Genomic DNA, 55,492 nt, shown 5'->3' on the forward strand with positions numbered 1-55,492 from the left:
TGGCTGTGTAAAGAGCAATGCGCTTCTCGAATGCGAGGCGGCTTTCGACCGGACGCGACTGGTCGGACGCCCAAGCACCGATTTGCGACAGCCGCGGCCGCGTGGCGAAATAAGCGTCCGCCTCCTCGGGCGAAACCGGGCTCACCATCCCGCGCACGCGGACTTGCCGGCGCAGGCTTTTCCAATGAAACAGCAGCGCCGCGCGCGACGAAGCCTGCAGCTCGACGCCTTTGGCGCTCTCGAGATTCGTATAGAAAACAAACCCCCGCGCCGGGTGCTCCGCCTCGTCGAGCCCCTTGAGAAGCACCATGCGCAGGTTGGGCAATCCCGAGTCGTCGACGGTCGCCAGCGCCATTCCGTTCGCATCGTTGATCTCGGACGCCGTTGCCTCCTGCAGCCACGCTTCGAAGAGCGCAAAGGGATCGTCGCCTGACGTGAAGGTGCCAACGTCGCCCGCCGCAGGAGTGCCACCCGATGCTTGGTTTTCGTCCGTCACGCGGGCCTGCCGTTTTGCCGTTTCCGATCAATGGGACGCTGCTTTAGCACCTTTTAACCACGAAGGACCACAATGGCGAGGTCAGGGCTTGTACGTCCTGGCGCGTCATATGCCGGAGTAGTTGTCATGCGTCACGAAACTTGGATGGAGACGTATGTTCTCGTGGCCGCCCTGGGCTTTGCCCTCGCCGCCAGCATCCTCTTGCTCGATGGTCCGGCCTTCGGAGCCGAGGCCGGCCCCCCCGTCGGGCCTCCCTGCTCCGGCGACCACCAGAAATCGGCCCGTCCCAGCTTTGCCGAGCTGACCGACCGCCGGCTCGATGAGGCCGACGAGATCGCCGCCTTGGAAAGTATCCAGGTCGGACTTTCCCGCATGGACGACGGCGAGCCGTTCGTCTGGCGCCGGTCCAACGGAAAGCTGTCGGGCATCGTGCGTCCGACTGTCTCGTTCCGCAATGCGAAGGGCAGCCTGTGCCGCCACGTTGTGGTCCTGCTGACGACAGGTTTCAAAACACGCACACTCGAAGGCATCGCCTGCCGGGCAACGAACCGCCGCTGGGTGCTTGAAGGCTGAGCTGACCGGGTGCGCATCCGCGCTGTAACATACTGAAATATTGTGATTTTTTTATTTTGCGCTTGCGCTGCGGCCGTATTCGGTTGCGGCCTCGGCTTGGACAGTCATGCTCTGTCCAATCGGTATCTGGACCCGCATGCCCTTTTGTGTAGGATGCGGCCAAATTTCAAAAAACAGGGATTGCGACCAAATGAATGAAACGGCGCCGGGCGCACGGCAACTTGGCGGCACGCTCATGGCCGGCAAGCGCGGCCTCATTATGGGGGTGGCCAACAATCGCTCCATCGCCTGGGGTATAGCCAAAGCCGTGACTGCACAGGGCGCCGAGGTGGCACTGACCTATCAGGGCGACGCGCTGAAAAAGCGCGTCGAGCCGCTCGCCGCCGAACTCGGGTCGAAGGTCGTGCTGCCCTGCGATGTCTCGGACGCCGCGTCGGTCGATGCTCTGTTCGCTGAAATTACCCGCGTTTGGGGCCGCCTCGACTTCCTCGTCCACGCCATCGCGTTTTCGGACAAGAACGAACTCGACGGCCGCTACGTCGACACGTCCGAAGCAAACTTCACGCAGACCATGCTGATCTCGTGCTTCTCGCTGACCGCGCTCGCCCAGCGCGCCGAAAAGCTGATGACCTCCGGCGGTTCGATCGTGACGCTGACCTACTACGGCGCCGAAAAGGTGATGCCGCACTACAACGTCATGGGCGTCGCCAAGGCCGCGCTTGAAGCGTCGGTGCGCTACCTCGCATCCGACCTCGGCAAGAACGCCATCCGCGTCAACGCCATCTCGGCCGGACCGATCAAGACACTGGCCGCAGCCGGCATCTCAGACTTCCGCTACATTCTGAAGTGGAACGAATACAATTCGCCGCTCCGCCGCACCGTCACCATCGAGGATGTCGGCGGCGCGGGCGTCTACCTGCTGTCGGACCTTTCGCAGGGCGTCACCGGCGAGATCCATCATGTCGATGCGGGCTACCACGTCCAGGGCATGAAGAACGAGGACGCCCCAGACATTTCCGTCGTCAAGAACGACCCTTAAGCCCAGGGAGCCAGGCCGCGCGTTTCGAGCCGCGCGGGTGATGATCGCTGCATGCGGGACCACCCGACGATCTATTTCATCCGCCACGGCGAGACGGACTGGAACCGTGACCGGCGCTATCAGGGCCAGCGCGACATCCCGCTGAACGAGACCGGCCGCGCGCAGGCGCGCCGCAACGGAGACGTTCTGCGCACCCTCCTGCGTGACCCCTCGCGCGCCCGGTTCGTCGCCAGCCCCCTTGGACGCGCGCGCGAAACGATGGAAATCGTGCGCCGCGAGTTAGGCCTCGCCGAAGTGGGCTATGACATCGATCCGCGTCTGATCGAACTCTCCTACGGCGCTTGGGAGGGAACGTTGCAGGATGACGTCGCGATCCAGGACCCCGAAGGCGTGGCGGCCCGCCGCATCGATACCTATCGCTGGCGGCCGTCCAGCGGCGAAAGCTATGCCGACCTGTTTGCGCGCGTGAAGGGCTGGGCCGATGCGTTGACGGGCGATTGCGTGATCGTCTCCCACGGCGGCGTATCCCGCTGCCTGCGCGCCGACGTCCTGGGTCTCGATCCTGCCCTGATCCCGAGCCTGGAAAGTCCCCAGAACCGCGTCCTCGTGCTCGCCAACGGCACCATGCGGTGGGTGTAGCCGCTAAAAAAGCAAAGGGAGCCAGAGCAGCGGCAGCTCCAGCTCCCTCGATGCAAACGGTACTTGGGGCAGATCTCTCGGTCCAGTTGCTCAGACCGGATGGAGCGATCCGCTGAAACGCAAACGCATCGACTACCTAAAGCCCATCAAGGTGCCGCACACGTAAAGCGGACACCCGGTACGCCTCATGCTGCCTCCTTTCAAAGAGCGCACAACACGCAGGGCACCTGCCTGCTTAACTGCGTCGCGCGCCCTTGCAAAACAAAACCGCGCGGAGGTCATGTCTACTTGTACATGCCGTCACGCAGATTGATCCCGTGCTCCAGATAGGCCTTGAGTGAGCAGAGCGCTTGCGTCCACCCGTGGCAATTGCCGTAGGACGCCTTGAGACCGCCCTGCGTTTCGCGCCAGCCTTCCTCCGAAATCGTCACCAGCGTCCGCCCGTCGTCGAGCGCCTCGAACTCCATCGTCACCGTCGTCTGGTAGCCGGCAGACTTGGCACCGGCGTCGCCGTCGGAAGGGGCGCCCTCGTGCGCTGCCCAGCGCAGCACGATCTTTTGATCGGGCACGACCTCCGCCACTTCGACCGGAAACGCGCCGGCGAAATCGTGAAAGCTCCACGTGACGATCGTGCCCGTCTCGAGCCGGCCCTTGGCCCCACCTGTCGTGAAATAGCGCGACAGCTGCGCCGGATCGGCCACCGCCTCGAACACCTCGTGCACCGGCTTGGCGATGCGTCCGGTCACTTTGAATTTCAGGTCCATATGCAGAACTCCTTGCTGATCTCGCTATAATGTTATATTTCTATAACATGTCAACAGATGAGAAAAATGACAGCGTTTTCCGTGCTCTAGCCGCCCCGACTCGACGCGCGATGCTCGATGTCCTGCGCGATAAGCCGGCCACGACGGGCGCGCTTTGCGACCATTTCCCCGCTCTCGACCGCTGTACCGTGATGCAGCACCTCAAGGTGCTCGAGGAGGCCGACCTCGTCATTCCCCAACGCAAGGGACGCGAACGGTGGAACCACCTCAATCCGCTCCCCATCAAACATATTCACGACCGCTGGATCGGCCCGTATGCCGCGCACGCCGTCGAAGTCTTGGACCGGCTCAAGACCGATCTCGAAAGGCCGGAATAACAACCGCGACCGCGCACCCTTGCTGCGGCTGCGCGCGGCACTTATGAGAGACCAAGACATTCTGTATTGGCGACCCAGCTCTCGACGGATTCGACGGATTTCATGTCACACAACACCTTCGGCCATCTCTTCCGCATGACCACCTGGGGCGAAAGCCACGGGCCCGCCATCGGCTGCGTGGTCGACGGCTGCCCGCCCGGCATCCCGCTGACGGCCGAAGAGATCCAGGTCCACCTCGACCGCCGCAAGCCGGGCCAGTCTCGCTTCACCACGCAGCGCCGCGAGGCGGATGCCGTCGAGATCCTGTCCGGCGTGTTCAACGACGCCCAGGGCCGCCAGGTCACGACCGGCACGCCGATTGCGCTTCACATCCAGAACACCGACCAGCGCAGCAAGGACTACGGCGACATCAAGAGCGCGTTCCGCCCCGGCCACGCCGACATCACCTATTGGAACAAGTACGGCATCCGCGACTTCCGAGGCGGGGGACGCTCGTCGGCGCGCGAGACGGCGATGCGCGTGGCTGCCGGCGCCATTGCCCGCAAGGTGCTGGGCGAAGGCGTCGTCATCCGTGGCGCACTGATCCAGATAGGCGAGCACAAGATCGATCGCTCCCGCTGGGACTGGGATGTCGTCGACACCAATCCCTTCTTCGCGCCCGACCCTTGCATCGTGCCCGAATGGACGGCCTACCTCGACAGCGTGCGCAAGAGCGGCTCGTCGGTTGGGGCCGTGATCGAAGTCGTGGCCGAGAACGTTCCGGTGGGCCTCGGCGCGCCGATCTACGGCAAGCTCGACCAGGACCTCGCCTCCGCCATGATGAGCATCAACGCGGTCAAGGGCGTCGAAATCGGCGACGGCATGGCGGTTGCGGAGCTGACTGGCGAAGCCAACGCGGACGAGATCCGCATGGGCGCCGACGGCAAGCCGCGTTACCTTTCGAACCATGCCGGCGGAATCCTCGGCGGCATCTCGACCGGCCAGGCCGTCGTCTGCCGCTTCGCGGTCAAGCCGACCTCCTCGATCCTCACGCCGCGCCAGACCATCGACGCAGAGGGCCACGAGACCGAGATCGTGACCAAGGGCCGCCACGACCCGTGCGTCGGCATTCGCGCCGTGCCGGTCGGCGAGGCCATGATGGCGCTCGTGCTGGCCGATCACCTGCTGCGCCACCGCGCCCAATGTGGTTGAGCCCGAATTCGTTGAGAGAGTGCGGCTGACAGCGCGCGGGCGCCAAGCGCTGCCGCGGAGCCAGCGGAATGGCCCTGCTCGGTGCCGCGGCCGGTCTGCATCCCGGCAGCCGAAAGTGGGATGACCGGCGTTTTCCAGCGTTGCCAAACGCCGAAAGCGGGCCTACCGTCCGTTATCTGCTCATCAGCGGATGAGGGGGAGGCGTCAGTGGAAACCACGCGGCACGCAGTCTCGTCCCACGAGTTGCCATGGTTCCTCACCGCGCCCGGGCAATCCGACACGCTGATGACGATCACGATGATCGTCGTGATCGCGGTCGTCCTCGGGCTCGGCCTCGTCTTTTTCCGCCTGCATTCGCTTCCCGAACGCCTCGGACACAAGAAGCTCCAATTCGAAATCGTGGCCGTGCTCGGCCTGCTTTCGCTCTTTACGCATGTGCACGCGTTCTGGGTCGCGGGCCTTCTGCTGGCGCTCATCGATCTGCCGGATTTCCAGACGCCGCTGAAAAGCATTGCGTCTTCGTTGGAAAAACTGTCCGGCACGGAAGCCCCTGTCGAGGCGGAGCCTGAGCCCCTGCCCGCTCCTCCACAGCCGGAGCCGGGAGCTTAGCCCATGCTGGAAATCGCGCTCTGTTCGCTCTTCACGATCGTTCCCGACTATCTCTATCGGCGCTATGCGCAAGGCAAGCAGATCGGCCGGGAGATCACGCTCTACTCGGTATGGTTCGAGCTCCGCTGGGGCATCACGACCTGCCTGATGCTGGCGGTGCTGCTGATCACCATCATTTTTTATTATCACCCGTCTTCGACCAGCGTGACGCCGTTCTTCCGCACTGTCCCCATTCTGCCCGAAACGAACGGTCGCGTGAGCGAGATCTTCGTCAGCTGGCGCGACGAGGTCAAACAGGGCGAGCGCATTTTCAAGCTCGACAGCTCCAAGCAAGAAGCGGATCTCGAGGTCGCCAAACGGCGGATCGAGGAAGTCAATGCAGCCATGGTCATGGCTGAGGCCGACATCGCGGCGGCCGAAGGCCAGATCCAGCAGGCGAAGGGTGCCTACCAGCAAGCGCTGGATGAGCTCGCGACGAAAGAGGAGCTTCGGCTGCGCAATGCGGACGTGGTGGCGGTGCGCGAGATCGAGCGCCTGAAAAACATAGTTGATGGCCGCAAGGGCGCGGTCGTCGCGGCCGAGGCGGCCAATCAGGCCGCAGCGACGCGCATCTCCACGCTGCTGCCCGCCCAGAAGGCCAGCGCCGATGCGGCGCTCCAGCAAGCCCAGGTCGATCTCGACAAGACGACTGTCTACGCCGGCGTATCCGGCCGAGTGGAACAGTTCATCCTCAGGGTCGGCGACATCGTCAATCCGTTCATGCGGCCCGCCGGTATTCTGATCCCCGAGGAGGCGGGTCGTAAGCAGCTCCAGGCCGGCTTCGGGCAGATCGAAGCGCAGGTGATGAAGGTCGGCATGGCCGCCGAGGCGACCTGCGTGTCGAAACCTCTCACCATCATCCCGATGGTCGTCACGGGGGTTCAGGATTACATCGCCTCCGGTCAGATTCGCGCCGGAGAGCAACTGATCGAAGCCAAGCAGACCACGAAGCCCGGCACGCTGCTGGTCTTCCTTGAGCCTCTCTATGAAGACGGGCTTGACGGCGTGACGCCGGGCAGCAGTTGCATCGCCAATGCCTACTCCAACAATCACGACCGCCTGGAGAAGGAAGATCTCGGCTTCTTCACCCGCCTCTACCTTCACGGCGTCGATGCGGTTGGCGTCGTGCACGCCATTATCCTGCGCGCGCAAGCCTTGCTGCTCCCCATCAAGACTTTGGTGCTCTCGGGCCACTGACGGCCGCCCCGTCGTTCGGCGGTCAGCCCGGGACACGCTGCGCGCACTAGGGTCGCCCGACGCATCGGGTATCGGTCGGATGCGAACACCGGCAAGGAAAGTTTCGTGGCGCCAGATCCCCTCCCCCGTACTGCCGCCGCTCTACACGTGACCTCTGCGATCTTCCTCGTCGCCGTCTTTATCGTTCTGGTGGTTGCCGCGGGATATCTGGGGCGCACGTTGGCCATTTGAGTCAACGGGCGCACCACGCCCTCAGCCGCGGATCGACTTTAGCGCTTCCATGATCGGCGAGTAGAACTCGCGCCGGTAGAGCACGATCGTGACGACGAGCGTCACGGCAAGGAAGGCGAGCGCATTGGCGAACCACGCCATCAGCGGGATGGAAAAGTAGTAGGCGCGCACGCCGTTATTGTAACTCTCGCCGGCCAGCGCCGCCACGCGGCCAGCCGCCTCCGCATATTCTACGCGCGCGGCATCGTCGATGCCACGCCCCGGCATCGCGCCGACCAGGATGGAGAGCACATTGTATTGCCATGCGGACCACGTGGACTTGAAGAACGCGTAGACGAACACGAGGATGAGCGCGATCGCCTTCAGCTCTGCCAGCTTCGGGTCGCTGACCGAACCGAACGGAAGCTGACCGATCAGCTCCGCCACTTTCGGCGCCGTGCCGAGCAAGGCAACAAGCCCGCCAAGAATGAACACCGTCGTCGATGCGAAGAACAGCGCGCCACGCAGGAGATTGCCGAGCAGCGTCGCGTCCGCGATGTGGCTCTCGCGCTCGGCCATCCGCTCAAACCACCGATGGCGAAACGCTTTGACGAGCGACATCAGGCTCGAGCGGCGCGTGTCCACGTATCCAGCAGCAAGGTGATAGCCGGGCCAGCAGATCAGGAACGTGACGAAAGCAACAACGTCGGTAAAGCTAAGCCCGCGGATCATGGTGTCGACTTCTTGCTACCGGAGACGAGTGCGGGCGGACGAAAATAGGTGCTGCGGAATGAATGATCGCGTCGCGACGGGCACCAACGAGGGCGCCTGAAAATAATTCGGCCCCGCCGCAGTAGTCCAATACCGCAACGAGGCCTAAACGGCATCTCTCTGTGTGGGAGAAAACGCCGCGTCCGTGACATCTATCGTGTCGTTGACCCGCTGCCTAGCCACTAAAGGTCGCAAGATGGAAAGCGAAGCGCGACCATCGCCGAGCGCTTATGATTTGCTGGCGACCCCGGCAGGATTTGAACCTGCGACCCTCAGATTAGGAATCTGATGCTCTATCCACTGAGCTACGGGGCCCCCGCCCGTTCTCAATACATGAGCCGGGCGACAATTTCACATCCATTTGTGAGGAGCCGAGCGCGACACGAGCGCCGCCTCCGTTGCAATGTCTACAACATCACTTGGCCGAGACCATGCGCCTGAACCCCAGCGCCCGCCCTACTGCAAAGCCCCCTGCGCGATGAGCGCCTGCCGTGCCACGTCGGCCAGCTCGCGGGGAATCCGTCCCAGCTCGCGATGCCGCGCAACCAGGGTCAGCTTGCGGGTGAACTGCGCCCCCGGCAACGGCGCGGTGGTGAACTTGGCGTCCGGCAGGCCGGCCTCCCGGATGCAAAGCGGGGTCGTGATGGCGAACCCCCGCCCAGCCGCCACCATCGACGCCACGCCGAAGGGGGTATCGAACTCGAACGCGCCCGGGATCTCGAGACCGACGCGCCGAATGTGCCCCTCGATGTCGAGGCCCGTCTGAGACCGCGCGCTGAACCGGATCAGCGGCAGCGTCGAAGCCAGCTTGCGTAGCGCGCCGATACTGCGCGGCGCGTCCACACCCGCCGGCAGCAGCAGCACATAGGGCTCCTTGGCCAGCGGCCAGCGTTCGAGCCCGGCCCAGGTTTCGAGGTCGTCGACTCCGAGAAACAAATCGAGCCGCCGCGTCAGCAGATCGCTCGCATGCGACGCGGTGAGACCCGACAGGATGGCGACTTCGTCGGCTGCGGTGGCGAGGTACGATGCGAGGGGAGACGTGAGCACCCGCGCGAGGGAATCGACGAGACCGACGCGGATCAGCGGAGCCTTGCCGTGCTGCGTCTCGCGGAGGAGCGGCCCGATCTCGCGCGCGTCCGCGATCAAGGCGCTCGCCCTCTGGCGCAGCAGGCTTCCCGCGGGCGTGACCGCGAGTGGCCGCACGGAACGGTCGAAGAGATCGAACCCGAGTTTGCGCTCGAGGTCTCCGACGGCCAGCGACACCGCGGGTTGCGTCAGCCCGAGCGCCCGCGCGGCCGACGACATGGCGCCCGTCTCGCAGACGGACAGGAAGATTTCGAGCGATCGGAGATCGAACGGAAGGGCTGGGAGAGTGTCGCGCATGAGCGTACTATAAGTATGGCTTATATAGCCTACAATGCCAATCGGCCGTATCCCTAACATCCTATTCGTGAGCGCAAGGCGCGAGACCGGTGTGAAGCCGGCCACGGCCTTAGCGGCAGGGAGACAGTCCGGCCATGAGCGATCGGTATTCAATTTTTTCAGTGCTGCGCGAATCCTTGCGCGGCCATACGGGCTGGGGTCCCGCCTGGCGCGATGCCGCCCCCCAGCGCGACTATGACGTCGTCATCGTCGGCGGCGGTGGCCATGGTTTGGCCACGGCGTTCTACCTCGCCAAGAACCATGGCCCGCTTCGGATCGCCGTGCTTGAAAAGGGCTGGATCGGCGGCGGCAACGTGGGCCGCAACACGACGATCGTCCGCTCCAACTACCTGCTCCCTGGCAACATCCCGTTCTACGAGATGTCGATGAAGCTCTGGGAAGGGCTGGAGCACGAGCTCAATTACAACGCCATGGTGAGCCAGCGCGGCGTGCTCAACCTCTATCACTCCGACGGCCAGCGCGACGCCTTCGCGCGGCGCGGCAATGCCATGCGCCTGCATGGCGTCGATGCCGAATTGCTCGATCAGGCGGCGGTCCGGAAAATGGTGCCGTTCCTCGATTTCGATAACGGACGCTTCCCCGTCCAGGGCGGGCTGCTGCAGCGCCGCGGCGGCACGGTTCGCCACGACGCCGTCGCCTGGGGTTACGCCCGCGCAGCCGACCGCCTCGGCGTCGACATCATCCAGAACTGCGAGGTCAAAGGCTTCAAGCGTGAAGGCGGCCGCGTCGTCGGCGTTGAAACCTCGCGCGGTGACATCGGCGCCAAGAAGATCGGCGTGGCGGTTGCGGGCAGCTCCTCGCGCGTCGCCGCCATGGCCGGCCTGCGCCTGCCGATCGAAAGCCACGTGCTTCAGGCGTTCGTCACCGAGTCCATCAAGCCGTTCATCGACGGCGTCGTGACGTTCGGCGCCGGCCACTTCTACATCAGTCAGTCGGATAAGGGCGGCCTCGTGTTCGGCGGCGACTTGGACGGCTACAACAGCTACGCCCAGCGCGGCAACCTGCCCGTCGTCGAGGACGTCTGCGAGGGCGGCATGGCGATCATGCCGCGCATCGGCCGCGTCCGCCTGTTGCGACACTGGGGCGGCATCATGGACATGTCGATGGACGGCAGCCCGTACATCGACAAGACACCGGTGGACGGCCTCTACCTCAACGCGGGCTGGTGCTACGGCGGCTTCAAGGCCACGCCGGCGTCCGGCTTCTGCTTCGCGCATCTGATCGCACGCGGCGAACCGCACCCCGTCGCCAGCGCCTATCGCCTCGACCGGTTCGCGACCGGTCACGCCATCGACGAAAAGGGCATGGGCCCTCAACCCAATCTGCACTGAAGCAAATCGGCAAGGAAGGCATCCGCGATGAGAATCGCTTGTCCCTACTGCGGCGAACGCAGCCTCGATGAGTTCGTGTACTCCGGCGACGCGACCGTAAAGCGTCCCGACGCCGCGAGCCCGACGGCCATGGAGGACTTCGTCCGCTACAGCTTCGAGCGCACGAACCCGCCCGGCATGCATCGCGAGCTCTGGTATCACGCCGCCGGCTGCCACGCCTGGCTGGTCGTGACCCGCGGCGTCGCCACGCACGCCATCACATCCGTCGAAGTGGCCCGCGACGTCGCCCGGGCGGACGCGGCTCCAGCCAAGGACCCTGCATGATGGCGCACCCGACCCAACCGAACCGGCTCTCCTCCGGCGGCCTCATCGATCGCACCCGCACGGTGTCGTTCAAATTCGACGGCAAAACATTCACCGGCCATCCGGGCGACACGCTCGCCTCGGCGTTGCTTGCCAACGGCGTGACGCTGACGGGCCGCTCGTTCAAATACCATCGCCCGCGCGGCATTCTGACCGCCGGCTCCGAAGAACCGAACGCGCTGGTCGAACTGCGCGAGGGCGCGCGCCGCGAGCCGAACACCAAGGCCACCACGGCCGAGCTGTACGACGGCCTCACGGCGCAGAGCCAAAACCGCTGGCCGTCGCTGTCGTTCGACGTCATGGCGATCAACTCGCTGCTGGCGCCAATCTGCGTGGCCGTCTTATACTACAAGACGTTGAGGTGGGCGTGGGCGCTCTGGTAAAAGCTCTCCGAGCCCGCCAGCCGCCGCGCGTCCGGTGTGGCAGGCGCGCCCGACGCCCACGATCCTGACGCATATGAGAAGGCGACCGCGTTCGCCGACGTGCTCGTCATCGGTGGCGGCCCGGCCGGTCTCATCGCGGCGCTGTCCGCGGCACGCTCCAAGGCACGCGTGGTTCTCGTCGACGAGAACGCCACGCTCGGCGGCCGCGCCATCGACGACGCCTCCGAGATCGACGGCAAGCCCGCGAAGGACTGGGTGCACGCCGCCGAGCGCGAACTCGCTGAGCTCGACAACGTCCGCATCCTCCGCCGCACGACGGCCTTCGGCAGCTACGACGGCGGCACCTTCGGCGCCATTGAGCGCGTGAGCGATCACTTGGAAGCAGCGCCTGCGGGCGTCCCGCGCCAGCGCATCTGGCGGATCGTGGCGAAGCAAACAGTGCTGGCCTCCGGCGCCACCGAACGCCCGCTCGTGTTCGGCAACAACGACCGCCCGGGCGTCATGCTCGCCGGCGCCGTGCGCACCTACATCAACCGCTTCGGCGTCGTTCCCGGACAACGCGTGATCGTGTTCACGAACAACGACTATGGCGCGACCACCGTCGCCGATCTCAAGCGCGCAGGCGCGGAGATCGTCGCCCTTGTCGACACGCGCGGCCAGCCTTCCGAAATGGTCAAGCGCGTTGCCGGCGAAGCGCAGACGCGCCTCATCTCCGGTGGCGTCGTTGTCGGTGCGCTCGGCCGTCTCCGCGTGACGGGCGCCGTCGTCCGCACCAGCTCCGGCGACGAGATCACGCTCGACTGCGATCTGATCGCGGCTTCGGGCGGCTGGAATCCGAACATCCAGCTCGCGACGCATCAAGGCGCAAAGCCCGTCTGGAACACCAGCGTGCACTCCTTCCTGCCGGGCGTACTGCCGCACGGCATGTCGATTGCCGGCGCGGTGGCGGGCGCGTTCAGCCTCGACAAGACACTCGCGTCGGGCGCTGCCGCTGGCTCGGCCGCGGCCTCGGAGACGGGATTTGCGACGGCTCCCATCGCCGTTCCCGCCGCGCGCGCCGAGAGCGAAGCCATCACGCCGATGTGGCGTGTGGATCGCCCGCGCGGCAAGTCATTTGTCGATCAGCAGAACGACGTGGCCGAGTCGGACATCGTCCTCGCCGAGCGCGAAGGCTTCCGCGCCGTCGAGCATCTGAAGCGTTACACCACGCTCGGCATGGCGACCGACCAGGGCCGCACGGCCAACGTCAACGCGCTCGCCATCATGGCGGAAATCACCGGCCGCTCCATTCCGGAGACCGGCATCACGATGGCGCGCCCGCCCTACACGCCCGTGGCAGTCGGTGCACTGGCCGGCCATCATCGCGGCAAGTCCTTCAAGCCGACGCGCCTGCCGCCCTCCTACAAGTGGGCCAAGGAACAGGGGGCCGTGTTCGTCGAAACCGGCCTCTGGTTGCGGCCGAGCAGTTTCCCGCGCCCCGGCGAGAACGACTGGCTCGACACGGTGAAACGCGAAGTCACCACGGTTCGTACGGCCGTCGGCATCTGCGACGTGTCCACACTCGGCAAGGTCGACGTGCAGGGTGCCGATGCCTTGGCGTTCATCGAAAAGCTCTACTGCAACGGCTTCAAGACACTTGCCGTCGGCAAGGCCCGCTATGGCTGCATGCTGCGCGAAGACGGCATGCTGCTCGACGACGGCACGGTCGCGCGCCTCGGCGAAACGCATTTCTTCATCACGACGACCACCGCCAACGCCGTCAAGGTGGTCCAGCATATGGAATACTGCCACCAGTGGCTGTGGCCGGAGATGGACGTGCAGATCACGTCCGCGACGGAGCAGTGGGCGCAGTACGCCATCGCCGGACCCAAGTCGCGCGATCTGATCCGCAGGGTTGTCGATGCCGAGTTCGATGTCTCGGATGCCGGGTTCCCTTACCTCGGCGTCGCGGCCGTGACGGTCTGCGGCGGCCTCAAGGCGCGCCTGTTCCGCCTCTCGTTCTCCGGTGAGCGGGCCTATGAGCTCGGCGTTCCGGCCCGCTTTGGCGACGCCCTCATTCGCCGCTTGATGGAAGCGGGCAAGGACCTCGGCGTGTGCGCCTATGGCACCGAAGCGCTCGGCGTCATGCGTATCGAGAAGGGCCACATCAGCGGACCCGAGCTGAATGGCACCACGACGCCGCGTGACGTCGGCCTCGGCGGCATGGTCTCTTCGAAGAAGGACTTCATCGGCAACGTTCTGGGCAAGCGTCCCGGCCTCGTCGATCCGAACCGCCCGGCCCTCGTGGGCTTCCGCCCCGTCGACAGGGCCGCGCGCCTTCGCTCCGGCGCTCATTTCATCGCGCGCAACGCAACGCCCGATGCGAGTGCGGACGAAGGGTTCATGACCTCCGTCGCCTACTCACCGTCCAACGGACACTGGGTCGGCCTCGGATTCTTGAAGAACGGCCCCCAGCGGATGGGCGAAGTCGTGCGCGCTTATGATCCTGTGCGAAATGGCGACACGCTGGTCGAGGTCGTCTCTCCGCTCTTTGTCGATCCTGAAGGAGGTCGCGTCCGTGGCTGAACAAGCACTCGTCGCAAACTCGGCGCTTCTGCACTCGGCGCCGATCGCCCACAAGTCCATCACCGTCGCAGCGCGTGAAACGCTGACGATGGCGAGCATCGGCGCATCCCTTGGCAAGTCCGAGGCGCTGAAGGCCGCAATCCGGAACGCTTACGGCGTCGCGCTTCCCGACAAGCCGGGACGCGTCGAGGGCAACGGCATCGCCTTCGTGTGGGCCGGCCCCGATCAGTGGCTCGCCGTGGCCGAGCGCGGAACGTCACGCGATCTGGAAACCGAGTTCAAGGCCGCGCTGATGGGCCTTGCCTCCGTCGTCGACCATTCCGACGGGCGCGTTGTCATACGCATCTCAGGGCCCCGCGCCCGCGACGTGCTCGCCAAGGGCGTTCCCGTCGATCTCGATCCGCGCGCCTTCCGCCCCGGCGATGCCGCCATTACGCACGCGAGCCACATCGGCGTCATCCTCTGGCAGCTCGACGATGCGCCAACATACGAGGTCGCGCTGTTCCGCAGCTATGCCGACAGCTTCGCCCATTGGATTGACGAGGCCGCAACCGAGTTCGTATCGGTGCGCGACTAGATCCGCCGATCGGAACCCGATCGGCACACGCTCGATCAAACCGACTGCCTTGGCAGTCTCAATCAGAAGCCGTCCGCGGCAAATGCCGCGGGCGCATAAAAAGCAAAATAGGAGCCGCACATGAGTGGACGAATTGGAGTTCGAGTTGGTGAGGCGCTTGTCGCAGGCGGCCCTCCCGGCACGGCAGCGGAGCCCGAGGTTGCCATCGGCGAGATGGACGGCCCGTTTGGCACCGCCTTCGCAAACCTTCTCGGCAACCAGGTTGTAGGACATAGCCGCGTTTTGGCGTTGCTCAATACCGACATCATGGTTCGCCCCGCCACGATCTGCGTGAGCAAGGTGACCGTCACCGACGAGCGCTACACGAACATCCTCATGGGCACGGTGCAATACGCGACCGCCATGGGCGTGCTCGATGCCGTTCGCAATGGCGACATCCCGAAGGACAAGGCCAACGACCTCGGCATCATCATTTCGCTGTGGCTGAACCCGTCGATCGTGACTGTCGACAATCTCGACCACAAGATCCTGTTCGACATTCATCGCGAAGCCACGACCCGCGCTATTCACAAGGCGATGTCGAACGAGCCGTCCATCGACTGGCTGCTCGAGAACCAGGACAAGATCATTCACAAGTACTTCGAGAAGGGCCTCAAGGGCGAGATCTGAGCCCTGCACCTCTCGCGACGCACGACATCGAACGGGCGGATGGCGGAACGCCGCTGTCCGCCCGTTCCGCAAAGATCGGCTTGACGGACCGCCCTGTTGCGCCATGCTGTTCCGATGCTGACCCTTTCACTGCTTCGCCACGCCAAATCGAGCTGGGCCGACCCGCAACTGGACGACCACGACCGCCCGCTCGCCAAGCGCGGCGCAAAGGCGATTCCGCTGGTCGCGAAGTACTTCCGCCAGGAAAAGCTCCGGCCTGATCTGATCCTCTGTTCGGACGCCATGCGCACGCGCGCCACGCTCGCCCTGTTGCTGGCCGAGCTCGGCGCGCCGACACCGCGCGTGATCTATGACGACAATCTGTATCTTGCCCCGCCCGCGGTCATTCGCGGCGTCGTCACGGCGTCGGCATCCGGCGGTGAGCCGCAGCATATCCTCGTCGTCGGACACAACCCGGGACTCCACGCACTGGCTCTCGAGCTTGTGGGGCACGGAGAGCGGAAGTTGCTCGCAGCGCTCGCCCAGGAGTTCCCGACCGGCACGCTCGCGGTGCTGAACTTCCAGGCCGCCGCCTGGGCGGAGATCGAAGGATCGACCGGGAACCTCGAGCATTTCACGACGCCGCGGCGGCTCAGCATCTGAGCACGCCCGCAGCCCTCGGCGCATGACGTCGCCCCGCCAGAAATTGCTGACGAAAAAATTACCGGACACAATCATCTAGAAAAGAAGCGGAGCCCGTCACTCAGGCGTCGTTGCTCTGCCGGATGAGATCCGAAACCAGCTTCCGCACGGCTTCGAAGTCGAACGGCTTCGACACGGTCACGTAGTCGCGAAACTCGTCGGGCGCCGCATGGGTGCCATGGCCGGTTGCGAACGCGAACGGGACGCCCAGGCGTTGAAGCGCGCGCGCCACGGCAAAGCAGTCATGATCCCCGAGCGTCACATCGAGAATTGCCGCGTCGATATCGGACGATGCGATCAGCTCCAGCGCCTGACTCTCCGAATGGGCCGGACCGACGGTCTCGTGCCCATATTCGGCAAGCAGGTCGCCAAGCATCATGGCGATGAGCGCCTCGTCATCAACAATAAGAACACGCGCCATTCAGGTTCCAATTCCTAGCGGCGAAACGTCCAAGAGGCGAAAGCCCGGAGCAGGGACCACGAGCCGGGAAACACGGTTCCTCGCCTGGAGTATGCCAAGCGAACGAAGCCGGCCCCCTTCACATTAGGAAGTCACGCGAGCAAATCACTCGAGGATCATCAAGTCCGCGCATGACACGTCATGCGTTGACCGACCGACCCCGGGAGACGGCTAGGTACAGTCTACCAGCTATCCGGCGAAATTCCATCGCCGCTGATGCCCTATGTCCGCGCGGCGCGGCCTCCAGCAGCGACGTAGCGCCCGCCACGATCACTTTCTCCTGATGTCGCATCCGGGAAATGAGCGTTGGTGCCGAAGAACAGCGCCTGGCTCACCAGTGCCCGCACGGTGTTCGGCTCGAACGGCTTTGTGATCAGGAACGTCGGCTCAGGACGCTCGCCCGTGAGCAGGCGTTCCGGGAACGCCGTGATGAAGATAACAGGCACCGTGAAGCCGAGCAGGATCTCGTTGACCGCATCGAGGCCCGAGCTGCCGTCAGCAAGATGAATGTCGGCCAGAACCAAGCCCGGCTTCTTCTTGTGGACTTCCGCGAGCGCCTCGCGATGCGTCCTGGCGATGCCCGACACACGGTGCCCGAGGCCTTTGACCAGCGCCTCGAGGTCCATCGAGATGAGCGGCTCGTCTTCGATGATCAGGACGTCCGTGGCGGTCTGCTCGGCAATCTGTTCGCCGGCCTCTTCGATCAGCCGCGTGACCTCATCGGTCGAGCAATCGAGGATTTCGGAGATCTGGTGCGTGGTGAAGCCCTCCACGGAGGCAAGCAGGAACGCCTGCCTCGGCAGCGGCGTGATGGCTTCGAGGCTCTTGTCGGCCTGGGTCTTCGGCTCCGCCGGCTCGCGGTTGAGGCTGACGGAGTTCCAGACCTTGAGGAAGCACTTGTAGAGTCCGACCCGCTTGAGGTGACCCTCCGGGAAGCTGCCGGGATCGGCGACGAGCGTTTCGAGCACCGCCACCACGTAGGCGTCGCCGCTTTCCTGGCTGCCGGTGAGCGCACGGGCAAACCTCCTCAGGTACGGGAGCTGCGGCGCGATAGTCTCAGCAAGCGACATGAAAAATTCTCCCTGCATGACGGACGTGACGGAACGGACCTGTCCGACGCCGCGACCCTTTGAATTAACGCAATGCCCACGCCAAAAGTTCCTTGAAAAGAGAAATTTCGGGGCTGGCACGATTGAAGGATTTATCGGCTCCGCGCCGTGTCTTTTACATGTCCTGCTGCATCTGGTTCCGCGTCACCGCGTGCGCCGCCCTTGAGATCGTCGTCGCCGAGCAATTCTACAAGGCGGTTGCGGGCCCGGTTGACACGGCTCTTGATGGTCCCGACCGCGCATCCGCAGATCTGGGCGGTTTCCTCGTAGGAGAAGCCTTCCGCACCGACCAGCACCAGCGCTTCGCGTTGATCCTGCGGCAGCGTCCCGAGTGCGGTTTTGAAATCGGCCATGTCGAGATGACCATACTGCTCCGGCGGCACGGCGAGCGAATTTTGATATTGATCGTCCGGATCGTCCACCTCGCGGCGCAGTTTGCGATGCTGCGAGAAGTAGACGTTGCGCAGAATGGTAAAGAGCCAAGCACGGAAGTTGGTGCCGGGGGTAAAGGAATCACGGCTGTTCCACGCCTTGACCAGGGTTTCCTGGACGAGGTCGTCGGCGCGCTGCGGGTCGTTGGCAAACGACCGCGCAAACGCGCGCAGATGCGAGATGGCGCCGACAAGAGCTTCTTCGAATTCAGGTCCGGCCATGTTCAGCTCTTGCCCGTCTTTCCCGAGGCTTCCGACTGCTTGAGTTGATCGAGAAGTTGCAGGAATTTATCGGGCACAGTTTCCTTGACGACTTGGTCATAGCTTTCACGCAGCTTACGCCCCAGCGCCCCCTGAATGGCGGGATCGACGCCCGCCGGCTCAGCGTTTTCGTTGCTCCCGGTCACGGCACCCTGAGCCGGGTCGACCGATTTAGAAGTCGTCATTTGAGTTCAATCCCTCGGAACTTGTAAGCGTCACAAAATTTGCCGGACTACGCCGCCTTACGGTCGTTTCCGTTAGTCGTTTGACTCGACGAGATTTTTTTCCCCTTGGCGGCATACCGACACCCTCGCCGCCCAACCGGCCTGCCGCGCCGAGCAACTGTACCCGGAGTATTGCCCGCCACCAGACCGATGCGGTTTAACCCCCGGAGCGCCGATAAGTTCCAGAAAAGTGAGACTCTGACTAACAACCTGTATTTTCGTTATTTTAAACGACTAATGGCGACAATTTTGCCCGTCCGCCATGGATGGAACCCCCCTTGGGATGCCACGTTAACTCCACGCTCGCAGGTCGGTCTTTGAGACGCCTCGAGCCCAGAGCGCAAACCGCTCTGGATTGCGGACGCCACTCGCACCCCCTCCCCGACCCTAGAGCACGGGTGGCGTCTTGCTTTGTGGTGTCGGCAAGCAGCTCCCTCCCGATCCTGCTGCCGGCACCACTCGCTGTCCTGACGCGATCCGCGTTGCCGCTCCCTCCGTATCGCAGAACTCACCCGGCGTTCCGCATTTTGGACAGCCGCAAGCGCCGGTAATCACATTTTCACGAAATGTGCGCACACTTCCTTTGCTGAGAACCCAAGAAAAAGCAGAAAAGCATGCATGTCGTCATCGTCGACCCCAGCCGCGTCGTGCAACAGAAGCTGGCCGTCGAGTTGCAGGCGTCCGGCTGTTATGTCGACTGCTTTTCCGCGTCCGACCTTGCACTCCAGTATGTCGAGACGACGCGCAGCGTCGACGTGGTGCTGACGAGCCTCGAACTCGAACCGATGCCCGGCCTCGAGCTGTGCTGGAAACTCAGGACATTCGTCGGCGCGTCGCGACCGCTCCACATCATCGTCATGTCGTCGAACACCAGCGAGCGGGCGCTCGCCGAAGCGCTCGACTGTGGCGCTGACGATTTCACCGTGAAGCCGGTCCGGCCGGAAGAGCTGACGGCCCGCCTTCGCGCCGCCAATCGCATCATCACCATGCAGCGCCAGCTCGTCGAGCAGGCGAGCACCGACTATCTCACGGGCGCGCTCAATCGCCGGGCCTTCATGGCGACCGTCGAGGACCGGCGCAAAGAGCTCGATGACGGCGACGACCTCGCCCTGGCGCTTCTCGACATCGACCGCTTCAAAGGCGTCAACGATCTGCACGGTCATGACATCGGCGACGAGGTCATCGCGGCGGTGGCGCGAATCGCCAGCGAAGAAGCCCCGATCGTCGCCCGTTTCGGCGGCGAAGAGTTCGCACTTGCGTTTCCCGTCCTAGATGCTCCGCAGGCTGCTCATTGGTGTGACGTCATCCGGCGCGCCATTGCGGAGACGCCGTTCGTGGGCGCAGGCGGCCCCTTCCACGTCACCTGCAGCTTCGGTGTCGCCGAATGGCCTGCCGGACAGACGCTTCGCAATGCTTTGAAGCGGGCTGATAAAGCGTTGATGCTCGCGAAATCCCGCGGACGCAATCAGGTGCTTCTGGCGGAAACCGCGATGATCGAGCCGGTTCGAATTTCGGCGGCTTGAGCATTATTTGTGCAGTTTCGAAAAAATGCTGCAAAGCCGCAAATCTCTTTTTTGCAACACGATAATTCATCGTTGCGAAGCGAATGACTGTAATTCGTCCGCGCCTGAACTACTCTCCCCCAGCGAGCAATCCTTAAGGGGAGCGGAAGATGGATACACATTCACAAGGCGTCACCTACGAAAAAGTAGATGACGCCTATTTCAAAGCACGCGGACTGAGGCGCCACGCGGGCGTGTGGTCGTTGTGGGCCCTCGGCGTCGGCGCTGTGATCTCCGGTCACTTCTCGGGCTGGAACCTCGGCCTGGCGCAAGGCGGCTGGGGCGGCTTGTTCATTGCCACCATCGTCATCGCCACGATGTATCTCGGCCTCACGTTCAGCCTCGCTGAAATGAGCCCGGCCATGCCGCACACCGGCGGCGCCTACTCGTTCGCGCGCACCGCCTTCGGCCCATGGGGCGGCTTCCTCACCGGCTTGGCGGAAAACGTCGAATACGTCATCACGCCGGCCGTTATCGTGTTCTTCATCGGCAGCTATGCCGCCGCCATTCTTGGCGCACCGGCGGAGTCACAGCCGCTGTTCTGGATCGCCTTCTACATCATCTTCGTGACGCTGAACTATGTCGGCGTGGAATTGTCATTCCGCTTCTCCTTGATCATCACGATCCTGGCCCTGCTTTGCCTTGCCGTGTTCAATCTCAGCGCAATTGGGAACATCGACTTCGGCCGCTGGGCGCTGAACATCGCACCCGACGGCACCGAACTCCCGGAAGGCAATGGACCGTTCCTGCCGTTCGGCACCTACGGCATTCTTGCCGCGCTGCCGTTCGCGGTCTGGCTGTTCCTCGCGATCGAGCAATTACCGCTCGCCGCCGAGGAATCGGTTGATCCGAAACGCGACATGCCGAAGGGCATCATGGCCGGCATGTTCACCCTGCTGGTCTCTGCGTTCCTCATCCTGACGCTCAACCCGTCGGTGACCGGCGTCGGGTCGCACAAGCTCGGCGCTTCGGGCGAACCGCTTCTCGACGGCTTCCGCGCTCTCTACGGAACGGAAATCGCCACACTGCTTGCGATCGTCGCCCTCACGGGCCTGATCGCGAGCTTCCACACCATCATCTACGCCTACGGCCGCCAGATCTATTCTCTGTCGCGCGCCGGCTACTTCCCGCGTGCACTCTCCGTCACGCACGGCGAGCGCAAGACCCCGCACATCGCACTCTTTGCCGGTGCGTTGCTGGGTCTGGCAGTCATGTTGGCCGTGTGGTTCGCCGAAGGTGCCGACAAGGGCGCTCAGGTCATCGGCGGCACGCTGCTCAACATGGCGGTGTTCGGCGCCATGTTCTCCTACGTCATGCAAGGCTTGACCTACATCAAGCTGAAGCGCGACTTCCCGACGCTTGAACGCCCCTACAAGAGCCCTGTCGGCGTAGCCGGCGCGGCCGCGACGGTGGTCATCGCTCTGGTGACGATCTACATGCAGCTGCAGGATCCCGTGTATCGCGTCGGCGTCTATTGGGTGGCCGCATGGTTCGCCATCGGCATCCTCTATTTCGCACTCGTCGGCCGGCACAAGTTGATCCTGTCGCCGGAAGAAGAGTTCGCTCTGACCAAGGGCGAAAAGGCTTACGAAACGCACTAAGCGAAGCGCACGCGCTTTGAAGTGACGGAAGCTCGCGGGCGGCTCCAGCCTCCGCGAGCTTCTTTTTTTGCCCGCGCCGTCTGCAAAAGCGCGCGCCATCTCCAATATATTTCTCCTTCCGGCTCCAAGGGCAACAACTCGGCACCCGCCCCGGTGCGCACCCTTGACAAGCCCACGCGCCCGTCGCTGTATCCACGAATATACAGCCAGGACAGGACACCCTACATGCGCCGAACGCTCCGATTGACGATCGCCATGCTCGCCCTCGCCTTTGCGGGCGCCCCGTTCGCCGCCGCCCAGGACGCACGCCCCGCACCCGACACGGCCGCCGCCACGAAACCCGTCGTCGTTTTCGCCGCCGCCAGCCTCAAGAACGCCCTCGACGGCATCGTCAAGGCTTATGAGGCCAGCACGTCGAAAAAGGTCACGCTCTCGTTCGCCGCATCGTCGGCCATCGCCAAGCAGATCGAATCCGGCGCACCCGCCGACCTGTTCATTTCGGCCGACCTCAAATGGATGGATTGGCTCGCAGAGCGAAAGCTGATCGACGCCGGCTCGCGCAAGACCCTGCTCTCCAACACGCTCGTGCTGATCGCGCCGAAGGACAGCACCAAGACGCTCAAGATCGAAAAGGGATTTGCACTTGCCGAAGCCCTGGGCGACGGCCGCCTCGCGATGGGCGATCCGACCTCGGTCCCGGCCGGAACGTACGGCAAAGCCGCGCTGACGGCTCTCGGCGTGTGGGACCAGGTGTCCGGAAAGGTGGCCGGCGCCGAAAACGTGCGCGTGGCGCTGACGTATGTGGCGCGCGGCGAGACTCCGCTCGGCATCGTCTACGGCACCGACGCCAACAGCGAGCCCGAGGTGAAGGTGCTCGACACCTTCCCGGCCGATAGCCACCCGCCGATCGTCTATCCGGTCGCTCTGACGGCTTCGTCGGCGAACGCCGACGCCAAAGCCTTCCTCGACTATCTCTCGTCGGCGGACGCCGCCAAGATTTTCGAGGGCCAGGGCTTTACCATCGTCAAATAAGCACCCACGCCCATCTTTCCGGCCAAGGGAATCCCGGTTCGCCGTCAGGCAACGCGGCCGCAAGCGTCTAAACGTCGTGAAAATCCTGCTCGAAGGCCGCCAGCTCGGCGCACGCCGCTTCGGCTGCGCGGTCTTCGATCCGGCGGTAGGCGGCCAGCAGGGCCTGACCGAATTCGGTCAGCTGCGCCCCGCCGCCGTGCGCGCCGCCCGCCGCCGTGGTCAGGATGGGCTTCTTGAACAGCCGCCCGAGCTCATCCGCCAGCATCCACGCCCGCCGATAGCTCATGCCGAGATCTCGTGCCGCCGACGAAATCGAGCCCGACCGCGCGATTGCATCCAGCAGGTCGGCCTTTCCGGGCCCGATCTGACGGTCAGCTGAAAATACGATCCGAAGCCGCAGCGAGGCCCGCGACAGCGGGCCCTTCTTCGCGAGAAGTTTGCGGGCCGACGCGGCTGGAGTGGTTTTTTTCGCCATCAGGGTGGGATGATCTTTTTCGGTGCTTGCCGAATTCTAACGCGCGCCGCGGCAGGAAGCGAGGCCGTTCGCCAACACCGGCCCGCCGTGATCGCCTCTTGCCAGAAAACGCGTTCTGCGCGATGCCGGTCTGCCCAATGACGACGGGCCGCGGCCGATACCGATCCGCCGGCCGCGCTCCTCTCTTGAAAGCAGCGCCATGCCAAGAGAACGCCTGAGCCACCAATTCACCGACGCCGCCACCGAAGAGGCCGAGCTGATCGGGTTTCTCTTCAACCCGGACACCTATCCCGACTGCGCCGGAGATGTGTCGTTGATCGAGACCCACGCCGCGCGCGTCTTCCTGGCCGGCCGCAAGGCGATCAAAATCAAGAAGCGCATCCGCCTCCCTTTTCTCGACTTCACGACGCTTGCGCTGCGCCACATGGCGCTCAAGCGTGAGCTGGACCTGAACGCCGCCCATGCGCCCGACATCTACGGGACGCTCGTGCCGATCGGCCGCAACGCGGATGGCGCACTGGCTTTCGGCGGAGAAACCATCGTGGACTACGCGCTCGTGATGAACCGCTTCAACCAGGACGACCTCCTGGCGCATCGGGCCGACAGCGCGCTTCTCCCATCCCCCATCGCCAAGGCGCTCGCCGATATGGTGGCGCGATATCATCGCAGCATTCCGCCCGTGCCCGGTCTCTCCGGCGCCAAGGTCATGCGCGATACCGTCCATCAACTCGCCGACGCGTTGACCGACGCCGCCCCCCGCTCGATCGCGCGCGTGATCGAAAAGTTTTCCCGCATGAGCCGCGACGAGACCGCCCGCCTCGCCCCTCTTCTCGATGCGCGCAGTGAAGCCGGTCTCGTGCGGCGCTGCCATGGCGATCTCCACCTTGGGAACATCGTGTTGATCGACGGCCACCCGACTGCGTTCGACGCCCTCGAATTCGACGAGCGGCTGGCGACGATCGACGTTCTCTACGACTTGGCGTTCCTGCTCATGGACCTCGACGTGCGCCTCGACCGCGCCGCCGCCAACGTCGTCCTCAATGCCTACGTCGTGGCCGAGCCGGCGGGACGCGAAATCGATGGACTGCGCGCCTTGCCGCTATTCCTCGCGACGCGCGCCGCAGTGCGCGGTCTGGTGGCGTTGGAGCAGGCCCTGCAACGCGCGGAAGGGCGGGACTCTCACCTGGTCGCCGTCGCCCGCTCTTACGTCGCGGCCGCCAATGAATACCTCGAGCCGAAGCCCCCCGTGCTGGTGGCCATCGGCGGCCTCTCGGGCACGGGCAAGTCGACGCTCGCCGCTTCTCTCGCGCCGCTGATCGGCCCCGCGCCGGGAGCACTCAGCTTGCGCACGGACATCGAGCGCAAACGCATGTTCGAGGTTCCGGAAACGCAACGCCTGACGGCTGACCATTACGCCGAGCAGCTCTCCGACGACGTCTATGCCGTGATGTATGAAAAGACGGCACGGGCGCTCGCAGCCGGTCACGGGGTCATCTTCGATGGCGTTTCATCGAAGGCCACGGAACGCGACCGGATCGCCGAGATCGCCAGCGAATCGGGCGCCGAATTTCACGGCCTCTGGCTCGAAGCCTCGCTCGAAACGCAGATCGCGCGTGTTGAATCGCGTCACGGCGATGCCTCCGACTCGGACGCAGCCGTCGTGCGCGACCAGTTCGAGCGCGGCGTCGGGCCGATGACGTGGACGCGTATCTACGCAAACGGCACCGCCGCCGACACGCTCGAGCGCGCACGGGCCGTTCTCGGCATTGAAGACCTCTCGTCACTCTAAGCGCCGCGCCATCGGCGCAGCCCGTGTTCCCTCCGAAACAGCAACTGGCGCGAAAGCGGGTGATAATCCGTGCGCGACCTACCTGGGTCAGCCCGCTTCGCAGCGATTGTCAAAATTGGGAGAAAGCCATGCGCACCATCATCGCGACGCTGTTGTTCGCGTTCGCCGTCTTCGGAATGAGCTCGCATCATGTCTATGCCGGCGACGACCGCGCCGAAGCCATGGAGGAGATGATGGAACAGAAGCAGGAGATGGCGAAGAAGAAAGCCAAGATGATGAAAAAGGCCGCGAAGCAGAAGGCCAAGATGCAGCGCAAGGCCCTGAAGGCAAAAATGCACGCGCTCCATTGAGCGCACGCCTCGTGCGCTGAACCTTTATCGATCTCAAGCCCGCCGGCCAATATCCGGCGGGCTTCGCTTATTCCGCAGGGGCGGGATGCGGCTCTGCGTCGGCGCGCGGCTTGCGGGTGAACACCCCGCCGAGCCAGCGGCAGACCACGTAGAACACCGGCGTAAAGATGAGACCGAACACCGTGACGCCGATCATGCCGGCGAACACGGCCGTACCGAGCACCTGACGCAGCTCGGCGCCCGCACCCGTCGCCCAAACCAGCGGTACGACGCCCAAAATGAAGGCGAGCGACGTCATGATGATCGGCCGCATGCGCAGTCGCGACGCTTCCGTTGCCGCCTCGAACCGGCTCTTGCCTTGCGCTTCGAGCTGAGCCGCGAACTCAACGATCAGGATGGCGTTCTTCGCCGCAAGCCCGATCAGAACGATGAACCCGACCTGCGTGAGAATGTTGTTGTCCTGCCCGCGCAGGATCACGCCGGTGATGGACGCAATCAAGCTCATCGGCACGATCAGGATAACCGCGAGCGGCAGCGTAAGACTTTCGAACTGCGCCGCGAGCACCAGGAACACGAACACGACGCCAAGTGCGAACGCGAACACGGCCGTGTCGCCCGCGCGGATTTGCTGGTAGGCGATTTCGGTCCACTCGTAGCTGAAGCCCTGAGGCAGCGTCTCGGCCGCCAGCTTCTGCATCAGATCGATCGCCTGCCCCTGCGAGTACCCGGGCGCAGCGGCGCCGTCGAGTTCGGCCGCCGGATAGAGGTTGTAGCGAGGAACGCGGGCGGGGCCTGAAATGTCCTGCACCGTCGTGAACGTGCCAAGCGGCACCGCATCGCCCGCCGCGTTGCGCACACGGATCTTGAGCACGTCCTTGCTGTTGGTGCGGAAGTCGCTGTCGGCCTGTGCCGTGACCCGGAACGTGCGCCCGAGCAGGTTGAAGTCGTTCACGTACGCCGAGCCGAGATACGTCTGCAGCGCCGTGAACACGTCCGTGACGTTGACGCCGAGCATCTGCGCCTTGACGCGGTCGATATCGAGATAGAGCTGCGGTGTGGAGGTCTCGAACATCGAGAACACTTGGCTGAGGCCGGGCGTTTGCGCGGCCTTCGCCATCATCGCGCCGACCGCCTGCTGCAGCGCCGCTGGACCTGCGCCTCCGCGGTCTTGCACCATCATGCGGAAGCCGCCTGCGCTGCCGATGCCGCGCACGGGCGGCGGCGCGACGACGAGCACCATCGCCTCCTGAATGGTCGAGAACTTGGCCAGCAGCGCCTTCTGGATGGCTTGCGCCGAAAGCTCCGGATTGCCCGCGCGCTCTTCGAACGGCTTCAGCACGACGAACACGGCGCCAGAATTCGAGGCGTTGGTGCGCGTCGCACCCGAGAAGCCGACGAGGTTCACCGCATGCGCCACACCGGGCACGTCGAGCGCCAGTTCCACGGCGCGCTTGTTGACTTCGTTCGTGCGCGCCAAAGACGACGCGGGCGGAAGCTGCGTCACCGTAATGAGGTAGCCGCCGTCGACCGCTGGAATGAACCCGATCGGCGTCTTCCTGAATTCGTTCATGCCGAACGCCAGCAGTCCCACATAGAGGACGAGCATCACGACCGCAAAACGCACCATGCGCGCCACCAGCCACGAGTATCCGCCCGCGAGCTTATCGAAGCTCCAGTTGAACATTCGGAAGAAGGCGTTGAGCGGCATCATCAGCCAGCTCTGCTTCTGGTGACCTTCCACGTGCGGCTTGAGCAGCATGGCGCAGAGCGCCGGCGACAAGGTCAGGGACACGATCAGCGAGATCACCGTTGCGCCGGCGATGGTGAGCGCGAACTGGCGATAGAACTGCCCGGTGATGCCGGTGATGAACGCGGACGGCACGAACACGGCCGAGAGCACGAGCGCGATTGCGACAAGCGCTCCGCCGACTTCCTCCATCGTGCGATACGACGCCTCGCGCGGGTCCATGCCCAGCGCCATGTTTCGCTCGACGTTCTCGACCACGACGATGGCGTCGTCGACGACGATACCGATGGCGAGCACGAGTCCGAACAGCGACAGGTTGTTGAGCGAGAACCCGAACGCTGCGAGCAGAAAAAACGTACCGATCAGCGAAACCGGAATGGCCACGATGGGAATGATCGCCGCGCGCCATGTCTGCAGGAACACGATCACGACGAGCACGACGAGCACGACCGCCTCAAGGATGGTCGTCATCACGGCGTCGACGGACTGCTGAATGAATTCGGTCGGATTGTAGATGATGTCGTACTTTACGCCCTTCGGAAACGTCTTGGACAGATCCGCCATCGTCGCTTTGATCCGCTCCGCGGTATCGAGCGCATTCGATCCCGGCAGCTGGAACACGCCGAGGCCCACAGCGGCATTCTTGTCGAGGTAGGAGTTGAGGCCGTAGTCGAGCGCCGCCAGCTCCACGCGCGCGACGTCCTTGAGCCGCACCACAGACGAGCCGACCTGCTTCACGATGATTTCGGAGAACTCGCCCGGATCGGCGAGCCGGCCCTGCGTCTGCACGGCCACCTGGAACGCGCCGGGCTGGTCGATGGGCGGCTGATTGAGAATACCCGCCGCCACCTGCACGTTCTGCCGCTGCAGCGCCGTCGTGACGTCATTTGCCGTCATGGCCAGCGATTGCAGCCGGTCCGGATCGAGCCAGACACGCATCGAATAATCGCGGCTGCCGAACACGGTGATCGAGCCGACGCCCTCGATGCGGCTTAGAACGTCGACGACGTTGACGCTCGCGAAATTCGAAATGAACAGCGTGTCGCGCGATTGGTCGGGGGAGTACAGATGCACGACCATCAGCATGTCGGGCGAAGCCTTCGCCACGGTGACGCCAATGTTGCGCACGTCGGCCGGCAGGCGCGGCTGCGCGATCGCCACGCGGTTCTGCACCTGAACCTGCGCCGTATCGAGATTGGTGCCGAGGTCGAACGTCACCGAAATCGTGAAGCGTCCGTCGCCCGTCGAGTTGGACGAGATGTAGAGCATGCGCTCGACACCATTGATCTGCTGTTCCAGCGGCGCGACGACAGTCGATGCGACCACCTCGGCGCTGGCGCCCGGATACTGGCCGGTGATGTTGACGACAGGCGGCGCGATGTCAGGATACTGCGCGACAGGCAGGCGGCTGAGCGCAACCGCACCGACGATCACGAACACGATCGAGATGACGCTGGCAAAAATCGGCCGGTCGATGAAGAAGTGTGAAAGGCGCATGATCTGCCTGCCGCTTTGAGCGAATTAAAACGCCCGGCTCCGGCCTTGCGACCGGACCCCGCGGCGAAAAAGGATCAGTTCGTGCCGACGACCGTATCGGTCGGCTTGTTTTCGGCGGCCGCCTGCTCCGGCGCGACCTTGCTGCCGGGCCGCACGCGCATCAGCCCGTTGACGACGACCGAGTCGTTCGCGTCGAGCCCTGCCGTGATGACGCGCATGCCGTCGATGACGGGCCCGAGCGTCACGTACTTCGGAGTGGCCACGTCGTCCTTGGAGACGGCATAGACGAACTTGCGCACTTGTTCGGTGCCGATGGCGCTATCGGGCACCAGCAGCGCGACGGCCGGCTTGGCGATGGCGATCTGGATGCGTCCGAACATTCCGGGCGTCAGCTTTCCATCCGGGTTCTTGAACTCGGCGCGGCCGCGGATCGTGCCAGACGAGCGATCGATCGCGTTGTCCACGAAGTCGATCTGGCCCTCGTGCACGAAATCCTTCTCGTCGATCAGCTTGAGCTTGACCGGCAGCGACATGCCGCGATTGGCGTCACGCGAGGTCGCGGTGGTCGCGGCGCCGACGTACCGGAGATAGGACGCCTCATCCATGGTGAACTCGAACCGGATGGGATCGATGGACGCCACAGTAGCCAGCAGCGTCGAGTCCATCGCGACGAGGTTGCCGATCGAGACACGCCGGTCGCCGATGCGCCCAGAAATGGGCGACTTGAGTTCGGTGAACTGGAGGTCGAGTTCCGCCTGCCGTACGGCCGCATTCTGCGCCGTGACGGAAGCTTCCGCCACGCGCTTGGCCTGCGTTCTCTGGTCGAGGCCCTGTTGCGTGATGGTCGTGCCGCGGACGAGACTTTCGCCACGCTTGAGGTCGGATTCGGCGAACGCGAGGTTGGCCTCGGCCTGCTCATGCGCGGCCTTGGCCTGGTCGAGCGCGGCCTGGAACGGCCGGCGGTCGATCGTGAACAGCGCATCGCCCGCCTTGACGAGCTGGCCGTCCTTGAATTCGATATGGTCCAGATAGCCGGACACCCGCGCCCGGATCTCGACGAAATCGAAGGCGACGAAGCGGCCCACGTACTCGTCGTAGTCGCCGACGAGCTTCTTGATCGGCTTTGCCACCGTCACCTTGGGCGCCGGAGGAGGCGCGCCGGCCTGACCGGCCGGCTGATCCCCGCCGCAAGCCGAGAGCGCGAGCGAGGCAACGAGCGGAAACACATAAAAAAAGCGCGACGTACGAGGCGGCATGAGCCCTCCAGCGCGAAGCAAATCTCGTCTCGGACCTGAACCAGAATGGCGGGCAGAAATGGGTGCACCAGCGCCGGATTTCCGAGAATCAGACTACGAACCTTGCAAAGCGAATTTGATCCGATGACAAAGTCGAACGACTTGTGTTAGGACGTTACTGACCGGTAACACCCTACTAGGTACCGAGCGGCAACAAGACAGTCAAGAGCGGATGGCCAATCCACTGGAGCAATCTCGTCGCATGACTACGGAGGGACCTTGCGGTCCCTTGCCGCCTCCGCGTGAACGGATTCTGGCCGCTGCCCGTGATCTGTTTTATCGCCACGGCGTGCATTCCGTCGGGGTCGAGACGATCGCGGAAACCGCCCAAACCAACAAAATGACGCTCTACCGTCATTTCCGTTCCAAGGACGACCTTGTCGCGGCCTATGCCCGGGAGCTTGCGGCCGAAGGCGATGCACTGTGGCCCGCGCTCGCCGCCGCTTATCCCGACGATCCCGCCCGCCGTCTCCAGGGATGGGTCGATCACGTCGAGGAAATCCTGACCAACCGGTTCGAGCGGGGCTGCGCGATGGCCAATGCCGCCGTCGAACTTCAACCGGGTCACCCGGCCCGCGCCGTCATCGAGGACTACAAGCAGCGCAAACGCGAAAACCTCGTGCGGCTGTTTACCGAGGCCCATTACCGGGAACCGGAAAACCTGGCGGATGAAGTCTTCCTGCTGTTTGAAGGCGCCCGGATCAGCATCCAATGCGGCGGCCGAGGGCCGGCATCCCGAGTCGTCAAGATGCTGCGCGATCTCCTGGATCGCGCGCCGCGGGCAAAGCCGTAGTCGTCCGCACGCTGGAGTGCTTCCGGAAATGTGGGAGCCCGTCATGGCAAGGCCACGCGGCGCCACAGCGTCCGGTTAGACGCTCGACAACGCAAAGATCTAGCGCCAAAGCCCAACATCTTCCCACGTGTCCGGCGGAATCTCGTCACCCAGCTCGAATGTGAATTCCAGCGCCTTGAGCTGATCCGGCGAAACGGTGCAGTTGAAGGAAAGCGCGAACCAGTGTCCTGCGGAGCGGACCGCCGCCCCCTTGGCCGAAACCCGGTTGCCGTCGAATTGTGCGCGCTTGAAGGTGTCCGGCATCAACCGGTCCGCCTTGGCGAGACGCTTGTCGCGCCGCACCGCCTCGAGACCTCTCACGGCACAAACCTGATGAGCGCGTTCGTCCGGCTCGAGCTTCATGAGCGATCGTTCGAGCGATCCCGCAGCCTGAACTGCATCCGCGGCGCTCAACAACGCGATCAGTGTCACGAGCTTCAGACACGCTTTTGGCACCGGCCCCCCTTTACGCATGCGGAGGCTGACAGGGATCAAGGAAATGTGGCGGTATTGAGCAGAAAAAAGCCGTGCACAGACTAGACTTACCGCGCGTCGGGCTAGGAATGCTTAGCGGTCCTTGCCGCCGTCCGGCGGACCAGTTGGCGGGGGCTGATCGGAGGTTTGATTGGAGGCATGTCCCGACGCCCGCAACGGATCGATCCCGCTCTGGCTCCGCTGTTCCTCCCGGGCCTCCTCGGCTTCTTCGAGGCTGCTGAGTTTATCGATCATGCGCCAGGGCATCGGCCGCTGCACGACCGCGTCGTAAACGCGATGAAGGGTGCCTCCCAGGTATTTCATGATATCGGTCATTGGACGGAAACTTCCGAGCGCGAGCGAAGTTCCGCCGCCCACCGCTCAGCCGTCCAGTAGAAAAGCAGCGGGCGACCGAGCCGCCCGCCACCGGAATGACTTGCAACGGTCAAACCGTTACTGTTCGTCGACCAGCATCACCACCTTGTCCGCCTTCGGGTCGACGATAGCAATCTGGTCGTCCACCACGAAATAACGGCAAGCGGCGAGCTTTCCAGTCCGCGAGACGACCGGCGCCGGGAAGGTCAGCAAATCGATGTCGGACGGAACATCAAAGCCGACCGTCACGTTGGCGACCTCCGCTTCATCGGTGAGCTGGATCGAGCGCAGGATATCGGCACGCTCGTCGTCCGTCAGCGTCAACGTCGCCGAGCACAGAGCCACACCACCGCCACTGCCCCCGCCGGCATGCTCCGCACCACCCGGCGCGGGCAATACGGCGACGACCTCATACGTAACGGGATCGCAGATCACATACTCGTCGTCCACGTAGGCGTAGACGTAGCCTTCATACTCCGGAACGACCTCAACCACGGTAACAGGCACGGGTACGAAGTCCCAATCGTGCGGCAAGCGCCGGCCGATGGAAATGTCGATATCGACGTCGACTCGCCGTTTCGCATCATGCCGGTCGTGGAAAGCCGAACGCACGCGCTCGCCGCGATCACCGCTCAAGTCGGCCTTCTTGGCCTCGTCTGGAGGCTTGCGGTCGCCGCGAGCCTGATCGCTGTCCGCCGCCTTGTTGCTGTCAGGCTTCGTCGCCTTGGGCTCGGCGGCACGCTGTTGGGTGTCCGTCTTGTCGTCCGCCTTGCCGCCAGCATCGTCCGTTTTGGCCTGCGAGGCGCCTTCCTTGGCATTGCCCTTGGACTTGTCCTGGGCTGCCTTCTCGGTTGATTTGTCTTTGCGGTCGGCGCGGGCCTTGCTGTCGCCGCCCTTGCCGTCGTCCGCGGACTTCTCGCGCTTTGCGCCGGCCGGCTTGTCGGGTGCATCGGCCTTGCGCGGCGCCTTGCCGGCTTTATCGGAGCCGCCGGCGTCGCCGTCGTCAGCCCGGTTTTCTTTCTGTGCGCCGCGGGGCATGTCCGGCCCGGCACCATCGGAGGTGCCCTCCGACGCACCACCCATCGCGTCTCCGCCGCCGCCACGATCGTTACGCGGCATCATTCCGCCACCGCCATCTCCGGGCTTACCACCGGGCGCACCGCGCTCCACGCCCTGTGCGGGGCCGGACCATCCGCCGCCGCCGCGCTCATCCTGCGCAGTGGCAATCGTCGCGCTCCCCAACAAGAGGAGCGAGGCGAGACATAGGGTCGGTTGATTCATATGCGTCTCCTGCGTTTCCGTTATCCCGACCCATTGGGTTCTGAACAGCGGCAACTGGAGAAGGTTCCGGATCGCGGACGTAGGCGTGCTTGCGTCCGCGAGAAAACTGGGTGGCGGTCCGATGCTGTCCGGCCGGTGGCTATCACGGCTCGCAGAATTGTAGACATGTGGACACGACCGCACGTCCACATGTCATCATCTGTCGGTGTAGGAGGCACCTCAAGCGTCCATTGTTAGACTTGCCGGAACGACACATTGGAGATTGGAAACATGGCGCTCAAGCGGATGGACAACGTAGGAATCGTCGTCGAAGACCTCGGAGGGACGATTGATTTCTTTCGCGAACTCGGCCTCGAGCTCGAAGGGCGGGCCACGATCGAAGGAGAATGGGCCGGACGTGTCACTGGACTGGGCGATCAGCATGTCGAGATTGCCATGATGCGCACACCGGACGGCCACAACCGGCTTGAGCTCTCCCGCTTCCTCACGCCGCCTGTCGTCGCAGATCACCGGAACGCCCCGGTCAACGCCCTAGGCTACCTCCGCGTCATGTTCACCGTGGACGACATCGACGAGACGCTTGAAAGGCTCCGCACGCGCGGCGCCCAGCTCGTAGGCGAAGTCGTCCAGTATAAAGACGCGTATCGGCTCTGCTACATCCGTGGGCCTGAAGGGCTTCTCATCGGACTCGCCCAAGAACTCAGCTGAGCGCAATGCGAAGACAAATGGCGAAGAGTGACGCGTCAGCCACTGACATTCTCAAACGGATTCTAAGCAGAAAATTCGTGACAAATGGAAATCAGGGCTTCGCGAGGTAGACCGCGCTGGACGACGCCTGACGCGGATTCTCCTCGACCAGATAATAGCTGTGCACCCAGCCCCGGGCACTGCCGTAGCGGATCGGACACCAGTCCTTCTGGCACTGCCCCGTGACCTCGAGGCGACGCCCGGTGGCCGGAATGGTCGCCACCAAGGCCTGCTCTTCCGACGGTCCGCGCCGGATATTGAGCACGTCGTTATCCTCGACACCGCGGACCTTGTAGAGCGGCACGTCACGCGTCGCCTGCGCGCGGGGCGCCGCGGCTTGGCGCGGCGCAGCCGGTCGGGCCTTCGGCAATGACAAGGCTGGTGTCTTGTCGGCTGCGGCCAGGGACCGCTTCTGAGCGGGCGCGGGCTTCTCGACCGTCGCCGGCGTCATCGCAACGTTCACAGCCGCTTCCGTCGCCGGTACCGTGCGGGAGGCGGCCTTCGCGACGGCCGTCGGCTCGTTCGCTGCGTCAGGAACGGTTCCGCGCTCGAGGCCCACGCGCGCCGAGGCTTCGAGCAAGCCTGCGCCGCCGAAGCGCATAATCGGCTCCGCGGCGAATTCGGCGACCGGCACCGTCACGTCGGCGCGGGCTTCGACGATGGGCGGCGGACTATGGACAGCGGCGGTTTCGAAAACCTGCTTGCGCACTGGATCTGGAATACCGTCATCGCCTGAGGCGGTGGCGGAAGGAGAGGCGACATCGGCGGAAGCCGCAGTCGAAACAGACACGGGCGTCGCATGCACCGGTGCCGTCTCGATCGGCGCGGCCCGCGCCGCAGTGGCCTTTGACGACTCCTTCGGCAACGCGGCGACCTGTTGGACCACGTCCGGCTTCGGGCTCGGCTTATCGGGTTTCAGCGCTTCGACGAGCGTGGCCGTGCCCGTCTCGCCGTCATCTTTTTTCCAGTAGAGACGCGAGCCGTCCCGCGAAACCGTGATGCAGCGCACCTCCGCATCGAACCAGCGGAACCATTTCGAGCATAAGCGGTCGCCTTCGACCCACCAGCGCCCACGATCTTTCTTCGAGCCGAGGATGGGCGCCAGATCGCCGGCCTCTGCCGATACGAGTCCGTCGCTGCCGAATTGAATGGGGAGCTTTGTGCCGAGCGGCGTGTCGAGTTCGACGAGCGAGCCGGAAAGGGCCTTGAGACCGTCGCCGCCAAGCGGGACCGGCTCCGCGAACGCGGCTGTCGCCCCTGACAATAGGCTGATGACGATGAACGGCCTGAGCAAGAATCAACCCTGACGCTGCACGATTTAAGGATCGAGCCTTCATCCTACATGAGTGTGGCAGGAACACGGTCCGGTCCGCATCACCTCGAAAAACGGCGCAGCGGCGGCCCACCCTAATCATTAGGGCGGGAGACGTTGCCAAATCGTAAATTTTTAGGAAACAACGCGCGCCGCCGCAAAATCGAGGCATGCGGCCCGCCTCGGCGGCACGGGCGTTTGAGGCAGACGGATCCGAGGCAAATGGATCCAAGGCACGCGGCCTCGGTTGCCTTCCTGCCCGGCCCCGCTTCCCTTCCTGCCCGGCATGGTGCCGCCGTGAGCATCCCGGCCATGAAAGCGTCCGGCTCTGATCGCCGGCATCACCTCAGCACGGTGCCGTCGGTTCTCGACGCGGTCGTCTTGCTGTCCTGATCGCGCGCCGCGAGCAGCGGGTCGGCGAGCACCACCGTGCGTGAGCCATTCGGCACACGATTGTAGAGATCGATCACGTCGTGATCGAGCAACCGGATACACCCGCTCGACGTCGCTTTGCCAAGCGTACTCGGCCGTCCGCCGCCATGGATGCGATAGAGCGTGTCGCGGCCATCCTGATAGAGATAGAGCGCCCGTGAGCCGAGAGGATTTTCGGGTCCACCCGGCATGCCGCGCGCGAAAGGCGCCGTGCGGGGATCACGCGCCACCATCTCGGCAGGCGGCGTCCACGTCGGCCACGCCGCCTTCCGCGCGATTGTCGCGACGCCGTTCCACCCGAAGCCTTCGCGCCCGACTTCGATGCCGTACCGCATGGCGCGCCCGTTCTCGCCGACGAGATAGAGGTATCTGTGCGTCGTATCGACGACGACCGTGCCGGCTGGCTCGGACGTATTGTACGCGACCTGCTGGCGGCGGTATTTCGGATCGAGCTTGCCGAGATCGGCGGCGGGAATCGGAAAACGCTCACCACCGAGCGCCGCATAATTCCTGCGATCAACGTCGGTCGCATCGTGCGCGATCCCAAGCCAATCAAGATCTCCCGTCGCGCATCCCGACAGAGAGACAGCCAATCCGATCATGACAATCCAGCGATGAAACACGGTGCAGACCCCGAAATTTGATGTGTGCCTGCGCCGGTGTGCTGAGCTGAGATTATGGGAAGCTTAAGGGATCGAGATGTCCGTTGAGGTGTTGCAGATCGGCCGCCCGCAGAAACGAGCGGCCGCGCGAAACATCACTTGGCGTCTCCCGCGGCCCGCGCCGTCGGCGTGACGATCTCGACTTCATCGCCAACCCGAAGCAGTGCGTTCGGACTCACGATGACGCGGTCGCGCACGGTCAGACCCGTCGAAATGACGACGCGCTCACCGAGATCCTTCGCCACGGCAACCCTCTTGAGCTCCACGCGGTCGTTGTCGTCCGCCGTCGCCACCATCTGCTCACCTCCACGTGTCAGAAGCGTATTCGTCGGCACAGTCACGGCGCCGCCGGCGGCCGGCAGCTCGATCATGACCTGCCCGCTCAGCCCTGACGGAATGCGGCTTCCGGGATTCGGCATCAACAGTTCGGCACGCATGGTATTCGATGCCGGATCGATGGCCTGCGAGATGCGCCCGACGCGCGCCGTCAGCAACTGCTCGGGCAGCTCGGCGAACGACACCTTCGCCGCCGCGCCTTTCTCAACGGCGAGCGCGTAGGACTGCGGCACGTCGATCTCGATCCTGAGTTCGTCGAGATGCGCGATGCGCAGCAGGAAATTGCCTTGCTGGCCGGACTCGGCCGACACCCGATCGCCCCGCTCCACCTGCCTCGCGACCACGGTGCCGTCGAACGGGGCCCGCACCGTCTGGAAGCTGCGCACCTCCTCGAGACGTTTCACTTCCGCGAGCGCCGCCGCGAGGTCTGCATCGGCCCCCATCTTGGTTGCGCGCCGTTCATCGAGCATCTGCACCGACACGTGCCCCTTGCCGACGAGACTTTCTCCGCGTTCGAGCGTCGCACGCGCCAACTCCAGCCGCGCCTTCATCTGATCGATGGCCGCGCGGGCCCGCAGCAATTCCTGCTCGACCTCGGGCGCTTCGATCACGACCAGCACATCGCCGGCCTTGACGCGGTCGCCGATATCGACACGCCGCTCCGCAACGAAGCCGCTCGCACGCGATAGGATGAGCGCCTGCTCGGCGGGGGCCGTCCGGCCGGCCAGCGTCAGCGTGCTTGTCCCGCTCGCGGGCTCCGGCCGGACGATACGCACCGAACGGAGAACGCCGTCGGCCGATTTCGCGTCCGACTTCGACGCGCCCGGCTCCGGCTTGAGCCCAAGCGCCTGCGCCGCCTGTGTGAAGAGTGCTGCGCTCTTCGGCTCCACCGACGCCCAGAGCGCAACACACGCAGCAATCGCGACAGTGATGCCGATCGATCTCGCCTTCATGATCAAAGCTCCGTCGTCATTCTGCTGGCACTCGCGCGCTCTCGGGAGCGCTTTCGCCTGCGGCTTCGGGTGTTGCAAACGTCCGGCCGAGGCCGGCCAGCGTGGAAAAAAGGAACGGCACGAATGTCAACGTCGCACAGGTGCCGAAGACAAGCCCGCCGACGACCGCACGCCCAAGCGGAGCATTCTGCTCTCCGCCTTCGCCGAAGCCGAGCGCCATCGGCAAAATTCCGACGATCATCGCCGTCGCGGTCATAAGCACCGGCCGCAAGCGGGTCTCAGCCGCATCAACCGCGGCCGGTATCGGCGCGACACCCTCCAGCAGCCGGTCGCGTGCGAAACTTGTCACGAGCACGCTGTTGGCCGTCGAAACACCGATGACCATGATCAGACCCGTCAGCGCCGGCACCGAGAGCGGCGTCCCCGTGATGTAGAGCGCGAACAGCGCGCCGGAGATGGCGACGGGTAGCCCACCCATCGCGATCAGCGGCATCATCCAGGATTGAAAGTTCACCACCATGACGAGGTAGACGAACACCGCCGCCATCAGCAGCCCGCCCAGCATCTCAGCATACGCCATCTCCATCGACTGCGCCTGCCCCGCCATTTCGATGCGGTTCGCAGGCTTCAGGCGTGGCTTCAACTCCGCCACGGCGGCCGACACGTCCGCATAGACCCCGCCGAGGTCGCGTCCCTGAACGTTGGCGAGAATGGTGGTCGTCGGCTGCAGCGTCGTGCGGTCGATGTTTGCCGGGATGTTCCGGAGCTGCAGCGACGCGAACGCGCGGAGCGTCACCGGCTGCCCCCCGGCCGACGGGCGCACGGGCGTATTGAGAAGCTGCTCGAGCGACGTGAGATGCGTGGGCGGCGCCACCACCTGCACCGTGTAGGACACGCCCTGCGCCGGATCGACCCAGAAGTTGGGCGAGACCGTCCCGGATGCGCCCAGCGCCGCGAGCAGCGCCGTCGCGGCGTCTTGCGGCGTCACGCCGACCTGCAGCGCGCGCACGCGGTCGATCTCGAGGTAATAGGACGGAAGATCGCGCACCTGCCGCTGCGCGACGTCGACCGCGCCGGGGATCTGACGCATTCGGGCCATGAGATCGCGCGCAATTTCCGAGTTGCCGAGCACGTCGCGGCCGATCAGCCGCACTTCGATGGCCGTCTGTGCCGATCCCGCGAGTGTCTGCGCCGTGGCGTCCGCCGGGCGGAAATACGTGATGAGGCCTGGAAACTTCGCCTTCAGCATGTCGCGGATCTTCGCGACGTAGAGCGCCGTCGGCGCGTGTTTGTCGGCGAGCTGCACGAGGATCTCGCCGTCGAAGGAGCCGATCACGCCGCTTTCCACCCACGCAAGATTGATGGGCTCCGGGCTGCCGATGTTCTCGGCGATGAAGCCAACTTCGTCGGCCGGGATGACACCGCGGATCTCGCGCTGCACCTCGGCGAACGTCTGTGCAGTTTCTTCAAGCCGCAGCCCGGTCTGCGCCCGGACGTAGATGCGGATCATGCCGGCATCCGTTTCCGGAAAGAACTCGCGGCCGAGGTTGCGCGCCGAGATCGCCCCGAGCCCCAACGCGAAAGCGAGCCCCGCCAGCGGAATGATCTTCCAGCGCAGCAGCAGCGCCGCCATGCCGGCAACGAACCGCTCGAGAAACCTGAGCAGCGCCTCAACGCCGGCCGCAAAGCGTCCGAAGACACCCGTTCCGGGCGCGCCGTGAGGGGAGGCTTCCGAAAGCATCAGCGTCGCGAGCGTCGGCACGAGCGTGCGCGACAGGACGTAGGATGCCGCCATCGCGAACACGACAGAAAGGGCTAGAGGCACGAACACGAATGCCGCCGTCCCCGTCAGAAGAAACAGCGGCGAGAACACGATGCAGATCGCGAGCGTCGATACGAACTCCGGGAACGCGACTTCGCTCGCGCTCTTGAGCACCGCATGATTGAGCGGCAGCCCGGCTTCGAGATTGCGGTTGATGTTCTCAATCTCGACCAGCGCGTTGTCGACCAGGATGCCGATGGCCAGCATCAACCCGCCAAGTGTCATGAGGTTGAAGGTGTTGCCGGTGGCCGCGAGCCCCGCAATCGATGCCAGCAGCGCCAGCGGGATCGACGTCAGCACGATCAGCGACGACCGCCAGCTACCTAGGAACACCAGCACCACGAACGCGACCAGCAATCCCACGATCACCGCTTCGACCATCACGTTGTTGATGGCGCGCGTCACGAACACCGACTGGTCGAACACCGGCGCGATGGTGATGCCTTCGGGCGCGGCCGCCTGCAACTCCGGCAGGCGCGCCTTGATCTGGCTGATGATATCGAGCGTCGAGGCGTCGCCGAGCTTGAGGATCGACACGATCACCGCGTTCTGGCCGTTGAGGCGCGCGAGATTGCTTTGCACCGCCTGCCCGTCCCGCACGCTTGCGACTTCCGACACGCGGATCACCCGGCCATCGATCGAGCGCAAGGGCAGATTTGCGAAGTTGGCGACCGTCTCCGGGCTGGCGTTGGTCGTGATCGCGATTTCTCGCGTCCCGACCCGCAACGCACCAGACGGCAGCGTAAGATTTTGCGTCGCCGTGGCGCGCGCGATGTCGGCGGCCGAAATCCCGTACGCCTGCAGGGCCTCCGGCTTGAGATCGATCATCACCTGGCGCGACGCTCCACCGTAAGGGAGCGTCAGCCGGAGGCCGCGAATGGACTGGATCTGTGCGCGAAGCTGCAAGCGCGCGTAGTCGTAGAGCGCGCCGTCCGTCAACGTGTCGGAGGCCAGCACGAGCTGGATGATGGGCACGCTCGACGGCACATACGGCACGATCAGCGGCGGGTTGGTGCCCGTCGGCATGCGGCGCAGGATGGTCTGGCTGACGGACGTGACCTGCGAAAACGCGCTCGTCACATTCGTTCCCGGCTGAAACGCGATCCGGACGATGCCGACTCCGTTGATGGTCTCGGAGCGCACCTCGCGCAGGTTGTCGACGTTGTTCATCACCGCCAGCTCACTGAACGACGTCAGCTTGCTCGCCATTTCCTGCGGATTGAGGCCCTGGTACGTCCAGATGACGTTGATGGCAGGGATGTTGACGGGCGGCAGGATATCCGTGGACATGCCGCGCCCCATGAGGCCACCGACCAGCAACAGCAGGATCGCGAGCACGCCTACGCTGTGACGATGGCTGATCGCGTATTTGACGATCCACATGTGATGCCCCAACCTGAGATCGCCGCTCGGCCGGCCAATCGACCCCGCCCTCGAGGCGACCTCTAACAGTCCAGATTAAGGCAAGCTTAAGGGTGGGTAGCGTTCGCTGGGAATGAGCGGTAGCGCGTCAAACCGACACCGGTGAGACCGCCCCGTCCGGCGCCTTGCCGGCTCGCGACCGCGCCTGCAGATCGACCCGGGCCCCATCGATCAGGATGTGCGCCCTGAGCCCCGCGGGGTGCCTGTTTTCCAGGCGCATCGACAATCCATCCTTGGCGAGCGCCGTTTCGACGATGGAGAGCCCCAGCCCGCTTCCGACGGCGCTCTTGTGCCGTCCCCGGAAGAATCGCTTCGTCACCAGTCCGATCTCGTCGTCGGGAATCCCCGGCCCGTCGTCGTCCAGCGCGAGCGCATAGCCATTCTCCGCCGCAACGAGAGTCCACCGCACCGGTTCGGCCGAGCGACTATGCTGGACCGCATTTTCCGTCAGATTGCGGGCCGCGAGATGAAACGCGTCCGAATTGACCCTGATCCGGCACCCGTAGAGAACGTCGTCCACCGTCGCGGGCGCGGTATTCTCCTTCGTGCGCAGCTCATCGCAGATCGCACGCAGCCGCGTGCCCGCGTCGATCCACTCCTGCGGGGCCTTCCCCTCACCGGCATCGATCTGCGCCAGCGACAGGAGCTGTCGCGCCATTCGCGTCGTCCGATCGGCCGCGACGAGCGCGTTTTTGAGGGCGGCGTCGCGCATGGCCGGATCCGCGGTCGCGAGTGCAATCTGGACCTGCGTGCGGAGGCCAGCGAGCGGCGTGCGCAGCTCGTGGGCCGCGAACGCCGTGACGCTGCGCTCATGCTCGCGCGCAACGATGACTTTTTCCAAGAGCCCGTTGAGCGCATCGACGACAGGCCGGATCTCGTTCGCCGTCGAGCCGATCTCGATCGGATCCAATTCGTCGCCGCTGCGTTTTTCCACGATATGCGTCAGCCGGCTCAGCGGCGCCAACCCCTGGCGGATGGCGACCCAGATCAGCCCGCTGAGCACGGCGAGAACGACGATGCCGGGCCCCGCCAGTCCCCAGATCAGCTCCCGCACCAGCCGCTCGCGATGGGCGATGTTGTCGCCCATGAGAACGCGCACGCCCCGCTCGCGATCCTCGCGCGCATAGACGCGCCAATGCGTGCCGTTGATGTCCTGGTTGGAAAATCCGCTGTTCGACTGCGTGAGCTGGGTGGTTGGCGCCGCGCTCGACTTTCCGACCAGCCGCCCATCGATCGACCACACCTGGCAGGCCAGCTTGAAATCCGTAACGCCGGACAGCGGAGCGGTGGACCGGCTGGGCACGCGCACACCGGAGACGCCATTCGTCACATTGAAGTCGGCGCTGTCGATGAGCGAATTCACCATCCGCGTCGCCTCTTCGAGGCGCGCATCGAGCACGCGTTCCAGCTCCTTCTTGCTGCCGGAATAGATCCACGCCATGCCGAGCGACCAGACAAGCGTCGTCGCAAGCAGGATGAGCGTGAACAGCCGCGCACTGATAGAGTTCATGACAGGACCCATTTCGCGCCGCGCGCGAGTCTGACCTACGGAGAGGACAGCCGCGACCTTAAGGCAAGCTTAAGCGGCTCGGCAGTGGATTAATGCGACAAAACCGGGCTACGCTTCCGCCAATCGCACGTCGAAGGGGTTCACGCAATGCGCGTTCTTGTGGTTGAGGACGATGCCGTCCTCCAGAACGGCCTCACGGTGGGCCTCGGCATTCACGGCATTTCCGCCGATGCCGTGGGCACCTGCGCCGACGCGCTTGCAGCGCTCGCCACCACCACATTCGACGGCGTCGTGCTGGACGTCATGCTGCCGGACGGCTCGGGGTTTGATGTGCTTCGCGAGCTGCGCCAGCGCAACGACACAGTTCCGGTGCTTCTGCTCACCGCGCGCGACTCGGTCGCCGACCGGATCCGTGGCCTCGACGATGGCGCCGACGACTACCTGGGCAAGCCGTTCGACCTCGACGAGGTGGCTGCGCGGCTGCGCGCACTCCGCCGCCGCGCCGTGGGCCGCGCAACACCCGTCATCGTCTGGCACGATATCGAACTCGATGCCGAGCGGCGGTCCGCCACCAAGAGCGGTCAGGTCTTGAACCTGTCGCGCCGCGAATTCGCGATCCTGCTCGCGCTCGTTGAGCGCCCCGGCATCATCCATTCGAAAGGCGATCTCGAAACATCGCTCTACGGCTGGCAGGAAGAGATCGAAAGCAACGCCGTCGAGGTGCACATCCACCATCTGCGCGCCAAGATCGGCCGCGACCGTATCGAAACGGTGCGCGGCGTCGGCTATCGCGCCAAGACCTGAAGGCCCTTAAAGCTCCTTGGTCAGGAACTGCGCCCGGCCATATCCGAACGACCAGTCGTCATCGGTGCACGTGACAAAGTTCATCATCACATCGCTCGCCTTGACGCCGCAAACTTTTTCGAGCTCCTCCGCCATACGGCGGTAGAACTTTTCCTTCATCTCGCGCGTACGCGGCCGTGTCGTGACCTGGATCATGACGAACGACTTCGTACGCGGGATGTTGAGCCCGGTATCTTCCATGATCATGCGCGAAGGACGGTGCTCGGTGACGATCTGGTAGCGATCTCGCACCGGAACCTCGAACGCCTCGACCATGACGGCGTGCATCGTATCGAGCAGCTTGGTCAGTTCCTCGTCGCTGCGGCCTTCATAAAGATCGACACGGATCAGGGGCATATGAGTCTCCATCGCGAATGCGTCGCCCGCCGCCAGTGCACCGGGCCATAAAAGGGCGCCGCCAGCCGCGGCCGATGCAGCAATGGCTTCGCGGCGTGTGAGCCGAAAATTTGACACCGGCGTACTCCTGGACGAGGCGCTGTCGAAGCTAGTCTAGCGTCAGTTCCACGTGTGAAGCAGAATTTTCCAGCTATCGCCAGCCCGGCCGAGAACGTTGACCCAGTTGCCGCCAAACTTCTGTTCCGCGCCGCTGCCATCGACGCCGCTAAGGCTCCACGTGCCGGTCACGACCGCCGTATCTCCGCGCTCGATCACCGATTGAACCGCGATCTCATGCCGGGTAAGTCCCTTGGATCTGATGTCGGCAAAAAACTTGCCGATCTCGCTCGGGCCCTTTGCAGGCGCGCCGCCGGCAGGAACGACGCTTGCCTCGGACGCATAGAGACCTTCCAGATTTGCGACGTCGCCGGCGCTAAACAGCTGGTCCCACTTGGCCGCGAACGCGCGAATTTCGGTTGTCATCACTCTCTCCTTTGTCGCGTTCCGTAACCGTCGACAACGGCGGCCGGTCTCGCTATGTTGTGACCACGTGGTCACAAAGTTAGGTGGGGGCCTCGGGGGAGTCAACGACAAATGACCAATCGGTCACAAATGACGCGGAAGGCCGGGCCATCCCATCCGGAGCAAACCCGACGGCATCTCCCCGCCGCAGAACGCGAGCGGCAGATCGTGGAAGCGGCGGCGGCATTCTTCGCCGAATATGGATTTGAGGGGCAAACGCGCCAGCTCGCCAAAACGATGGGGATCACCCACTCCGCGATCTTCCGCTATTTCCCGAGCAAGGAAGCGCTCATCGAGCGTGTGTACGAACACGTCTTCGTGTCCCGATGGGACCCGGGCTGGAAAGCATTGATTGCCGACCGCACGCAACGCCTCGAGGATCGGTTGATCCGCTTCTATCGGGAATACGCGGAGCGTATATTCGATGCCCAATGGATGCGCATCTTTATGTTCGCGGGCTTGAAGGGCCACCCGATGACCGACAGGTACGTGTCGCTCATCCGCACGCAGATGATCCGGCCCGCATGCGGGGAGCTGCGCGCCACCCTCGGCCTGCCCACGCTCGCATCCGTACCGATCACGGCCCGGGAAGAGGAGGCCTTTTGGGCGCTCCACGGCATGATCTTCTATCTCGGCATCCGCAAGTTCATCTACGGCGTTCGCACCCACCGCGACCAATCGCAGATCATCGAAGACGACGTACGCGCGTTTCTGGCCGGCGCGCCCTTCATCCTGCGCGAGGCCTGCGAAAATGCCGGCGAGGCGAGGTAGTCCCTCCCGGCAAGCCTTGCATCACCGTATCCAGCTCCATGGTGAATGCAGGTCTGCCGCTCCGTTGCCCGACCGGCGACTATCGCGTAACTCGGAAAAGCGAACGCCCGGTGAGTGCTGCACCGGGCGTCCGTCAGCGTGGCATGAGCGGAGGAACACTCACGCAACGTCGTCCCACTCTCCCGGAGTCTTCTGGCCCGCCCAAAGGTACGGTTCAGAAAGTCCAATTCCAAAGACGAGCGGAATAACAAGCGACCAGTTCACGCCCATGTAGGCGTAAGTCAGAAGCTCTTCCATGCTTCCGAACACGGGTCCGATGAGCTTGACGAGCAAGCTCGCCACGATCACGTCGAGAACAAGATAGAACAGGCACGCCAGAAGCCCGCCCCACGGCATGGCGATGCGCGAAAACGGCCAGTTGTGCGTGATGATCGGCATCGCATAGTTGATCGAAGTCGCCGTGAAGAAGACGAGGAGCCAGAAAGAATCTTCCGTAAAGTGCCCCATCGACCAGAAGGATGAGATCGGCGATTTGTCAAAATCCCAGAGCCCCGCAACGCCAGAAATCTGGAAGCAAAGCGCTGCGGCTGCAAAGAGTATCGACATAATGAGGACAGCCTTGCCGGGCTGGGGAATGCCGCGCGTCAGATAGGGCAGCGTTCCGGTCGCAAGACCGACGAGCAAGAACGGAAACCACCACGCGGGCACCCATTTCACGGCCGAATGCGTGATGAGATAGGTCATTCCGGCGAAGAGCAGCAGATGCACGAGAAACTGCCGGGCGGGCGGCAGTTTCGACACGAGAAAATTGCCGCCGGCAAAACAAAAGAACGCCAGCAAAAACCACGTCGTGCCCACCAATGGGAAAATTCCGTCCACGCCTGGACCGACCAGGAAGATGAGCTTTGCGCTCCACCATCCCAGGACCCACGAAACGGCAACAACGACGATGCCGCGTAACGTCTTGTTTTCTATGCCATTAAACGGCCAGAAGCCGCACACTACAAAAAAGCAGGCCCACCAGGCCGAGAAGATTTGCCAGCTTACGTTATCAAGCCAGAATGACTTGGCTATGTCTTCGCCCTGCCACGGCCCAATTGGGTGCGACATGACCCAATGATTGACCAAAAAGCAGGAAAGTATTGAAAGTCCGTAGATCCAGAAGAACCCCTTGGCGGCTTCGCCGGGCCGGAATGGCGCTGCGACCTCACCGGGCCCGAATGGCGCGACCTCTGCTGTCATTTTGTCTCCCCCTTCTTCTTATCATTTTGATGCCGCAACCGCCTTGTTGCCAACCGTTGTCGAAAGTCAACGGAGCACGGCAATTGCGTCGCCAGACACTTTTGTATCGGACGGTACATAGTGATATTATTTTTACGGACTGAGCAAGTCCCTTTACGGAGGATTCCGACAAAACGCGGCGGGCCGTTGTTTATGAGCAGCTACGCGCACGTCGGCAGCCGGCCCTAGCGGGACGCTGCATGGCGCGCAATGTCGGCCACCACGCCGCCAGAGCGTGTCGTTGAAGGAGAACAATTCGATGATTTGGCGAGGCGAGGCGCGGCGATTGCCTCACACGTGCGATCAGCCCGTGCGGCACCGGGCCGAGACGCTACCTCTTGCCTTGCGCGATTTTCGTCGCCTCGGGTAGGCGCCGCAACATCAGCATGGCGATGGTTCCGATCAGAGGCCCAGGCGCCAGGATGATAAAGGACCACTGCCAGCCCCCCATGTAGGTCTCGAACATCGGAACTGCCCGGATCGCGACAACCGTTAGGGCAAAGCCGAGTCCCAATTGCAGCGCGAGACTCGTGCCGACGAACGACGGCTCGCCGACTTCCGTCACGATGGCCGAAAACTGCGCGGAATCGCCGACGACCGACACGCCCCAGATGATCGAAACCAGCAGGAAAATCCAGAGCGGCGCCGAGAACGTGAAGCCGATCGCGAGCGCGCAGAGACCCGAAACCGTCATCATGATGGAGGTGGTCGCCGTTCGTCCGATCCGGTCGGCAACGACCCCTCCCAGGACGCAGCCGACGACACCCGCCGCGATCACGACAAACGTCACGAGCGACGCCGTCGCCGCGTCCATGTCGCGCAGCTTGAAGGCGGCCGTGGCGAATGCGAGGAACCAGCCCCACATTGCGTAGAGTTCCCACATGTGGCCGAAGTAACCGACGTTCGCCAGCATGACCGGCTTGTTTCGAAGCACTCTTCCAATCTGCCGCGGATCGAACGTCGCCTTCGCATAGGCAAAGGGGCCCTCGACGGCAAATTTCAGCATCAGGGCTGCGCCGATCAGCGTCATGGCCGATGTCGCGGCGACCACCACGTGCCAGTTCAAAGTGGTCATGACCGCACGCAAAAGATGCGGAAACGCCGAGCCGAGCGTGAGCGCGCCGATGATGCATCCGAGCGCTAGGCCGCGCCCCTTGACGAACCAGGTCGAGATCAGCTTGAGCGCCGGGGGATAAATGCCGGCGAGCGCAACGCCGGTTATAAACCTGAGCGCGATCGCCGTGTTGGCGTCCGGCGCCACAAGCAGCGCCAGGTTTGCGGACGCCGCGACCAATGCCGACGACGCCATCAGCGTTCGGGCAGACAGCACATCGGGAAGATTGAAAAGGCTCGCGCCCAGCGCGCCGACGACAAAGCCGATCTGCACCGAATTGGTCAGCCATGTCGCGCTGGCGGGATCCATCTGCCAAACGGCGCGGAGCTCCGATACGATCGCGGTTGCGGAAAACCACGTGGTCATCGAGAGAACGATCGCGAAGGAGAGCAGGCCCAGAATGCGCCAGCGCCCCACGGCAAGATCGTGAACCATCACTTGGGAGTTCACTTCGCTTGCTCCCTCACGGCGTTGCCGGCGTCGTGCGCCACGGCTCGTTTCTGCAGCGGCGTCACGTAAACGGTCGCCGAACCGGTCAGGCATGCGTTTCCATTTTCATCGAAGATCGTCGTCTCGAGCTCACAGATCGGCTTGTCGTCACGCACAGAAGTCACCTTCACTTCAGCGGTGATCGTTTCATCCACGCCAACGGCACGCAGGAAACGCCAATTCACGCCAAGAAAGACCGTGCCGGGCCCCGGCAGATCTTCGGCGACGATCGCGTTGAGCAGCCCGGACGTGACACCGCCCTGAACAATGATTTTTCCGAACACGGACGTTTCAGCCAACTCCGCGTCGTAGTGAAGCGGATTGTAGTCGCCGGTCAGCTCCGAGAAACGGCGGATATCCTCGGCGGACGTTCGGCGCGACCGGCGCGCGTGTGCTCCGACGGCAGGTTTGCCTTTGATCGTTGTTGCCCAGGCACAGGTCGACTCAATGTTCATTTCTCTTCTCGCCAGCAACGTGTTTTTGATTGATTTTTGTGGCTGCTCGGGCCGCCATGGCCTAAGATCGGCGCATGCAGACTAAAGAGGCCATCGTTGTTTTTTAGTGGGAGCGGAACCTCCGCCGAAACGGCGAATGCGCCCGCGGTTACTCGGCGTGAAACCGCGCTACAAAGTTCTGCGTTGTGGTATGTGACCTTCAATTGCAGCACCGTTCGATTTCTGCCGTGGTCTAGATACCGCGCCTTCCAACCCGATGCCTTTGATGCAGGCGTCAAAACATCGAGAGGCAATCCTTGCCGCGCTCAGTCGTAAAGCCGCCATCGAAGCAGGGCCGCAAGCGTGAGCCCGCCGACAGTAGCACTCGTGTACCGAACAGTCCATACGAACGTTGGACGGCTGGGGATCCGAACGGCGACGCTCACGCTAATGACATCGTTCCCACGGTCCCGCAGTACGAGCGGATCAAGAAAATCGCTGCCGAGCTGTTCGCGACACGCGGCTATCGGGCGGTCGGCGTGGCTGAAATCGGCGAGGCCGTGAAGCTCGGCCGCGGCGCGCTCTACTATCACATCAGCAGCAAGGAGGATTTGCTGTTCAGCATCGTCGTGCGCTACATCGAAAATCTCGTCGTGAGCGGACGCGAGGCACTTGAAAACGAGCCGGATCCCGCCAAGCGAATCTACATTCTGAGCCGCCAGCTCATGAGTACGATTTTCGCAAACTTGCACGAGATGACGGTGTGTTTCCGGGAGGCCGATTGCCTGACGGGGCATCGCCACAAGGTCGTATCGGAGCTGCATCAGTCCTATCAGGACATCTGGGAGGCAACGCTCCGCGACGGCGAACGGAAGAAGGTTTTCCGGAGCCTGGACACAGTGGCGATCAAGGGCATCCTGGGAATGTACTTCTACAGCTTCCTTTGGCTGAAGCCGGGCGGCAAGCGGTCATCCAATGACATCGCCGACGTGTTCGCGGAAATGACTGTCGCCATTGCGGAATTGAAACCTCGCAAATAGCGATCTGACGGCCGGCGCACCGGTCATGCAGGACGAGAGCGCATAGGCGACGCCCCCTACGGAACCCACGGCACTAGAACGTGTGGTCCATGCGCAAGCGCTTCGTTTTCATATAGCGCGCATTGTGGCGGTTCGGCTCGGTGACCAAGGGAACTGTCTCGGTGACGCGTATGCCGTTTTCCATCAGCGCCCGCATTTTCGCGGGGTTGTTCGTCAGCAACCGCACCTCGCGCAATCCCAGATCGGCGAGCGCGTGAGCGGCGAGGCTGTAGTCGCGCGCGTCGATCGGCATGCCGAGGTCGACATTGGCGTCGACCGTATCGGCGCCGCTGTCCTGCAGGGCGTACGCCTCCATCTTCCGGAACAGGCCGATTCCGCGGCCCTCGTGGTAGGGCAAGTAAACGATCACACCGAGTGGAGCTTCGCAGACTTTCGTAAGCGCCAGTTGCAGCTGCGCGTGACAGTCGCAGCGGAGTGAATGGAAGATGTCCCCGGTCACGCAGCCGGAATGAAGCCGCACGAGCGGCGTCGCGGTCGGGCGACCGTGACCTTGCCGATTGACAAGCACCAGGAGTTGATCCGTTTCCTCCTCGCCCTTGTAAGCAACCGCCTCGAATGACACCTCCCGTCCCTGATGCGCGATAGGAATCATCGTGGCAATCGTGCGCTCCATGATCCCACCGGGCCTGGCTGCTCTGATGCGCGAACCTTCGAACCCATCTCTCACTAACGCGAGTGTCATTTTTCCATCCTCTTCTCTGCGGGCGCGGCATGCGCCTTGTAGATTTGGAGATCGGGACCTGACGAGACATAGAAGCCATTTGCGTTCGGCATCACGACTTTGGACAGCGCATCTGCATCCATCGGCTTATCGCCCGTCGTCACCTTTCCTTCGGACAGGATGTAGGCCACGAGCCCGTAGACCTCGTCGGCGGTCAGCGACCCCGGCTGATCGAACGGCATGGCCCGCCAGATATAATCGTAAAGCGTGCTCGCCTGGGGCCAGTAGCTTTCGACCGTTTTCAGGGGCTTGTCTGTTGCAAGAGATCCGCGGCCGCCAGCCAGGGCGGGGCCCGCCATTTCCTTGATGCCCTCCAGCTCCTCACCGTGGCAGGCAGCGCATCTGTCGGCGTACGTCTGCCGGCCCTCGGACACAGTCCCCTTGCCGGCCGGAAGGCCGATGCCGCCCGGCTGGATCGCAAAGAACTTCGCGAGTTCTTCCGCACTCACCGGCGTGCCGACGCCTGATGTCTGCTCGCCCGCCTGCGACGCGGCGGCCGACGCACAAAGAACAAGTGCTGCGGCGATCGCCTTACACATGGACATTGGTGACACTCCCGTCGGCAGCCACGGCCCAGCTTTGGATCGCGTTATAGTGATAGACCGCGTTCAAACCGCGCAGCGGCAGCAGCTCCGCCCGCGTCGGCTGGACGTATCCCGTCTCGTCGATGCAGCGGCTTTGCAGGACGGCAGGCCTGCCGTCCCAGATCCAAGGATAGCTGAAGCGCACGGTGCACATCGGCTCGGCCACGTTGTCGATCCTGGCCGGTGCCCACGTGCGGCCGCCATCGAGCGATATGTCGACGGCTTGCACGCGTCCGCGGCCTGTCCACGCAAATCCGCCGATCAAATACTCGCCCGGCTTCGGCAGCAGCATGTCGCCGGACGGAAACGTGATGACGGACTTCGCGTCCATTGCGAGCGTATAGAGCTTCGCACGGCCGTCCTTCATAAGGTCCGTATAGGTGGACGTCTCTTCCCGCGTCATGAACGGGCGGTCGCTGACCTGCAGCCTCCGCAGCCACTTGATCTGAGTATTTCCTTCGTAGCCAGGAAGCACGAGACGCAGGGGATAACCCTGCTCGGGCCGGAGCGCTTCGCCATTCTGGCCGTAAACGATGAGCGCGTCCGACAGCATCTTTTCCATCGGAATGCTGCGCGTCATCACCGCGGCGTCGGAACCTTCGGCAAGCACCCACGCGGCAGTCTCCTTCAGGCCGACGGCTCGCGCGAGCGTGGCAAAAGGAACGCCGGTCCATTCAGATGTGCTGAGCAGACCATGAGTGGTCTCCACTTTCTTGCCGGTCGGCTTGGCCCACTCGCCCAGCGTGTTGCCCGAGCACTCGATGAAATACTTTCGCGTGATCGAAGGCAGACGCTTCAGTTCCGCGACCGTGAACTTCTTGGGAACGTCGACCAGCCCATGCAGGTAGAGCTGATGGCGCGCGGGATCGATCGTCGGAATGCCGCCATGGTGGCGTTCGAAGTGAAGGCCCGAGGGTGTGAGATTGCCGAGTGTCGCGGCCAGCGGCGTGAACGTCCAAGACGTTACGTCGCTGGCGTTGTCGGCCTTCGTTCGCACCTCAGTCTCGAACTGGGAGCGGGTTCCATAACCCTTGTCCTCGTGGACGCCCCGTCCGGGCTCCTTGGTCGGATCTTCCGCGACATCGTAGTGCGTCGCTCCCGGCGGCACGTCCTTTTTGTCAGCCGACGCCGGGCGGGCCATGACGGCTCCGGCGGCAGTCGCTGCGACTGCGGAAAACAGCAGCTTTCGGCGGCCAAGATCCACGTCCGGACGCATCCCCTCCTGACAGGGGCAAGGCTCATCGGGATCGATCCCAAGCGCTATCGCACCTTTGCTATCCTCCGACACCGCATTCTCCCAATTTCGAGCGACCGTCCACCGAGTTCGTTATTGTATGTATCAGTCGGTACATATCGAGTCAAAAGCCTGACGCCATTTCGTTCGGTCTGACGAGCGGTTTTAATGAATCGAGCGCGAAGTCTGGCCACACCGAGTGGATCCGGGATCATCGCCGGCAGTGCGCAATTGCCCGAGGATCAAAGACAATCCGCACCGCGCTTGAGGCGCATCAAGAGACCGTCACCACGCCGGCGTCATCGCGGCCTGATCGCGCGCTTCAGTCTTCTCGTCCCGATATTTGCGACCCAACACCGCCCGCGCGTCATCACAGTCGCACGACATCTGGTCCATGAGAGCTTGAACATCGGCGAATGTTGTTTCAGCGCGCTGGAACGCGACGAGTTCCACCACCAAGTGCGCGCCGTAAATATCCTCGTCGAAATCCAGAATGTGAACTTCCAAACGTGGAGCACCATCGTCGAACTGAGGACGCGTGCCATAGCACGCCACACCGTTCTCAATGCGCCCATTGACGTGAACGCGCACCGCATAGACGCCGAAGGACACGCTTGCGCTCGCGTCAAGCACGATATTTGCCGTTGGGAATCCCAACAAGCGTCCGCGCTTGTCGCCGTGAACGACGACGCCTTCGACCCATCGGCTGCTCGCCGAAAGCCTAGACCGCCAATCCATAGTCATCCCCTCCCAATGAGACTTCCGGCCGCAGAGCATGATCGGCAGCGGCGTGTCCGACTTGCGTCGACTTACGCCCCGGAAACAAACTCGTGCTTCAATTAGAGATGCGCAACCTGGCCGTAGCGCGCATCGTGATAGATCAGCGGCGCGGTGCATTCGGCATCGGTGCCGATCACGCGTCCGACAAAGATCGTGTGGGTCGCGACTTCTACTCTGCTCTCGATTTCGCATTCGAGATGGGCAGCCGCATCGTTGATGAGCGGAACGCCTCTCGTGCTGAGCGTGTAATCGACGAGGCTGAACTGGTCGTCGCCCTTGGTGGCGAAGTGCTCCGCGATGCCCTTTTGATTGGCGGCGAGAATGTTCACTGCAAAAACGCCCCGGCGATCGATATGGGGATGCGTGCGGGCAGACTTGTTGACCACGATCAGGATCGTCGGCGGCGTCGCGCACACGCTGCACACGGCGGTCGCCGTGAAACCGTGAAGTTGGCCGTCGCTTTCCGTGGTGATCACGGTCACGGAGCCGGCGAGCTGCCGCATGACTGCGCGGAATGCTTCCGCGTCGACAGGGCCGGAAGGTGCAGCAGCGGATTTGATCGGGCAGGTATTCATTTAATGAGCACTCCTCCATGCTGCGAAACGCGCAGCCATTAGATCTTCCAAACCTAGATGGTTTCTTGGCCGACCACGTTCAGCCCATAGCCTTCGATACCAACCAGCGTCTGTTCGCGATTGGAAAGCATGACCATGTCGCGAACGCCGATATCGAGCAGGATCTGGGCACCGATCCCGTAGTCGCGAAGTTGCGGGTCGGGACGCGCGTGCGGGCTTCCGTTCCGGATCCGCGCAGACAGCGAACCGGGCCGGCCATCGTTGATGAGAACGATGGCACCACGTCCACGGCGTGTGATTTTATGCATTGCCCCGTGGACGCCCTCGCCTTCGCGGGCGAGAATCATGTCACCGACCAGGTCGGACCGGTGCATGCGGACCAGCGTCGGACCCGGTTTGCTCATGTCGCCCTTGACGAGGACGATGTGCTCCGCGCCCTCGACCGTGTCGGCGTAGATGAGCAACCGCCATTCGCCGAAGCTCGGGTGATGAATTCCCGATGACGCGACGAGTGTGATGAGACGCTCGGTCCGCAACCGGTAGGCGATCAAATCGGCGATCGTGCCGAGCTTCATCCCGTGAAACTGAGCAAATTTCTGAAGATCCGGCAGGCGCGCCATCGTGCCGTCGTCGTTCATAATCTCGCAAATGACGCCGGCGGGGTTGAGACCGGCTATGCGAGAAACGTCGACGGCCGCTTCCGTGTGTCCTGCCCGCATAAGCGTGCCGCCATCGCGGGCAATAAGCGGAAAGATGTGCCCCGGCGTAACAATGTCGCTCGCACGGCATTCGGGATTGATCGCGACCGAAATCGTTCGCGCACGATCTGCCGATGAAATTCCGGTGGTCACGCCCGTCTTGGCTTCGATGGAGAGCGTGAAAGCCGTTTGCAGCCCGCCGATCTCGGACTGCGCCATTGCACTGAGCTTGAGCTGGTTGACGCGCTGAGTGGTCAACGCCAGGCAGATCAGGCCGCGCGCGTGTTTCGCCATGAAGTTGACGACACCTGGAGTCGCGAACTGGGCGGGAACGACGATGTCGCCCTCGTTCTCCCGGTTCTCGTCATCGACAAGGATGAAGCATCGGCCCGCCCGGGCTTCCTCGATGATTTCCTCGGTCGTGCTCATCTGGTCGGACATGGAATGCGTAAGCATGAAGTTCATGATTTTTTTCCCGGTCGGAGGCTATTGCCGACGGATCACTGCAGGGATACTTCCAGTCTCTTTGGCGGATCGGCCCGCTCAAGCTCCCGGACCAACGGAATGACCCGCTCGCCGAAAAAGCGCGTTTCTTCATGAAAGTGCAGAAAACCGCATAGGATGAGATCGACGCCCATCTTGCGGAACTTGTGAATTCGCTCTGCGATCTGCTCGGGCGTACCGATCAATTTCGTCTTGAAGCCGTCGTTGTACTGGACCAGATCCCGCTCGGTGGAGTTGGCCCACATGCCCTTGCCCTCCTTGCTGGATTTGCCGGCCTCTTTGACGTTCTCCTTGAAGCCCGAGATGGCCACGTTGTCGGCCGCGGCAATGATCCGCTCAAGCTCCGCCTGCGCCTCCGCTTCGGTCTCGCGCGCGATGACGAAAGCATTCAATCCGAACTTGACGCGCCGATCGTGACTCTGGGCCCGCTTCGTGACATTCGTCATCTGCTGCTTGATGCCATCGAGCGTATCGCCGTTCATGAAATACCAATCGGAGACAGCGCCTGCCATTCGCTGCGCGGCCGCTGAATTTCCGCCCTGGAACACCTCCGGCATCGGCCGGTCCGGGAGCGCCAGCGGTTTCGGCTTGAGCGTGTAATCCTTGATATTCCAGTACTTGCCTTCGTACGAGAAATTGTCGGTCGTCCAAGCACCCCGGAGGATCTCGACGAACTCCTGCGAACGCACATAGCGCTCGTCGTGCTCGAGCCATTCCACGCCCAGCGCGTCGAACTCTTTGCGGTACCAGCCGCTCGCGACATGGATCGACCAGCGGCCGTTGAAGATCTGATCGGCGGTTGCGCCGTGCTTCGCGATGACACCGGGATGAAAAATTCCGGGAAGGATCGCCGTGATGATGTTAATTCGTTCCGTGCAGGCCAGCAGTGCCGCGGAAAACATCAGCGAGTCGTGCTGATATTCAGCGCCATAATTGCCCATGAACCGGATTTGGGTCAGCGCGTAATCGAAGCCGACTTCCTCGGCGATCTTCGCGAGTTTGATGTTGTAGTCGAGGCTCCAGTCCGTCCGTTGCGGATGCTTGCTCACGACAAGGCCGCCGCTGACGTTCGGAACCCAATGCGCAAACCGCATCGGACTGGCGAATTTGGATTTCATCACGACACCTTATAAACGATCTGGATGCCTGGACGCCGCGCATGCGACATCTGTGTTGCTCACGGCATTGGCGAACAAGTTCCTTGCGGATCTGCTACCGGCCGATAAATCTTGCGCTGCGCCCGACGGCGCCATCGTCATGCGTGCAGGAGAACGCGGCTTTCCGACATCAAAGTCGAAAGTTCACCAGCCACGCGATCGACCCTTTCGAGCATTGAGGCGCTCACGACGCGGCCGTCCTGGAAGTCCTCATTCAAACCGAACAGTGCGGTCGGCATGGTGTGCATCGAGAAGAAGGTCATGAGCGAGCGCAGTTGATGCTCCAGCATCAGGCCATGCATCGCGGATCCGCCAGTGGCGCAAAGAACCGCTTTCCGCCCGCGCAGCGCATCCTTGTCGATAAGATCGAAAAAGTGCTTG

General features: G+C 63.5%; 54 protein-coding genes, 1 tRNA gene and 1 pseudogene (1 of these 56 running past the window's edge). 23 read left to right on the forward strand and 33 right to left on the reverse strand.

Annotated elements, in window-relative coordinates:
* Positions 1–496: pyridoxal 5'-phosphate synthase (locus ACTIFK_RS12630; RefSeq protein WP_439543427.1), on the reverse strand; the 496-nt coding region annotated here is incomplete at its 3' end.
* Positions 497–622: 126 nt separating this feature from the next.
* Here ACTIFK_RS12630 and ACTIFK_RS12635 point away from each other — a divergent pair.
* The 3 genes from ACTIFK_RS12635 (at position 623) to ACTIFK_RS12645 (ending at position 2,747) form a co-directional block, all read left to right on the forward strand.
* Positions 623–1,069: a hypothetical protein gene (locus ACTIFK_RS12635; RefSeq protein ID WP_439543428.1), complete on the forward strand. Its 447-nt coding sequence runs from the start codon at positions 623–625 to the stop codon at positions 1,067–1,069.
* A 190-nt stretch (positions 1,070–1,259) separates the two neighbouring features.
* On the forward strand, positions 1,260–2,108 hold the full coding sequence (fabI, locus tag ACTIFK_RS12640) for an enoyl-ACP reductase FabI (protein WP_439543429.1): 849 nt from the start codon (positions 1,260–1,262) through the stop codon (positions 2,106–2,108).
* Positions 2,109–2,159: 51 nt separating this feature from the next.
* Entirely contained in the window at positions 2,160–2,747 is a 588-nt protein-coding gene (locus tag ACTIFK_RS12645) for a histidine phosphatase family protein (RefSeq protein WP_439543430.1), read from the forward strand.
* A gap of 284 nt (positions 2,748–3,031) precedes the next feature.
* Here the strand turns inward: ACTIFK_RS12645 and ACTIFK_RS12650 are convergent, their stop codons facing one another.
* Positions 3,032–3,511 carry an SRPBCC family protein gene (locus ACTIFK_RS12650; RefSeq protein WP_439543431.1) on the reverse strand — a complete coding sequence of 160 codons (480 nt, stop codon included), beginning with the start codon at positions 3,509–3,511 and terminating at the stop codon, positions 3,032–3,034.
* 47 nt (positions 3,512–3,558) lie between these two features.
* Here ACTIFK_RS12650 and ACTIFK_RS12655 point away from each other — a divergent pair, with 47 nt between their 5' ends.
* The 4 genes from ACTIFK_RS12655 to ACTIFK_RS12670 all read left to right on the forward strand — a co-directional run bounded on the left by ACTIFK_RS12655 (position 3,559) and on the right by ACTIFK_RS12670 (position 6,924).
* On the forward strand, positions 3,559–3,888 hold the full coding sequence (locus ACTIFK_RS12655) for an ArsR/SmtB family transcription factor (RefSeq protein ID WP_439543432.1): 330 nt from the start codon (positions 3,559–3,561) through the stop codon (positions 3,886–3,888).
* Between the two features lie 102 nt (positions 3,889–3,990).
* A complete protein-coding gene (gene aroC, locus ACTIFK_RS12660) occupies positions 3,991–5,079 on the forward strand; it encodes a chorismate synthase (protein ID WP_439543433.1) in 1,089 nt (362 codons plus the stop codon).
* A 207-nt stretch (positions 5,080–5,286) separates the two neighbouring features.
* Positions 5,287–5,688 (forward strand): hypothetical protein, encoded by a 402-nt coding sequence (locus ACTIFK_RS12665; RefSeq protein WP_439543434.1) that lies wholly within the window; start codon positions 5,287–5,289, stop codon positions 5,686–5,688.
* Positions 5,689–5,691: 3 nt separating this feature from the next.
* On the forward strand, positions 5,692–6,924 hold the full coding sequence (locus ACTIFK_RS12670; protein ID WP_439543435.1) for an HlyD family secretion protein: 1,233 nt from the start codon (positions 5,692–5,694) through the stop codon (positions 6,922–6,924).
* Positions 6,925–7,176: 252 nt separating this feature from the next.
* Here ACTIFK_RS12670 and ACTIFK_RS12675 read toward each other — a convergent pair whose 3' ends face one another.
* The 3 genes from ACTIFK_RS12675 to ACTIFK_RS12685 form a co-directional block, all read right to left on the reverse strand.
* Positions 7,177–7,866 (reverse strand): DUF599 domain-containing protein, encoded by a 690-nt coding sequence (locus ACTIFK_RS12675; RefSeq protein WP_439543436.1) that lies wholly within the window; start codon positions 7,864–7,866, stop codon positions 7,177–7,179.
* A gap of 278 nt (positions 7,867–8,144) precedes the next feature.
* Positions 8,145–8,220 (reverse strand) — tRNA-Arg (locus tag ACTIFK_RS12680).
* 141 nt (positions 8,221–8,361) lie between these two features.
* The gene (locus ACTIFK_RS12685; RefSeq protein WP_439543437.1) at positions 8,362–9,288 is read right to left on the reverse strand and encodes a LysR family transcriptional regulator; all 927 of its coding nucleotides are present in this window, start codon (positions 9,286–9,288) and stop codon (positions 8,362–8,364) included.
* Positions 9,289–9,422: 134 nt separating this feature from the next.
* On the opposite strand from ACTIFK_RS12685, the gene ACTIFK_RS12690 reads away from it, so the two are divergent.
* The 6 genes and pseudogenes from ACTIFK_RS12690 to ACTIFK_RS12715 all read left to right on the forward strand — a co-directional run bounded on the left by ACTIFK_RS12690 (position 9,423) and on the right by ACTIFK_RS12715 (position 15,878).
* Positions 9,423–10,679 (forward strand): sarcosine oxidase subunit beta family protein, encoded by a 1,257-nt coding sequence (locus ACTIFK_RS12690; protein WP_439543438.1) that lies wholly within the window; start codon positions 9,423–9,425, stop codon positions 10,677–10,679.
* Positions 10,680–10,706: 27 nt separating this feature from the next.
* Positions 10,707–11,003 (forward strand): sarcosine oxidase subunit delta, encoded by a 297-nt coding sequence (locus ACTIFK_RS12695; protein WP_439543439.1) that lies wholly within the window; start codon positions 10,707–10,709, stop codon positions 11,001–11,003.
* Positions 11,003–13,990 (forward strand): annotated as a pseudogene (locus ACTIFK_RS12700) (sarcosine oxidase subunit alpha family protein). The gene ACTIFK_RS12695 and the pseudogene ACTIFK_RS12700 overlap by 1 nt, the downstream one beginning before the upstream one ends.
* Complete coding sequence (locus ACTIFK_RS12705) at positions 13,983–14,567, forward strand: sarcosine oxidase subunit gamma (protein ID WP_439543440.1); 585 nt, start codon at positions 13,983–13,985, stop codon at positions 14,565–14,567. Before ACTIFK_RS12700 ends, ACTIFK_RS12705 begins: the two are co-directional and overlap by 8 nt.
* A 120-nt stretch (positions 14,568–14,687) precedes the next feature.
* A complete protein-coding gene (gene fae / locus ACTIFK_RS12710) occupies positions 14,688–15,236 on the forward strand; it encodes a formaldehyde-activating enzyme (protein WP_439543441.1) in 549 nt (182 codons plus the stop codon).
* A gap of 114 nt (positions 15,237–15,350) precedes the next feature.
* A complete protein-coding gene (locus ACTIFK_RS12715; protein ID WP_439543442.1) occupies positions 15,351–15,878 on the forward strand; it encodes a SixA phosphatase family protein in 528 nt (175 codons plus the stop codon).
* Positions 15,879–15,978: 100 nt separating this feature from the next.
* On the opposite strand, the gene ACTIFK_RS12720 is transcribed toward ACTIFK_RS12715, so the two are convergent.
* The 4 genes from ACTIFK_RS12720 to ACTIFK_RS12735 all read right to left on the reverse strand — a co-directional run bounded on the left by ACTIFK_RS12720 (position 15,979) and on the right by ACTIFK_RS12735 (position 18,363).
* Positions 15,979–16,338 (reverse strand): response regulator, encoded by a 360-nt coding sequence (locus ACTIFK_RS12720; RefSeq protein ID WP_439543443.1) that lies wholly within the window; start codon positions 16,336–16,338, stop codon positions 15,979–15,981.
* A 260-nt stretch (positions 16,339–16,598) separates the two neighbouring features.
* A complete protein-coding gene (locus ACTIFK_RS12725; RefSeq protein WP_439543444.1) occupies positions 16,599–17,447 on the reverse strand; it encodes a response regulator in 849 nt (282 codons plus the stop codon).
* A 131-nt stretch (positions 17,448–17,578) separates the two neighbouring features.
* Positions 17,579–18,139, reverse strand: a complete 561-nt coding sequence (locus ACTIFK_RS12730; protein WP_439543445.1) for a sigma-70 family RNA polymerase sigma factor — start codon at positions 18,137–18,139, stop codon at positions 17,579–17,581.
* Between the two features lie 2 nt (positions 18,140–18,141).
* Entirely contained in the window at positions 18,142–18,363 is a 222-nt protein-coding gene (locus ACTIFK_RS12735) for a NepR family anti-sigma factor (protein WP_439543446.1), read from the reverse strand.
* A 653-nt stretch (positions 18,364–19,016) separates the two neighbouring features.
* Here ACTIFK_RS12735 and ACTIFK_RS12740 point away from each other — a divergent pair.
* From ACTIFK_RS12740 to modA, 3 genes are all read left to right on the forward strand, one after another.
* Complete coding sequence (locus tag ACTIFK_RS12740) at positions 19,017–19,925, forward strand: GGDEF domain-containing response regulator (protein ID WP_439543447.1); 909 nt, start codon at positions 19,017–19,019, stop codon at positions 19,923–19,925.
* A 149-nt stretch (positions 19,926–20,074) separates the two neighbouring features.
* Positions 20,075–21,565 carry an ethanolamine permease gene (gene eat / locus ACTIFK_RS12745; RefSeq protein WP_439543448.1) on the forward strand — a complete coding sequence of 497 codons (1,491 nt, stop codon included), beginning with the start codon at positions 20,075–20,077 and terminating at the stop codon, positions 21,563–21,565.
* A gap of 225 nt (positions 21,566–21,790) precedes the next feature.
* The gene (gene modA, locus ACTIFK_RS12750) at positions 21,791–22,597 is read left to right on the forward strand and encodes a molybdate ABC transporter substrate-binding protein (protein WP_439543449.1); all 807 of its coding nucleotides are present in this window, start codon (positions 21,791–21,793) and stop codon (positions 22,595–22,597) included.
* A 67-nt stretch (positions 22,598–22,664) separates the two neighbouring features.
* Here the strand turns inward: modA and ACTIFK_RS12755 are convergent, their stop codons facing one another.
* Positions 22,665–23,072 (reverse strand): winged helix-turn-helix domain-containing protein, encoded by a 408-nt coding sequence (locus tag ACTIFK_RS12755; protein ID WP_439543450.1) that lies wholly within the window; start codon positions 23,070–23,072, stop codon positions 22,665–22,667.
* A 199-nt stretch (positions 23,073–23,271) separates the two neighbouring features.
* Here ACTIFK_RS12755 and ACTIFK_RS12760 point away from each other — a divergent pair, with 199 nt between their 5' ends.
* Together ACTIFK_RS12760 and ACTIFK_RS12765 are read left to right on the forward strand one after the other, a co-directional pair.
* A complete protein-coding gene (locus tag ACTIFK_RS12760) occupies positions 23,272–24,861 on the forward strand; it encodes an AAA family ATPase (RefSeq protein ID WP_439543451.1) in 1,590 nt (529 codons plus the stop codon).
* 128 nt (positions 24,862–24,989) lie between these two features.
* Positions 24,990–25,211 carry a hypothetical protein gene (locus ACTIFK_RS12765; RefSeq protein ID WP_439543452.1) on the forward strand — a complete coding sequence of 74 codons (222 nt, stop codon included), beginning with the start codon at positions 24,990–24,992 and terminating at the stop codon, positions 25,209–25,211.
* A gap of 67 nt (positions 25,212–25,278) precedes the next feature.
* On the opposite strand, the gene ACTIFK_RS12770 is transcribed toward ACTIFK_RS12765, so the two are convergent.
* Together ACTIFK_RS12770 and ACTIFK_RS12775 are read right to left on the reverse strand one after the other, a co-directional pair.
* On the reverse strand, positions 25,279–28,455 hold the full coding sequence (locus ACTIFK_RS12770) for an efflux RND transporter permease subunit (RefSeq protein WP_439543453.1): 3,177 nt from the start codon (positions 28,453–28,455) through the stop codon (positions 25,279–25,281).
* A 74-nt stretch (positions 28,456–28,529) separates the two neighbouring features.
* Positions 28,530–29,711 (reverse strand): efflux RND transporter periplasmic adaptor subunit, encoded by a 1,182-nt coding sequence (locus ACTIFK_RS12775; RefSeq protein ID WP_439543454.1) that lies wholly within the window; start codon positions 29,709–29,711, stop codon positions 28,530–28,532.
* 268 nt (positions 29,712–29,979) lie between these two features.
* Here ACTIFK_RS12775 and ACTIFK_RS12780 point away from each other — a divergent pair, with 268 nt between their 5' ends.
* A complete protein-coding gene (locus ACTIFK_RS12780; RefSeq protein ID WP_439543455.1) occupies positions 29,980–30,543 on the forward strand; it encodes a TetR/AcrR family transcriptional regulator in 564 nt (187 codons plus the stop codon).
* A 99-nt stretch (positions 30,544–30,642) separates the two neighbouring features.
* Here ACTIFK_RS12780 and ACTIFK_RS12785 read toward each other — a convergent pair whose 3' ends face one another.
* The 3 genes from ACTIFK_RS12785 to ACTIFK_RS12795 all read right to left on the reverse strand — a co-directional run bounded on the left by ACTIFK_RS12785 (position 30,643) and on the right by ACTIFK_RS12795 (position 32,712).
* Positions 30,643–31,038 (reverse strand): DUF930 domain-containing protein, encoded by a 396-nt coding sequence (locus ACTIFK_RS12785; RefSeq protein WP_439543456.1) that lies wholly within the window; start codon positions 31,036–31,038, stop codon positions 30,643–30,645.
* Between the two features lie 111 nt (positions 31,039–31,149).
* Complete coding sequence (locus tag ACTIFK_RS12790) at positions 31,150–31,392, reverse strand: hypothetical protein (RefSeq protein ID WP_439543457.1); 243 nt, start codon at positions 31,390–31,392, stop codon at positions 31,150–31,152.
* Between the two features lie 117 nt (positions 31,393–31,509).
* Positions 31,510–32,712, reverse strand: a complete 1,203-nt coding sequence (locus tag ACTIFK_RS12795) for a DUF1236 domain-containing protein (RefSeq protein WP_439543458.1) — start codon at positions 32,710–32,712, stop codon at positions 31,510–31,512.
* 270 nt (positions 32,713–32,982) lie between these two features.
* On the opposite strand from ACTIFK_RS12795, the gene ACTIFK_RS12800 reads away from it, so the two are divergent.
* On the forward strand, positions 32,983–33,420 hold the full coding sequence (locus ACTIFK_RS12800) for a VOC family protein (protein WP_439543459.1): 438 nt from the start codon (positions 32,983–32,985) through the stop codon (positions 33,418–33,420).
* Between the two features lie 91 nt (positions 33,421–33,511).
* On the opposite strand, the gene ACTIFK_RS12805 is transcribed toward ACTIFK_RS12800, so the two are convergent.
* The 5 genes from ACTIFK_RS12805 to ACTIFK_RS12825 all read right to left on the reverse strand — a co-directional run bounded on the left by ACTIFK_RS12805 (position 33,512) and on the right by ACTIFK_RS12825 (position 41,908).
* Positions 33,512–34,753: an SH3 domain-containing protein gene (locus ACTIFK_RS12805; protein WP_439543460.1), complete on the reverse strand. Its 1,242-nt coding sequence runs from the start codon at positions 34,751–34,753 to the stop codon at positions 33,512–33,514.
* A gap of 359 nt (positions 34,754–35,112) precedes the next feature.
* Positions 35,113–35,805, reverse strand: a complete 693-nt coding sequence (locus tag ACTIFK_RS12810) for a L,D-transpeptidase (protein ID WP_439543461.1) — start codon at positions 35,803–35,805, stop codon at positions 35,113–35,115.
* 155 nt (positions 35,806–35,960) lie between these two features.
* The gene (locus tag ACTIFK_RS12815) at positions 35,961–37,154 is read right to left on the reverse strand and encodes an efflux RND transporter periplasmic adaptor subunit (RefSeq protein WP_439543462.1); all 1,194 of its coding nucleotides are present in this window, start codon (positions 37,152–37,154) and stop codon (positions 35,961–35,963) included.
* Positions 37,155–37,170: 16 nt separating this feature from the next.
* Entirely contained in the window at positions 37,171–40,359 is a 3,189-nt protein-coding gene (locus ACTIFK_RS12820; protein ID WP_439543463.1) for an efflux RND transporter permease subunit, read from the reverse strand.
* Positions 40,360–40,486: 127 nt separating this feature from the next.
* Positions 40,487–41,908 (reverse strand): ATP-binding protein, encoded by a 1,422-nt coding sequence (locus ACTIFK_RS12825; RefSeq protein ID WP_439543464.1) that lies wholly within the window; start codon positions 41,906–41,908, stop codon positions 40,487–40,489.
* A gap of 147 nt (positions 41,909–42,055) precedes the next feature.
* On the opposite strand from ACTIFK_RS12825, the gene ACTIFK_RS12830 reads away from it, so the two are divergent.
* Positions 42,056–42,712: a response regulator gene (locus ACTIFK_RS12830; protein WP_439543465.1), complete on the forward strand. Its 657-nt coding sequence runs from the start codon at positions 42,056–42,058 to the stop codon at positions 42,710–42,712.
* A 6-nt stretch (positions 42,713–42,718) separates the two neighbouring features.
* Here the strand turns inward: ACTIFK_RS12830 and ACTIFK_RS12835 are convergent, their stop codons facing one another.
* Positions 42,719–43,108 (reverse strand): tautomerase family protein, encoded by a 390-nt coding sequence (locus ACTIFK_RS12835; protein ID WP_439543466.1) that lies wholly within the window; start codon positions 43,106–43,108, stop codon positions 42,719–42,721.
* A gap of 159 nt (positions 43,109–43,267) precedes the next feature.
* Positions 43,268–43,630, reverse strand: a complete 363-nt coding sequence (locus tag ACTIFK_RS12840; RefSeq protein WP_439543467.1) for a YybH family protein — start codon at positions 43,628–43,630, stop codon at positions 43,268–43,270.
* 111 nt (positions 43,631–43,741) lie between these two features.
* Between ACTIFK_RS12840 and ACTIFK_RS12845 the strand changes: the two genes are divergently transcribed.
* The gene (locus tag ACTIFK_RS12845) at positions 43,742–44,440 is read left to right on the forward strand and encodes a TetR/AcrR family transcriptional regulator (RefSeq protein WP_439543468.1); all 699 of its coding nucleotides are present in this window, start codon (positions 43,742–43,744) and stop codon (positions 44,438–44,440) included.
* 159 nt (positions 44,441–44,599) lie between these two features.
* Here the strand turns inward: ACTIFK_RS12845 and ACTIFK_RS12850 are convergent, their stop codons facing one another.
* The 3 genes from ACTIFK_RS12850 to ACTIFK_RS12860 all read right to left on the reverse strand — a co-directional run bounded on the left by ACTIFK_RS12850 (position 44,600) and on the right by ACTIFK_RS12860 (position 47,779).
* Positions 44,600–45,682, reverse strand: coding sequence for a hypothetical protein (locus ACTIFK_RS12850; protein WP_439543469.1), 1,083 nt, complete (start codon positions 45,680–45,682; stop codon positions 44,600–44,602).
* A gap of 370 nt (positions 45,683–46,052) precedes the next feature.
* Positions 46,053–47,285, reverse strand: coding sequence for an MFS transporter (locus ACTIFK_RS12855; RefSeq protein ID WP_439543470.1), 1,233 nt, complete (start codon positions 47,283–47,285; stop codon positions 46,053–46,055).
* Positions 47,282–47,779 carry a MaoC family dehydratase gene (locus ACTIFK_RS12860; RefSeq protein WP_439543471.1) on the reverse strand — a complete coding sequence of 166 codons (498 nt, stop codon included), beginning with the start codon at positions 47,777–47,779 and terminating at the stop codon, positions 47,282–47,284. Before ACTIFK_RS12860 ends, ACTIFK_RS12855 begins: the two co-directional genes overlap by 4 nt.
* A 296-nt stretch (positions 47,780–48,075) precedes the next feature.
* On the opposite strand from ACTIFK_RS12860, the gene ACTIFK_RS12865 reads away from it, so the two are divergent.
* Entirely contained in the window at positions 48,076–48,798 is a 723-nt protein-coding gene (locus ACTIFK_RS12865; protein WP_439543472.1) for a TetR/AcrR family transcriptional regulator, read from the forward strand.
* Positions 48,799–48,871: 73 nt separating this feature from the next.
* Here ACTIFK_RS12865 and ACTIFK_RS12870 read toward each other — a convergent pair whose 3' ends face one another.
* The 8 genes from ACTIFK_RS12870 to ACTIFK_RS12905 form a co-directional block, all read right to left on the reverse strand.
* The gene (locus ACTIFK_RS12870; protein WP_439543473.1) at positions 48,872–49,471 is read right to left on the reverse strand and encodes a GTP cyclohydrolase II; all 600 of its coding nucleotides are present in this window, start codon (positions 49,469–49,471) and stop codon (positions 48,872–48,874) included.
* Between the two features lie 65 nt (positions 49,472–49,536).
* Positions 49,537–50,124: a c-type cytochrome gene (locus ACTIFK_RS12875; RefSeq protein WP_439543474.1), complete on the reverse strand. Its 588-nt coding sequence runs from the start codon at positions 50,122–50,124 to the stop codon at positions 49,537–49,539.
* Positions 50,111–51,379: a sulfite dehydrogenase gene (gene soxC, locus ACTIFK_RS12880; RefSeq protein WP_439543475.1), complete on the reverse strand. Its 1,269-nt coding sequence runs from the start codon at positions 51,377–51,379 to the stop codon at positions 50,111–50,113. The genes ACTIFK_RS12875 and soxC overlap by 14 nt, the downstream gene beginning before the upstream one ends.
* A gap of 303 nt (positions 51,380–51,682) precedes the next feature.
* Positions 51,683–52,294 carry a riboflavin kinase gene (locus ACTIFK_RS12885; protein ID WP_439543476.1) on the reverse strand — a complete coding sequence of 204 codons (612 nt, stop codon included), beginning with the start codon at positions 52,292–52,294 and terminating at the stop codon, positions 51,683–51,685.
* Complete coding sequence (locus ACTIFK_RS12890) at positions 52,237–52,752, reverse strand: flavin reductase family protein (protein ID WP_439543477.1); 516 nt, start codon at positions 52,750–52,752, stop codon at positions 52,237–52,239. The genes ACTIFK_RS12885 and ACTIFK_RS12890 overlap by 58 nt, the downstream gene beginning before the upstream one ends.
* A gap of 53 nt (positions 52,753–52,805) precedes the next feature.
* A complete protein-coding gene (gene ribB / locus ACTIFK_RS12895; RefSeq protein WP_439543478.1) occupies positions 52,806–53,915 on the reverse strand; it encodes a 3,4-dihydroxy-2-butanone-4-phosphate synthase in 1,110 nt (369 codons plus the stop codon).
* A gap of 35 nt (positions 53,916–53,950) precedes the next feature.
* Positions 53,951–55,072: a dimethylsulfone monooxygenase SfnG gene (sfnG, locus tag ACTIFK_RS12900; protein ID WP_439543479.1), complete on the reverse strand. Its 1,122-nt coding sequence runs from the start codon at positions 55,070–55,072 to the stop codon at positions 53,951–53,953.
* Between the two features lie 137 nt (positions 55,073–55,209).
* Positions 55,210–55,492, reverse strand: partial view of an NAD(P)H-dependent oxidoreductase gene (locus tag ACTIFK_RS12905; protein ID WP_439543480.1) — the 3' portion only. It continues 266 nt past the right edge of the window; 283 of the gene's 549 nt are visible here — the last part of the coding sequence; its start codon lies off the right edge, out of view; its stop codon occupies positions 55,210–55,212.

This window comes from Hyphomicrobium sp., from assembly GCF_051860585.1.
Classification (GTDB): Bacteria; Pseudomonadota; Alphaproteobacteria; order Rhizobiales; family Hyphomicrobiaceae; genus Hyphomicrobium_C.

What these genes read in the sequence shown, in the direction of transcription:
- ACTIFK_RS12635 (WP_439543428.1), top strand. Translation starts at nt 623, where the DNA reads ATGCGTCACGAAACTTGGATGGAGACGTATGTTCTCGTGGCCGCCCTG.
- fabI (WP_439543429.1), top strand. Translation starts at nt 1,260, where the DNA reads ATGAATGAAACGGCGCCGGGCGCACGGCAACTTGGCGGCACGCTCATG.
- ACTIFK_RS12645 (WP_439543430.1), top strand. Translation starts at nt 2,160, where the DNA reads ATGCGGGACCACCCGACGATCTATTTCATCCGCCACGGCGAGACGGAC.
- ACTIFK_RS12650 (WP_439543431.1), bottom strand. Translation starts at nt 3,511, where the DNA reads ATGGACCTGAAATTCAAAGTGACCGGACGCATCGCCAAGCCGGTGCAC.
- ACTIFK_RS12655 (WP_439543432.1), top strand. Translation starts at nt 3,559, where the DNA reads ATGTCAACAGATGAGAAAAATGACAGCGTTTTCCGTGCTCTAGCCGCC.
- aroC (WP_439543433.1), top strand. Translation starts at nt 3,991, where the DNA reads ATGTCACACAACACCTTCGGCCATCTCTTCCGCATGACCACCTGGGGC.
- ACTIFK_RS12670 (WP_439543435.1), top strand. Translation starts at nt 5,692, where the DNA reads ATGCTGGAAATCGCGCTCTGTTCGCTCTTCACGATCGTTCCCGACTAT.
- ACTIFK_RS12675 (WP_439543436.1), bottom strand. Translation starts at nt 7,866, where the DNA reads ATGATCCGCGGGCTTAGCTTTACCGACGTTGTTGCTTTCGTCACGTTC.
- ACTIFK_RS12685 (WP_439543437.1), bottom strand. Translation starts at nt 9,288, where the DNA reads ATGCGCGACACTCTCCCAGCCCTTCCGTTCGATCTCCGATCGCTCGAA.
- ACTIFK_RS12690 (WP_439543438.1), top strand. Translation starts at nt 9,423, where the DNA reads ATGAGCGATCGGTATTCAATTTTTTCAGTGCTGCGCGAATCCTTGCGC.
- ACTIFK_RS12695 (WP_439543439.1), top strand. Translation starts at nt 10,707, where the DNA reads ATGAGAATCGCTTGTCCCTACTGCGGCGAACGCAGCCTCGATGAGTTC.
- fae (WP_439543441.1), top strand. Translation starts at nt 14,688, where the DNA reads ATGAGTGGACGAATTGGAGTTCGAGTTGGTGAGGCGCTTGTCGCAGGC.
- ACTIFK_RS12715 (WP_439543442.1), top strand. Translation starts at nt 15,351, where the DNA reads ATGCTGACCCTTTCACTGCTTCGCCACGCCAAATCGAGCTGGGCCGAC.
- ACTIFK_RS12720 (WP_439543443.1), bottom strand. Translation starts at nt 16,338, where the DNA reads ATGGCGCGTGTTCTTATTGTTGATGACGAGGCGCTCATCGCCATGATG.
- ACTIFK_RS12725 (WP_439543444.1), bottom strand. Translation starts at nt 17,447, where the DNA reads ATGTCGCTTGCTGAGACTATCGCGCCGCAGCTCCCGTACCTGAGGAGG.
- ACTIFK_RS12730 (WP_439543445.1), bottom strand. Translation starts at nt 18,139, where the DNA reads ATGGCCGGACCTGAATTCGAAGAAGCTCTTGTCGGCGCCATCTCGCAT.
- ACTIFK_RS12735 (WP_439543446.1), bottom strand. Translation starts at nt 18,363, where the DNA reads ATGACGACTTCTAAATCGGTCGACCCGGCTCAGGGTGCCGTGACCGGG.
- ACTIFK_RS12740 (WP_439543447.1), top strand. Translation starts at nt 19,017, where the DNA reads ATGCATGTCGTCATCGTCGACCCCAGCCGCGTCGTGCAACAGAAGCTG.
- eat (WP_439543448.1), top strand. Translation starts at nt 20,075, where the DNA reads ATGGATACACATTCACAAGGCGTCACCTACGAAAAAGTAGATGACGCC.
- modA (WP_439543449.1), top strand. Translation starts at nt 21,791, where the DNA reads ATGCGCCGAACGCTCCGATTGACGATCGCCATGCTCGCCCTCGCCTTT.
- ACTIFK_RS12755 (WP_439543450.1), bottom strand. Translation starts at nt 23,072, where the DNA reads ATGGCGAAAAAAACCACTCCAGCCGCGTCGGCCCGCAAACTTCTCGCG.
- ACTIFK_RS12760 (WP_439543451.1), top strand. Translation starts at nt 23,272, where the DNA reads ATGCCAAGAGAACGCCTGAGCCACCAATTCACCGACGCCGCCACCGAA.
- ACTIFK_RS12765 (WP_439543452.1), top strand. Translation starts at nt 24,990, where the DNA reads ATGCGCACCATCATCGCGACGCTGTTGTTCGCGTTCGCCGTCTTCGGA.
- ACTIFK_RS12770 (WP_439543453.1), bottom strand. Translation starts at nt 28,455, where the DNA reads ATGCGCCTTTCACACTTCTTCATCGACCGGCCGATTTTTGCCAGCGTC.
- ACTIFK_RS12775 (WP_439543454.1), bottom strand. Translation starts at nt 29,711, where the DNA reads ATGCCGCCTCGTACGTCGCGCTTTTTTTATGTGTTTCCGCTCGTTGCC.
- ACTIFK_RS12790 (WP_439543457.1), bottom strand. Translation starts at nt 31,392, where the DNA reads ATGACCGATATCATGAAATACCTGGGAGGCACCCTTCATCGCGTTTAC.
- ACTIFK_RS12795 (WP_439543458.1), bottom strand. Translation starts at nt 32,712, where the DNA reads ATGAATCAACCGACCCTATGTCTCGCCTCGCTCCTCTTGTTGGGGAGC.
- ACTIFK_RS12800 (WP_439543459.1), top strand. Translation starts at nt 32,983, where the DNA reads ATGGCGCTCAAGCGGATGGACAACGTAGGAATCGTCGTCGAAGACCTC.
- ACTIFK_RS12810 (WP_439543461.1), bottom strand. Translation starts at nt 35,805, where the DNA reads ATGATCGGATTGGCTGTCTCTCTGTCGGGATGCGCGACGGGAGATCTT.
- ACTIFK_RS12815 (WP_439543462.1), bottom strand. Translation starts at nt 37,154, where the DNA reads ATGAAGGCGAGATCGATCGGCATCACTGTCGCGATTGCTGCGTGTGTT.
- ACTIFK_RS12820 (WP_439543463.1), bottom strand. Translation starts at nt 40,359, where the DNA reads ATGTGGATCGTCAAATACGCGATCAGCCATCGTCACAGCGTAGGCGTG.
- ACTIFK_RS12825 (WP_439543464.1), bottom strand. Translation starts at nt 41,908, where the DNA reads ATGAACTCTATCAGTGCGCGGCTGTTCACGCTCATCCTGCTTGCGACG.
- ACTIFK_RS12830 (WP_439543465.1), top strand. Translation starts at nt 42,056, where the DNA reads ATGCGCGTTCTTGTGGTTGAGGACGATGCCGTCCTCCAGAACGGCCTC.
- ACTIFK_RS12835 (WP_439543466.1), bottom strand. Translation starts at nt 43,108, where the DNA reads ATGCCCCTGATCCGTGTCGATCTTTATGAAGGCCGCAGCGACGAGGAA.
- ACTIFK_RS12840 (WP_439543467.1), bottom strand. Translation starts at nt 43,630, where the DNA reads ATGACAACCGAAATTCGCGCGTTCGCGGCCAAGTGGGACCAGCTGTTT.
- ACTIFK_RS12845 (WP_439543468.1), top strand. Translation starts at nt 43,742, where the DNA reads ATGACCAATCGGTCACAAATGACGCGGAAGGCCGGGCCATCCCATCCG.
- ACTIFK_RS12850 (WP_439543469.1), bottom strand. Translation starts at nt 45,682, where the DNA reads ATGACAGCAGAGGTCGCGCCATTCGGGCCCGGTGAGGTCGCAGCGCCA.
- ACTIFK_RS12860 (WP_439543471.1), bottom strand. Translation starts at nt 47,779, where the DNA reads ATGAACATTGAGTCGACCTGTGCCTGGGCAACAACGATCAAAGGCAAA.
- ACTIFK_RS12870 (WP_439543473.1), bottom strand. Translation starts at nt 49,471, where the DNA reads ATGGAGCGCACGATTGCCACGATGATTCCTATCGCGCATCAGGGACGG.
- ACTIFK_RS12875 (WP_439543474.1), bottom strand. Translation starts at nt 50,124, where the DNA reads ATGTCCATGTGTAAGGCGATCGCCGCAGCACTTGTTCTTTGTGCGTCG.
- soxC (WP_439543475.1), bottom strand. Translation starts at nt 51,379, where the DNA reads ATGCGTCCGGACGTGGATCTTGGCCGCCGAAAGCTGCTGTTTTCCGCA.
- ACTIFK_RS12885 (WP_439543476.1), bottom strand. Translation starts at nt 52,294, where the DNA reads ATGCACCGCGCCGCTGATCTATCACGATGCGCGCTACGGCCAGGTTGC.
- ACTIFK_RS12890 (WP_439543477.1), bottom strand. Translation starts at nt 52,752, where the DNA reads ATGAATACCTGCCCGATCAAATCCGCTGCTGCACCTTCCGGCCCTGTC.
- ribB (WP_439543478.1), bottom strand. Translation starts at nt 53,915, where the DNA reads ATGAACTTCATGCTTACGCATTCCATGTCCGACCAGATGAGCACGACC.
- sfnG (WP_439543479.1), bottom strand. Translation starts at nt 55,072, where the DNA reads ATGAAATCCAAATTCGCCAGTCCGATGCGGTTTGCGCATTGGGTTCCG.